The following is a 57671-nucleotide window of genomic DNA, read 5'->3' on the forward strand; positions in this document are numbered from 1 at the left end:
CAGGTCGGCGCGCGCGGCGAGGCCAATGGCCGGATCCGCCTCCAGCGCCTCGTCGATCACCTCGCGGATCAGCAGTGCCGGTGCCACGGCATTGTCGAGCTTGTTCGCCAGGTGGAAGCTGAGTGCCGATTCCAGCGTGTTGTGATTCAGGATGGTCGCGTGCAGGAAGCTCGCCAGTATCGGCTCCCGCTCCACCTGCTGGGCCACGTCGGTGCGGATCTGCTGCCAGAGCTCGTCCGCCTCGGTCTTTGTTCGAATCGCTTCCATCTGTACTGACTCCTTATCAAATTGGGAATGCCGCCAGCTCAGGAGCTTCGATCGGCCCTGGCAGCGGTGGCCATCCGGCAAAAAACCTCATCGGTAAATATTTCCCGGATGGCCACCGCCGCCAGGGCCTCGCCTCGTGCTAGCCGAAAAGTCGTATGCCCCAACATGCCGGGGCCACTTCCGCCGTTGGACTTCGCTGAGCTCAGCCCAACCTACAATACTTCTGCGATTTATACCGCTCCCAGTGTCAGCGGCGGCTCCTGCAGCGCCGACTGCTGTTCCCGCAACGCCAGTATATGCTCCGCCCAGTAGCGCGGGCTATTGAACCACGGAAAGGCCTGTGGGAAAGCCGGGTCGCGCCAGCGTCGCGCCAGCCAGGCGGCGTGGTGCATCTGGCGCAGGCAGCGCAGCGGCTCTATCAATTGCAGCTCCTGCGGGTCGAAGCTGGCGAAGGTCTCGTAGCCCTCGATCACCGCGTCCAGGTAGGCGGTCTGCTCGGCGCGGTTGCCGGAAATGAGCATCCAGATATCCTGGATCGCCGGCCCCGTCAGGCAGTCGTCCAGGTCGACGAACCAGGGGGTGTCTTCGCGCCACAGGAAATTGCCGCTGTGGCAGTCGCCGTGCAGGCGCAGCGTGTCCCAGTCGCGCTCGAACAGCGGCGCTATCTGTTCGATGATATGGCCGGTGATGGATTCGTAGGCGGCGCGGTTCTCCCGCGGCAGGAAGTCGCCGGCGAGGATGAATTCGCGGCTGTCGATGGCGAAGTGCTGCAGGGTCAGCGCCGGGCGGAACTCGAAGGGCCGTGTCCTGCCGATGGCGTGAATGCGCCCGAGCATGGTGCCCACCTGTTCCAGGTGTTCGAAGTTGTCCAGCTCCAGCTGGCGGCCGCCGCGGCGCGGGAAGAGCGCGAAGCGGAAGCCCTGCGCCTCCATCAGCGTGCGGCCGTCGAACTCAAGCGGTGCGACCACCGGGATCTCCGCCGCGGCCAGTTCCAGGCTGAAGCGGTGTTCCTCCAGTATCTGCTCGTCGCTCCAGCGCCCGGGGCGGTAGAACTTGGCGATCAGCGGCTCACCGCCCTCTATACCCACCTGGTAGACGCGGTTTTCGTAGCTGTTCAGGGGGAAGATGCGCGCATCGGAGATCAGCCCGACACTCTCGACACAGTCGATGACCACGTCCGGCGTAAGGGCTTCATAGGGGTGGTGGCTCTGGGGCATAACCTATCCCGGGCATTACATAGGGCAGCTATGCTAACGCGGCGCGGGTGCCGGGGACAAACGGAAACGGCGGTGCCCGCGGGCACCGCCGTTTCCGTTTGCCCATCCTGTGAGGAGTGGATTATTTCAGGTCGAAGCGGTCCAGGGTCATCACCTTGGTCCAGGCATCGACGAAGTCCTGTACGAACTGCTTGTCGTTGCCATTCAGGGCGTAGAACTCGGCCACGGCGCGCAGTTCGGAGTTGGAGCCGAACACCAGGTCCACTGGGGTGGCGGTCCACTTCAGCTTGCCGCTCTTGCGGTCGCGGCCTTCATAGAGACCATTCTCCTTTGATGACCTGGACCACTTGGTGGACATGTCGAGCAGGTTCACGAAGTAGTCGTTGTTCAGGGTGCCCGGCCTGTCGGTGAAGACACCGTGCCTGGAGCCGCCGTGATTGGCATCCAGGGCGCGCATGCCGCCGACCAGAACGGTCATTTCCGGAACGCTCAGGGTCAGCAGGTTGGCATTGTCGATCAGCATGTCCACCGGAGCGAGATGGGCCTCGCTGCTGTAGTAGTTGCGGAAGCCGTCCGCCTTGCGCTCCAGGAAGGCGAAGGACTGCACGTCCGTCTGCGCCTGGGTCGCGTCGTTGCGGCCGGGTTTGAAGGGCACCTCGATGTCGTAGCCCGCTTTTTCCGCGGCCTGCTCGATGGCCGCCGCACCGCCGAGCACGACCAGGTCGGCCAGGGAGACCTTCTTGTCACCGGACTTGCGGTTGAAGTCTTTCTGGATGCGCTCCAGGCGATCCAGGACTCTGTCCAGTTCCTTCGGGTCGTTCACGGCCCAGTCCTTCTGCGGCGCCAGGCGGATGCGCGCACCATTGGCGCCACCGCGCATGTCGGTGCCGCGGAAACTGGAAGCGGAGGCCCAGGCGGTTCTGACCAGTTGCGGCACCGTCAGGCCGGAGTCCAGCACCTTCGCTTTCAGCGCCGCTATGTCCCTGTCGTCGATCAGGGTGTAATCGACAGCGGGGATCGCGTCCTGCCAGATCAGGGTTTCCTCCGGCACCTCGTCACCCAGGTAGCGCGCGCGCGGGCCCAGGTCACGGTGGGTCAACTTGAACCAGGCCTTGGCAAAGGCGAGCTGGTACACCTTGGGATCTTCCACGAAGCGCTTGGCGATCTTGCGGTACTCGGGGTCGAATTTCAGCGCCAGGTCGGTGGTGAACATGATGGGCGCATGGCTCTTGCCCTTGATGTGGGCATCCGGCACGAACTTGAGCCGGTCGGCGTTCTTCGGCACCCACTGAGTGGCACCCGCCGGGCTCTTGCTCTTGACCCATTCAAACGCGAACAGGTTGGACAGGTACTGGCTGCTCCACATGGTGGGGCTGGCGGTCCAGGCGCCTTCCAGGCCGCTGGTAACCGTGTCTTCCGAGTGCCCCTTGCCGCACTTGTTCTTCCAGCCGAAACCCTGCTCTTCCAGCGCCGCGCCCGCCGGCGCCGCATCCAGGCACTCTTCCGGCTTGTGCGCACCGTGAGCCTTGCCGAAGGTGTGGCCGCCGGCAATCAGGGCCACGGTCTCCTCGTCGTTCATGGCCATGCGGCCGAACGTCTCGCGGATATCCTTGGCGGCGAGCAGCGGATCGGGGTTGCCGTTGGGGCCCTCCGGGTTGACATAGATCAGGCCCATCTGCACCGCGGCCAGCGGCTTTTCCAGTTTCCGGTCGCCCCGGTAGCGCTTGTCGGCACCCAGCCACTCGCGCTCGGAACCCCAGTAGACGACATCGGCCTCCCACTCGTCTTCGCGGCCACCGGCGTAGCCGAAGGTTTCGAAGCCCATGGATTCCAGGGCCACGTTGCCGGCCAGCACCATCAGGTCCGCCCAGGAAATCCTGTTGCCGTATTTCTGTTTCACCGGCCACAGCAGGCGGCGCGCCTTGTCCAGGCTGACGTTGTCGGGCCAGCTGTTCAGCGGCTCGAAACGCTGCTGGCCGCCGCCGGCGCCACCGCGACCGTCGTAGACCCGGTAGGTGCCGGCGCTGTGCCAGGCCATGCGGATAAAGAAGGGACCGTAGTGGCCGTAGTCCGCCGGCCACCAGTCCTGGGAGGTGGTCAGCACCTGTTCGATATCCTTCTTGACCGCATCGAGGTCGAGACTGCTGAAGGCTTCTGCGTAATCGAAACCCTCGTCCATCGGGCTGGACTTGTCGGCGTGCAGACGGAGGGGTTGGAGGTTGAGTTGCTCGGGCCACCAGTCCTGGTTGGACATGGGGGCCTCCTTGGCGTTAGCCGTGATGGCTACCGCCAGTGCCGCCGCCAGCGGGAGGGTTCTCTTAAACATTGGATTTGCGCTCCTTATTGCTTTGACTATTGCACGGCAAAAGCCTATAGGGATGCGCAATGACGGAGAAATTAGACTTAATTATCGCTCTGATAACAGCCGGCAATTCAGTTATCCTTAATCGATAGATAAAACAAATTACAGCGATAGATTTTCTACAGGCTTGTTTGCCGGCGGTTACCGCACAGTTTTCCCGGCCTCTTCCGGGGCGGCTGCGCGGCTGTCGGATTTAGACTCTACACTTGGCCCCGGACCCGAATCGAATCGACACGGAATCGCTATGCCGACAGGAAAAAACGCCACAAGATCCATTGCCGCCACCGCACTGCTCGCCGCACTGCTGGCGCTGGCCGGTTGCGACGGCAAACGGGAACGGCAACCCGCGGAAAGCGAGGTCCCCATCGGCAAACTGGAATCCAGCCTGAAAACCTTCGAGCGGCGGGCGGACGGTTGTGCCGCCGGCCAGGACTGTGCGACCGTCTCGATCAGGCGCGAGGTGTTCGAACAGAGGCCCGCGCTGAACAAAACCGTCCTGCGGCTGCTGATCCGCCAGCTGCAGGGCAACGGCGAAGACCAGACATCCGCTACCGGCCTGGAAGAGATCGCCAATCGTTTTCTCGCCGAGGCGGCACAGGTGGAGGCCGTGAGCAGCGCCCCCTGGCAGCTCAGCGGCGAGGCCAGGCGCCTGTCCCGGCGCGGCAACCTGCTCACCGTGGAGATCAACAGCTATCTCTATACCGGCGGCGCCCACGGCATGCCGAGTGTGCGCTGGCTCAACTGGGATCTGGCCACCGCCGCGAGCATCCCCCTGGGCCAGGTAATCCGGGAGGGCGAGGAGAAGTCGTTCTGGAAGGAGGCCGAGGCGGCGCACCGGCGCTGGCTGGACGAGCAGCCGGGAGCCAACCGCGAGTACCGCCAGATGTGGCCTTTCCAGCGCAGCGAGGATTTCCGTCTGACCGATGAGGGCCTGGTGTTGCTGTACGACGTCTATGTCCTGGGACCCTATGTCCTCGGCCCGGTGCAGCTGACCATACCCTGGGAGGACCTGCACGGCCTGGTGCGCGAGCAGTATCTGCCGGAACGCAATGGAAAGCAGAAATAACGGAACAGGTCAGGCGCGGGCTTTTTTCGGCATCAGGTACCAGAGAACCGCGGCGACCAGGAACAGGGCCGGCACATCGCCGAGCAGGTTGGCCCGCTCCGTCGCGTCCACCAGCGCCTGAACCAGCATGATGCCGCCGTGCACTATGCTCGACCAGACCGCGAACCAGATCAGGCTGGCATTGGCCGTGGGGTCCTTCGCCGCACGGATCAGGAAGACGCCCAGGGTCGCGTAGACGCCCGTGATCATCTGTTCGTATTCCGGCTGCCGCGGTGTCCAGCCCCATCCGGAGGGCCAGATCCACATCATCAGCGGGTAGATGGCGAAAATAAATATCAGTCCGAAAATGACCAGCGCGATTTTCAGGTATTTGAGCCGGGTTGCGTTATCCATCGGACTACTCCTCCAAGTCCCCCGGAATATGGCAGACGACTTCGATATTGTGCCCGTCCGGATCCAGAACATAGGCCGCATAGTAATCCGGATGGTACTGCTCGCGAACGCCGGGTGCGCCGTTGTCCTTGCCGCCCGCCTCCAGCGCGACCTTGTGGAATTCACGCACCGTATCCCTGTCCTCGGCGCGGAAGGCGATATGCAGGTTCGGCGCAGTGCTCTTGCCTCCCTTGATCCAGAGATCCGGCTTGTCGGCCCAGCCGAAGCCGGCCCAGTCGGCGTACTCGAGGATCAGCTTATAGCCGAGGGGGGTCAGGGCCAGGCGATAGAACTCCTTGCTGCGCTCGTAGCTGTGCACATGAACGCCAATATGATCCAGCATGGTTGCCCTCCAGAATCCCGTTATCCGCCGCCGGACACCTGTGCAGCCACAGCTGGTGGCCACCGCCCGATGGACCAGATTATTTATAGCATTGGCCGCCCCGGCTTGCGTCAAAACAGTATCACTCGTCGGGCAAAATGACCTGCCAGCGCGCCAGCTTTTGTGCAAAGTGCATGCCGGCGTGGGCGGGACTGGTCGATGGCAGCCGCAGCGTCGGAATGCTTCCCAGGATGTCCGGCAGCCTGGGCAGCACATGCATCCGATACATTTGCTCCGCCTTGGCGCCGTTGAAATAAATGCGGGTAATTTTCGGATGGGAGCTGAGAAAGGCCGCGAAGTCATTCGGCACTATTGTCGACTCGACAATGGCGGAGTCCATGCTGCCGGACCGGGTACAGCTCTTCAGCACATCCCAGAGGGCGATGCGATTTTCGGTCAGCGCGGCGCAGCGCCGTTCGTAGCCGAGCCCCGACTCCAGATCCAGTACCGCCTCGATGATCTTCCAGAAGGCGTTGCGCGGATGCGCGTAATACTGTTGTGCGCGCAGCGAGGCGATACTGGGCATGGAGCCGAGAATCAGGCGCGTCGCATCGGGGGCGGCTATCGGTGCAAAGCTGTGCACTGTGGTCATGGCAACCTGCAGCGGGCCGGGTTCATTGCGGGAATAGGCAATAGTAGAGCCCGTAACAGGCCACGCCGGCACCGAAGATAAACTGGCCGATCAGCAGTGAGCGGATCGCGAAGGTATAGCGGACAACGGTACCCTTCTGTGCGCTGTCGCGGGAGAAGATGCGACTCGATTCGGGGAGATCCCGCTCCAGCCGCTTCAACGCCGGCACCGCCAGGCTCAGCAGCTCGCGGCTGCGCGCATCCACCAGCCAGAACACTGCCGACAGTATCACGACGAAGCCGCCGAGCAGCGCCAGGCTCAGCGGGTGGAAACCCTTCTCCACCGCAGTGAAGATACCGCCCTCGGCAAACATCGACAGCACGACAAAAAAGTTGAAGCCCTTCAGTCGCTGCTCTGCGTTGAATCTGTAGTGCTCACAAAGGTACTGCTGCTCATTCAAGACAAATTTCCTTCCAATCCGCGCGTTCGAGACGATAGACAAAACAATCATCTTCGCCGAACCGGCGCCGCTCGATAAACCGGAAACCCATTCGCTCGTAGAAGCGGTGGGCGCGGACATTGCCCGCCAGCGGATCTATCAGCACCGCGGCGACTTCCGGCGGCGCGAAGCAGCGCTCCAGCGCGAGTTGCATCATCCGGGTGCCGTAGCCCTTACCCAGGTCGTCCGCTTCACCGATCCAGATATCGATAGCGCGCAGATTGTCCGGCACCCGGCCCCAGTAGTGGCTGTCCTCCAGGGCCGGATCGATAATCTGGATAAAGCCGATCGGGCGGCCGTCCAGTTCGGCGATCAGCAGTTCACGCCAGTCGGGGGAGCGCGACAGCTCTGTCTCCCAGCCCCAGTCGTCGTTCGGGTCGGCGGCGATCACATGGGGTTGCTCGTCCCAGTAACGCAGCAGTTCGAGATCGCCAATATTGGCCGGGCGAAGAATCATGATTTTCTCCCGTCAGTTACACTGCCGTACAGCCCGGACTTCCATAGTGCCGATCGTAGTAGACCAGCACTCATCGTAGACCGAGCAGTAGCATAATCTTGTATCAATTTTGCCCGACACCAGGTCACCCCAGACCACGCTAGAAAAATCCCCTTTGGGGATAAACAAATAGGTATGACTCTGGTCCGCCGAGATAACCCTCCCGCTATATACACCACCATAGGTACTTTCGTAGCTGCTCAACCCCGGATTCAAAGTCTTCAGGCGGCTTACGGATTCCCGCAGCGTTGAAACACCCTCACCCTCGAAAACAAACTCAAAATCCTTGACTATCGCCGGGCCAATACCGCGGTTTTCCAGCGCCAGTTCAAGCCCCTTGCTGTTATAACTGGTAGAGAAATTGAGATTCGGCCAGACACTGAGGCGCTGTGCCTTGCGAGCCTCGGATTGCTGTTCGCGCATAATGCGCACTTCCATGATGGACACTGTAAGTGCACAGAGACTGATCACTGTTGCCGCAACAGCCACCATCATTTCCATAGTAAACAGGTTATTTTTCTTCATCGAACACTTGTCGCCATGACATTCGGGACATTTTATTTATCATTGAGGCACCAATCGAGCGCCTCTTCTTTGAATGCATCACCGGTGGGCACGAACTGTCGCGGATCATCGAAGACGCCTATCAGGAAATGCTTCTCGCCGGCCCACTGGTCCCCCTGATAGGAAATGGACGTTCCGCAGCGCTTGCAGAAGCCGCGTCTCACACCTTTCGAGCTGCGATAGAAGGCCGCCGGCGACAGCCATTCAACCTGATCGTCATTGAATCCGACCCAGGTCGAAAAAGCCCCGCCGGTGGTACGCCGGCAACTGTCGCAATGACAGCGCCCGACGAATTTGGGCGGCCCACTGGCCTCGAAGCGGGTGGCGCCGCAGTGGCACCCGCCCTGGTACATTGCATCTACCATCTGCTTCTCCCTCTGCTACCTGCTTCCCTGCAACAGCTGATCTCCAATAGTACGGGATTTCATTCCATAAAAAAGCCGGGCTTTGCCCGGCTTGTCTTACTTCGCCAATTAGTGATTGGCCCTGTGCTCGATCAGCTCGTCCACCACCGACGGATCCGCCAGCGTCGAGGTGTCGCCGAGGCTGTCCAGCTCGTTGCAGGCGATCTTGCGCAGGATGCGGCGCATGATCTTGCCGGAGCGGGTCTTCGGCAGGCCCGGGGCCCACTGGATGATGTCGGGTTTGGCGATGGGGCCTATCTCCTTGACGCAGAGGTCGATCAGTTGCTGGCGCAATGCGTCGCTCGGCTCGTGGCCGGCCTTCAGGGTCACATAGGCGTAGATGCCCTGGCCCTTGATATCGTGCGGGTAGCCGACCACCGCGGCCTCGGCGGTGTCCTCGTGCAGCACTATCGCGCTCTCGATCTCGGCGGTGCCGAGGCGGTGGCCGGAGACGTTGAGCACGTCGTCGATGCGGCCGGTGATCCAGTAGTAGCCGTCGGCATCGCGGCGGGCTCCGTCGCCGGTGAAGTAGTAGCCGGGAAAGGTGGAGAAGTAGGTGTCGATCATGCGCTGGTGATCGCCGAAGACGCTGCGGATCATCGACGGCCAGCTGGATTTCATCACCAGCGCGCCCTCGCCTTCGCCCTCTATTTCCCTGCCCTTCTCGTCCAGCAGCGCCGGCTGCACGCCGAAGAACGGGAAGGTGGCCGAGCCGGGCTTCAGCGGCGTGGCCCCGGGCAGGGGCGTGATCAGGTGGGCGCCGGTCTCGGTCTGCCACCAGGTGTCGACGATCGGGCAACGCTCGTCGCCGACCACCTTGTAGTACCACTCCCAGGCCTCAGGATTGATCGGCTCGCCGACGGTGCCGAGCAGTTTCAGCGAGCTGCGGTCGGTCTGGGTCACGTATTCGTCGCCGGCGCCCATCAATGCGCGGATCGCCGTCGGCGCCGTGTAGAAGATATTGACCTTGTGCTTGTCAACCACCTGCCAGCAGCGGGACGCGTCCGGGTAGGTGGGCACGCCCTCGAACATCAGGCTGATGGCGCCGGCGCACAGTGGCCCGTAGACGATGTAGCTGTGGCCGGTGATCCAGCCGACATCGGCGGTGCACCAGAAGACGTCACCCTCCTTGTAGTCGAAGGCGTACTTGAAGGTCATGGTGGCCATCAGCAGGTAGCCGGCGGTGGTGTGCAGCACGCCCTTGGGTTTGCCGGTGGAGCCGGACGTATAGAGGATAAACAGCGGATCCTCGGCGCCCATCGGCTCGGGGGCGCACTCGGTTTTCATCTCGGCGACCGATTCGGCGTACCAGATGTCGCGCTTGCTGTCCCAATCGATATTGGCGCCGGTGCGCTTGACGACGATGGCGGTGTGCACGTCCGGGCAGCTGGCCAGGGCCTTGTCGACGTTCGCCTTCAGCGGGACCTTCTTGCCGCCGCGCACGCCCTCGTCGGCGGTGATCACCAGGCGGCAGTCGGAGTCGAGGATGCGGTCTTTCAGGGAATCCGGTGAGAAGCCGCCGAAAACCACCGAGTGCACCGCGCCGATGCGCGCGCAGGCGAGCATCGCGTAGGCGGCCTCGGGGATCATCGGCATATAGATGCAGACGCGGTCGCCCTTGCGCACGCCGCGGGTCTTCAGCAGGTTGGCCAGGCGGCAGACGTTTTCGTGCAGTTCGCGGTAAGTGATTTTCTCGCTCTCGGCGGGGTCGTCGCCCTCCCAGATGATCGCAGTCTGCCCGGCGCGGGCCGGCAGGTGGCGGTCGATGCAGTTGACGGTCACGTTCAGCTCGCCGTCGGCGAACCAGGCGGCGTGGCCGCGCTTCAGGTCCTGCTCGACCACCCGCGTGAAGGGCTTCTGCCACTGCAGGAAGTCCTTGGCCTGCTGGGCCCAGAAGGCATCCGGGTCCTCCACCGACTGGCGGTACATCCTCTGGTAGTCGTCCGCGCTGATATGCGCCTTGGCGGCAAAGTCTGCGGGCACGGGGCGGGTATGCACTTCTGACATCGTTTTCTCCCTTATTAGAATTATCTGGCCGATCTTCAGCCGGGCTGAGTTCGGCAATGGTCGGCCAGTTATAACATTGCCGGACAAATGATGACAACGCTGTCAAACAACGTGACTGCCAATTCTAGTTCGCATCATAGCCCGCGGACGGCCCGCTTCCACCTCCAGTCGGACTATTTGCGTGCCAATCCCCGGCGGGACTGGCACAATGGTAAATGTGATCACATTTACGGAGAACGGATATGTCGAAGAAACTGCTGCGCGTCGCCGAGGGCCGGGGCCAGGTCGAAACGGGCCCGGTGGCCTCGGAGAAGCTGCTGGCGGGCAACCCCCGGCAGATGACCGAGCACTTCTTTACCAACGCCAGGGAGAATTTCTTCTGCGGCGTCTGGTCGTCGGACGCGGGCAAATGGAAGCTCAGCTACAGCGAGGACGAGTTCTGCTACATCATCGACGGCGAGGCGGTAATCACCGACGCCGACGGCCACAGCGAGCGGGTCGCGGCCGGGGACGCCTTCTGTATTCCGGCGGGGTTTGAGGGCAGTTGGGAGACTGTCGGCAGCGTGAAGAAGTTTTACGCCATCTACGAGGAGTAATCTTTTTTGTAGGAGCGGCGGGGCGGCCATCCGCCCCCGCCGCTCCTACAGGGGAGCAAAAACAAGGAGGGCAGGATAATGAAATTCACCATTCACAAGGCAACGCCAACACAAAGTAATATCGTTGCAGACTTGGTCTTCAGGCTACTCACTGATCTGGTCGGCCACAAGCGCAATATCGATCCGGAAAAACTGGCAGACACATCGAAAACCCTGTTGTCCCGCGACGACGGATTCTATTCCTTCCTGTGTGAATATCGGGGGGAGTTTGTCGGCGCAATCACAGTATCCAGGTCCGCGGCCATTTATGCCGGTGGCTATTTTGGCGTAATAGAAGAACTGTATGTAAAACCCGAACACAGGTCCAAATCCATCGGCAAGAGACTCCTGGATCACGCCATCGAGTTTGCGAAATCCCAACACTGGCCGCGCCTGGAAGTGAGCACGCCGGAGGGGGAGAAGTGGCGGAGAACCGTTGAATTTTATAAGAGGGAGGGTTTTACGGGGAATTCGGCGGGGGAAAGATTGAAAATTGAAATTTAAAGATGCGCAGCGCAGGAGCGGCCGTTGGCCGCCCCGCCGCTCCTACAGGGTGTTCTTATCGAACCTCAGGCTTCGGCCAACTGCATCGGAATCGTATTGGTGCTGCGCTCGACACGGTTCTTCTCGTCCAGGTAGACCAGCTTCGGCTTGAAGGTGTCCGCCTCCGCTTCCGTCATCTGCGCATAGGAGGCGATGATGATGCGGTCGCCCACCTGCACCCGGCGCGCGGCGGCGCCGTTCATCGAGATGATGCCGGAACCGCGCTCGGCCAGTATCACATAGGTGTGGAAGCGCTCGCCGTTGGTCACGTTGTAGATATCGATCTTCTCGAATTCGCGCAGCCCGGCCAGCTCCACCAGATCTTCGTCTATTGCGCAGGAGCCGTCGTACCAGAGTTCGGCCTGGGTCACTGCGGCCATATGCAGCTTGCATTTCAGCATTTCGATTTGCATGTCTCCCCTCCCCTCAGAGTTCCAGGGATACGTTGTCGATCAGGCGCGCGGCGCTGGTGTAGATGGCGCCGAGGATCGTGATCTCGCTGTCGTCGTCGGCGGCCGGCTGCAGGTCCTTGCTGTTGCAGATCGAGAAGTAGTCGACGCGGAAACCGGCCTTCTCGATGCGCTTCCTGGCCTCGTCTTCCAGTGCGGCGAAATCCCGGCGGCCGCCTTCGATTTCACCTTTGGCCCAGTTCAGGGACTGGTTCAGCACTGCCACCTTGGGGCGCTCCTGCTCGGTGATGTAGCTGTTGCGGGAACTCATCGCCAGGCCATCCGCCTCGCGGTGCACCGGCGCGGCGACAATCTCCACCGGGATACACAGGTCCTCGACCATGCGGCGGATCACCGCCAGCTGCTGGAAGTCCTTGATACCGAACACCGCCTTGTCGGGCTGCACGATATTGAACAGCTTGGTCACCACCGTGGTGACCCCCTCGAAGTGGCCCGGGCGGCTGGCGCCGCACAACACGTCGGTCATCGCCGGGCAGACCACCCGGGTCTGTTCGTCCATGCCGTTGGGGTATATCTCGTTCTCGTCCGGGTGGAAGAGGAAATCGCAGTCGGCAGCGCGCAGGCGCGCCATGTCCTGCTCCAGGGTGCGCGGATACTTGTCCCAGTCCTCGTTCAGGCCGAACTGCAGCCGGTTGACGAAGATGGACACCACCACCAGGTCGCAGTGCTGCCGGGCCGTTTTGACCAGCTCGATATGGGCGTCGTGCAGATTGCCCATGGTGGGCACGAAGCCGACGGTCTTGCCGTCGCTGCGGGCCTGCGCCAGCGCCTCGCGCAGGCTGGCCACGTGGTGGAAGACTTGCATCGCGATCACTACCGCTGTGACTGAATCAGCGCGGCATCATACTCGCTGGGCGGAGGGGCGACAATAGATGGCCAGGAGAGCTAGTTGGCCCAAGTTCGGCAATAAAGTGGCCAACTGGTCGCGATCTGCCGCTAAAGGCCGGAAACCAGAATCATCGTTCGGTTTTTTCCCGGCGCTGGCGGGACCTGCCCGGGGGCGAAACCGAACGAATTAATCGCTATCGGTTCAGGAAAGATTCAGTCCCCGGCGGGCACACTGGCTCCCACAGTACGAGAAGCCGCTCTGGCGGCACTGGAGAGCCATCAGCCCTCGGGAGAGAGCCATCAGCCCCCGGGAGAGAGCCATCAGCCCCCGGGAGAGAGCCATCAGCGCTCGGGAGAATAGCCCCATGAAACAGATAGTCACTGCGATCGCCACCGCCGCCCTGCTGCTGATCGCTGCGCCGACCCTGGCCGACGACCGCCATGGCTGGCGCGGCAATCAGGAAGCCAGCGGTTCCGCACTGCGCGACGCCGTCAACAAGGAGCGTCGCAGGGCCCGCGGCGAAAGACGTGAACATGACCGCGGGCATCGGCCGCCGAAAAGGCGCGACGACAAGCACCACAAGCGCGACGATCACCGAGGGGATCACGGTAAGCACCACAAGCGCGACTGGGATCACCGCGGCGATCGCGACCGGCACCACAAGCGCGACTGGGGCCACAGGGATCGTGACTGGCACCACAAGCGCGGCTGGGACCGCGACCGCCGGGACTGGGGCCACGGCCACCGCGGAGACCGCAAATACCGCAAGCACGGTTACTCCTGGGCTCGCCACCACAAGCCGCACCGGCCCGTCTACCGCACCGGCTACCGCCACCACAGGCCCCGCTGGCGCCCGTCGCACTACCACTACGGCTATCGCTGGAGACACCTGCCGAGCAGTTTTGTGCGCATCAGCATCGGCGGCCTGGGTTTCTTCTATAGCGATGGCATCTTCTACCGCCCACACGACTATGGCTATGTGGTAGCGCCCCCGCCGATCGGCGCCGTGGTGTACAGCCTGCCCGCCAGCGCGGTGACCGTGGTCTACGGCGGCTACAACTACTACGTGGTCTATGGCACCTACTATCTGTGGGACGGCCGCGGCTACCGCGTGGTCGACAACCCCGGCATCTTTCTCTGACTCCCGTTTTACCACCCCTACTTCAGCGGCCCCCGGGCCGCTTTTTTGTGTTCCTAATTCCGCAGGCAAAAACTGAATAAAATTTCAAAAATAACAGGCGGAAAACTGGCGCCAGAAACCGAATGAAAATTTGATTTTTATCCGCTAAAAAATAGCCTTTTTCTTATCTATAGTTATTGCTTTCCGCCCCGACTGGGCCCAAGATTCGCGCCCCGCCACACACCAATCAGATAGGCGCCATGAAACAGCAACAAGTACAAGCCTGGACTTGCGAAGACTCCGCAGAACTCTATGGAATCCGCAACTGGGGCGCCGGTTATTTCGACCTGAATGAAGCCGGCGAAATCACCGTTCGCGTGGAAAATCCCGCTGGCGAGACACACAGCGTGTCGCTGATGGATATTGCCCGCGGCGCCACTGAGCGCGGCCTCGGCCTGCCGCTGCTGCTGCGGATCGAAAACCTGCTGGACGCGCAGATAGCGCGCATCAACCAGTCCTTCGCCCGCGCGATCGAGTCCTGCGGCTACGGCAATGTGTTCCGCGGCGTCTTCCCGATCAAGGTGAACCAGCAGTGCCAGGTGATCGAGGAGATCGCCAAGGCCGGGCGCCAGTTCAACCACGGTCTCGAGGCCGGCAGCAAGGCGGAGCTGATCGCGGCCCTGTCGATCCTCGACAACACCGAATCGCTGATCATCTGCAACGGCTACAAGGACGAGGAATTCATCAACCTGGGCCTGCAGGCCCAGCGCCTCGGCGTGCAGATCTTCTTCGTGGTCGAGACGCCTTCGGAGGTGGACACCATCGTCAATTGCGCGAAAAGGGAAAATGTGCGCCCCAACATCGGTGTACGGGTCAAGCTCGCCTCCAAGGTGGGCGGCTACTGGAACGCCACCAGCGGCGACCGCAGCATCTTCGGCCTCGGCAGCAACGACCTGATCGCAATGGTGGACCAGCTGCGCCACCACGACATGCTCGACTGCCTTAAGCTGCTGCACTACCACCTGGGCTCCCAGGTGCCGAACATCCGCGACATCCGCACCGGCGTGCTGGAGGCCTGCCGCTACTACGCCGACCTGGTGGAGGAAGGCGCGGCCATGGGCTACCTGGACCTGGGCGGCGGCCTGGCGGTGGACTACGACGGCTCCAAGACCAACTACACCCACTCCAAGAACTACTCCCTGGACGAGTACTGTGTGGACGTGGTCGAGGCCATCATGGGCACCCTGGACAGCGAGGGTGTCGCCCACCCGGTGATCATCACCGAGTCCGGCCGCGCCACCGTGGCCTACTCGTCGGTGCTGCTGTTCGATATCCTCGACACCACCCGCTTCGAGCCCGTCGAACTGGAGCACACGAAAATCGCCGAGGGCGACCACCAGATGCTGCTGAACCTGCAGGACGCGGTGAACAGCATCAGCGCCAGGAACCTGCAGGAGAGCTACAACGACGCCCTCTACTATCGCGACGAGGTACGCTCCCTCTACCTGCACGGCCAGGTCAGCCTGCGCGAGCGCGCCAATGCGGAAAACCTCTTCCTGCAGGGCGCGCAGAAAATCCGCGCGCTGCTGGACGAGGCGGAGGAAGTACCGGTGGACCTGCAGGCGCTGCCGGAGGTGCTGTCGGACATCTATTATGCGAATATGAGCGTCTTCCAGTCGCTGCCGGACATCTGGGCCATAGACCAGGTATTCCCGCTGGTGCCGATCCACCGGCTGGACGAGGCGCCGACCCGCTCTGCGATCATCGCCGACATCACCTGCGACTGCGACGGCAAGATAGACCGCTTTATCGGCCGCCAGGAGGAGCACAAGACGCTGCTCCTGCACCGGGTCAAGGAGAGCGAGGACTATATTCTCGGCACCTTCCTGGTGGGCGCCTACCAGGAGACCCTCGGCGACCTGCACAACCTGTTCGGCGATACCAACGTGGTCAGCGTGCGCATTCACGACGACGGTAGTTTCGATTACAGTCGCGAGATTCACGGCGACAGCATCGCCGACGTGCTGAGCTATGTGGAGTACCAGCCGCAGGAGCTGTTCGAACGCTTCCGCAAGCTGGCGGAGCGGGCGGTCAAGGATGGCAGGATCAGTGCGCAGCAGCGCAAGCAGATACTGCATACCTATACGGCGAGCATGAGCGGTTATACCTATTTCGAGAAATAAAGTTCGGGACTCGGGACTCGCAAGATTGTGCAGTAGGAGCGGCCCATGGCCGCGATCGGACTCCCGCACATCCGGATAGCCCGATCGCGGCCATGGGCGGAAGGCCGCCCCGCCGTTCCTACAAGGTGTGAATCAGCTTCGGCAAGTCCACGCCATCTAAAACAGATTCGCAAAATAAGGAGATTTTTATGGCCAATGTACTGATTATCGGCGCCGGTGGCGTCGGCCAGGTGGTTGCGCACAAGTGCGCCCAGGTCGAGGAGGTGTTCGAGAATATCACCCTCGCCAGCCGCACCAAGAGCAAGTGCGACAAAATCGCCGATATGCTGCCGCGCAAGATCGACACCGCCGAGGTGGACGCGGACAATGTGCCGGAACTGGTGAAGCTGATCGATAAGGTCAAGCCGGACATGGTGATCAACGTCGCCCTGCCCTACCAGGACCTGCACATCATGGACGCCTGCCTGGAAACCGGCGTGCACTACCTGGATACCGCCAACTACGAGCCGCCGGAAGAGGCCAAGTTCGAGTACAAGTGGCAGTGGGCCTACCAGGACAAGTTCGAGAAGGCCGGCCTGATGGCGCTGCTCGGCAGCGGCTTCGACCCGGGCGTGACCAGCGTCTTCACCGCCTACGCGAAGAAACACCACTTCGATCGCATCAAGACCCTGGACATCCTCGACTGCAACGCCGGCGACCACGGCCTGCCGTTCGCGACCAACTTCAACCCGGAAATCAATATCCGCGAGATCACCGCCAACGGCCGCTACTGGGAAAACGGCGAGTGGGTCACCACCAAGCCGATGGAGGAGAAGCGCGTATTCGACTTCCCCGCCGGTATCGGAGAGAAGGACATCTACCTGCTCTACCACGAAGAGCTGGAGTCCCTGTCCAAGCACTATCCGGAAATCGAGCGCGCGCGCTTCTGGATGACCTTCGGCGCCAGTTACCTGAAACACCTGGAGGTGCTGCAGAACGTCGGCCTGACCAGCATCGAGCCGATCGAATTCCAGGGCCAGGAAATCGTGCCCATCCAGTTCCTGAAGGCGCTGCTGCCCGACCCGGCCAGCCTGGGCCCGCTGACCAAGGGCAAGACCTGCATCGGCAACATTATTCGCGGCATCCCCAAGGAAAGGACAGGGGACGGCGATGAGAAGATCTACTACATCTACAACATCTGTGACCACCAGGAGTGCTACAAGGAAGTCAAGTCCCAGGCCATCTCCTACACCACCGGCGTGCCGGCGATGATCGGCGCCAAGATGATGCTGGAGGGCAAGTGGATGAAACCGGGCGTGTGGAATATGGAACAGCTGGATCCGGATCCGTTTATGCACGACCTGAACCAGTACGGCCTGCCGTGGCAGGAGACCTGGCTGGACAAGCCATTCCAATAAAATCCATCGACCACCTGTAGGAGCCTGCTTGCAGGCGCCTACAGCGACTACTGCGAGTTCTCCAATGGATTTGACTCCGCGAATAGACTACTTCGGCAACTTCGACCCCACCCGCGTCCCCTCCCCCTGCTTCGTCGTCGACGAGCGGGCGCTGCGCGACAACCTGGCCGTGCTGGCCGACGTGCAGCAGCGCAGCGGCGCCAAGGTGCTGGCCGCGCTGAAGGCGTTCTCGATGTGGAGCACCGGCCCCATCGTCGCCGAGTACCTGTCCGGCACCTGTGCCAGCGGCCTGTATGAGGCGAAACTCGGTTACGAGGAGTACGGCGGCAAAGATCTCGGCAAGGAGGTGCACGTATTCAGCGCCGGCTACAAGGAGGACGAACTGAAGAAAATACTGCAGTTCGCCCACCACGTGATCTTCAATTCCTTCTCCCAGTGGAAGCGCTACAAGGAGTTGTGCCTGCAGGCGCAGAAAGAGAGGCCGGAACTGCGCTTCGGCCTGCGCATCAACCCCGAGCACTCCGAGGGCCACACCGAACTCTACGACCCCTGCGCCCCCTGCTCGCGCCTGGGCATAGTGCGTTCGCTGTTCGACGGCGAGGACCTGGACGGCATCAGCGGCCTGCACTTCCACACATTGTGCGAGCAGGACTTCAAGCCGCTGGAACGCACCATCGCCGCGGTGGAGGAAAAATTCGGCCAGCTGCTGCCGCAGATGGAGTGGATCAATTTCGGCGGCGGCCACCATATCACCCGCTGCGACTACCAGGTGGACGAGCTGGTGGACGCGGTGCGCGCCTTCTCCGACAAACACCGGGTGCAGGTCTACCTGGAGCCGGGTGAGGCCATTTCGCTGTTCGCCGGCATACTGGTGGCCGAGGTGGTGGATATCGCCTGGAACGGCCGGGACCAGGCCATCCTCGACGCGTCCGCCACCTGCCATATGCCGGACGTGCTGGAGATGCCCTACCGCCCGGAAATCACCGGCGCCGCCCGCCCCGGCGAACTGCCCCACGACTACCGCCTCGGCGGCCAGAGCTGCCTGGCCGGGGACAGTATCGGCGAATACAGTTTCAGCGATCCGCTGAAAGTCGGCGACCGGCTGGTGTTCGAGGAGATGGCCTACTACACCATGGTCAAGACCAACACCTTCAACGGCATACCGCTGCCGGCGATAGCCCTGTGGAATTCCAAGACCGACGAACTGAAAATCGTCAAGGAGTTCGGCTACGAGGATTTCAAGGGCCGCCTGTCCGGGCGGGACTGGAAAATACTCGAGCGGAGTTCCGGTGACGAAAACGGCGGATGCGCGTAGGGTGCGCCGTGCGCACCATTGGCCTGAACGGTGCGCAGGGCGCACCCTACGGCACTAAATCAAAAGATTAGCTCCCTCTCCCGCTTGCGGGACAGGGGCCGGGGAGAGGGCCTGTGGGCCGCCCCGCAAACCAGGTGCAGCAAAATGCTCTCAGAAAACGACTACCCGATATTCCTCGGCTCCGAAATCGAACAGCCGAAACCGGAAGAGGCCCTCTTCCACATACTGCCCATTCCCTACGAGGAAACCGTCTCCTACGGCGGCGGCACCGGCAAGGGCCCGGCGGCGATCCTCGAGGCCTCCTGGCAGCTGGAGACCTTCGACAATTTCTCCTATCCCTGCGAGCTGGGCATCTACACCCGCAGCCCGGTGAATGTCTCCGGCACGCCGGAGCAGGTGATGGACAATATCGCCGCGGCCACCCGCGAGGTGCTGGAGCAGGGCAAGATGCCGGTGGGTATCGGCGGCGAGCACTCGGTCACCTGGGGCGTGATCAAGGGTTACCTGGACGCGGGCATCGAGGATTTCGGCGTGGTGCAGATAGACGCCCATGCGGACCTGCGCGACCGCTACGAAGGCCAGAAGCACAGCCACGCCAGCGTGATGCGCCTGGTGGTGGAGGCGGGCATACCACTGTTCCAACTGGGCATCCGCGCCTACTGCGAGGAGGAGGTGGGCGCACGGGAGAAATACGGCGTCCACTACCTGGACGCGCACCAGTTGGTGCCCACCAACGTGCAGGAATTCGAGCTGCCGGAGGACTTCCCGAAGAAGGTCTTCTTCACCCTGGATATCGACGGCATGGACCCGTCGGTCTTTCCCTCCACCGGCACCCCGGTGCCCGGCGGTCTCGGCTGGTACCAGACCCTGAACCTGTTCGAGTCGGTAGCCAGGCAGCGGGAGATCATCGGCTTCGATCTGCTGGAATTCGCCCCCATCGAGGGCTTCCACGCCTACGACTTCGCCGCCGCCCAGCTGTTGTACAAGCTGATGGGTATAGTGCAACGCACCAGAAGGGTTTAATGCTGAGGCGGCGCCCGCCGCCCCTTACACAACCCGCTCCAGCACATCGGTGGCCCTGTGGGCCGCCGATACCCCGTCGATCAGTATCACGTCGCCTTCGCTGTTGCGCGTGCGCAGCGGCAGTATCTCCTGGTAGGCCGCCGACTCGTACCAGTTCCTGGCGCTGTCCAGGTCGGGGAATTCGATAATGATCAGGTCGCCGCCCCAGTTGCCCTCCAGGGATTCAAACGGCCCGCCGTGCACCAGGAAGCGCCCGCGGTAAGGCGCCAGTGTGGCGTCGATCCTCTGCAGGTACTCGACGATGTCCTCTCCCACATTCACGTTGTGCAGATGTCCTATGGCGTAAGCGGGCATGGTGCCTCCCTGTATCAGTCTGTTGGCCGGATGAACAGGGGCAAGTTACCGGCGCTGAGCCTCCGCGTCGATTACCGCTGCGGTGAGTGCCCGCCTTTTTACGCCGGAGCGGCGGGAAATCCATTTCCAGTTGGGAAGGCAGCAGGGCTGCGGTGGCGGTGACTCAGGCGCCGCCGCTGGCGTCAGTGGCGCACCAGGTCGCCGACCGACGGGTTTTCCTTTTCCATTGGCGCAAGGTAGCGCCGCTGCCGACAGGCGTCTATCAACGCTTTTGTCCTGCATTTCACATTTCTTAACCCGCAGGCGTGGCGAAGGGGCGATTGCAGGGGTTAAAATTTAAGCTAAGTAAGTAATCGCTTCGCTGGAGAGAGCGTGAAGACGTTAAAAACGCTGATTGGCGCGGCGGCGCTGCTGGCCCTGGCGGCATTTGCCTTCAGCCCGCCCGCCGATGCCTCGCCCCGCGGCTACGAGCGCGGCGGATACGGCTATCACCGCCCGTACAAGCACTGGCACAGGCACCACCACCGCGGCCCCCGCTACTACGCCCCCGGCTATTGGGGGCCGCGCATTTCCCTCGGCTTTGTGGCGCCGATACTGCCGGCCGGCTACGTGAGCCTGGCCGTCGGCGGCAGTCCCTATTTCTACCACGGCGGCTACTTCTACCGACCGGCGCCGTCGGGCTACGTGGTGGTCTCGGCGCCGCTGGGCGCCTCGGTGGTGTCGCTGCCGGCCAGTGCGGTACAGATCCAGGTCGGCGGCGCCATCTATTACCAGTACGCCGACGCCTACTACCAGTGGCGACCGTCCAGCCGCGCCTATGTGGTGGTGCCGCCGCCGGCCGGCGCTTCGGCAGCCGGCGCCCCCCCGGCCCCGGCAACTCCCGCTGCGCCTCCGGTCCCGGGCGCCGCAACCTACGGCTATGCGCCGGGCCAGGTGGTGGAGGAACTGCCCACCGGCTATACGGCCGAGGTGATCAACGGCGTGCAGTATTACCGCTACGGCAGTGACTACTTTATGCCGACCCGGCGGGACGGGCGCGAGGTCTATGTGGTGGTGCGGATCTAGATCCCAAGGCTGATCGCGGCCAACGGCCGCCCCGGCCGCTCCATGTATTCACGGCGCCTTCGGCCCTACAGGGGCAATATCTCCCGTAGGAGCGGCCGTTGGCCGCGATCGGGTTATCGGCCCTCTACGGCACCAGCTTCAGCGACAGATCATCCAGGTAGGAGTCGTTGTCGGTTCCGTTATTGCGGGTGCCGCGCAGATGGAACTCCACGGTGCGGGTACCCACCGGTACATCCACAATACTGCTCCTCAGTGTATAGCTGGTGGTGGCGCTGGAAACGGGAGCGGAGCTTCCCAGGCTCTGGCCGCCGGCGTCGACAAACACCAGGAATATCTCCGGCACGTCGCTGCCGTTCCAGTTGCGCATATAGCCTGCATATTCGGCGCTCAGGCCGCTGTCGATGGCGGCGGCGTAGGCGCTCACATCCACCGTCTGCACCGCCTCCGCCACGGCGGCCTCGTTGCACAGGGCGCCGACGGCAAAGTAGCGGCTGCCGCTGTGGGGCGCCACGCCGTTGCACTCGCCGCTGGTCAGGCTCTCCAAGTAACCGGACAGCGGCTGCCAGTGATCCGTGCCCTGCTCGGCACCCGGGTTGACCAGCAGATTGTCACTGGGGATCTGCGGTTCCTGGTTGCCGTCATTCGGCAGCACGAGTGACAGATGGATGTCGTCGAGATAGGAGTCGTTGTCGGTGCCGTTGTTGCGCGTGCCCTCGATCCACACATCCAGGGTATAGGTGGTCGCGGGCACAGCGATACTGCCCGACACCCGGGTCCAGCTGGTGGTGGCGGAGCTGATCACGTTGCTGCTGCCGATCACATTCCCCTGCTGGTCGAGGAACTCCAGATACAGCTCCGGCACATCGCTGCCGCTCCAGTTGCGCATATAGGCGGCGAAGTTGGCGCTCACAGTGCCGCCGGCGATGGCGTCGCGGTAACCGGCCAGGTCGATGCGCTGGCGCGCGCGGGCCAGGGCCGACTCACTACACAGGCCGCCGATGGCGAAGTAGCGGCTGCCGCTGTTGGGGCTGGCGCCATTGCACTCGCCCTGGATCAGGGACTCCAGCACACCCTCCTCCACCGTCCAGCCGCCGGTACCGTCCTCGGCGCCGGGATTGACGACCAGGTTGCCGGTCTCCATCAGGTCCGGCGTGGTGAAGCTCAGCTCCTGGGACCAGTCCGACCATTCCCAGTGCTCGTCGCGGTAGCGCACGCGCCAGAAGTAAGTGGTGTTGCCGGCCAGGCCGCCGACGGAGTAGCGGGTGATATCCACTCCGTCCTGGATATTCATCTCGTACCAGATGTTCTCGCTGCGGGTCCTGTTGCCCCAGGCGTCGACGACCGGATCGCTGTAGTCGCCGGCAACGGTCGTCACCTGCCAGTGGCTGGCCAGGTGGCTGTCGCCGTCGGCATCGCCGAAGGGGCCCGCCTGCAGCTCGGCATTGATATCGGCGATCTGGCCGCCGGGGGCCTGGGCCACCGGCGCATTCGGTGGAGTATTGGCGCCGCCGATCACGAAATCGTCGCGGGAGCTGGCGTCGCTGTAGCCGTAGTAATCCCGATCGTCGCCGCCGGTGCGCCGCCGTACATGCACCGCCGGCGCGCCCTGGGCGCTGAAGGTCAGCGCCGAGTAGCCGTACTCGTCGTAGCTCTTCTGGAACTCGTCGTAATCGCGCTGGGCGTACTCACCCCAGAAGTCGATATCGCCGGCGCTGGTGGCGGCGTTCAGCCACAGGTGCTTGACGTCGCGGGACTGGCCGCGGGAATAGGCGTGGGTGTGGCCGAACAGGTGGCCGCTGATGGTGCCGGTCTGCGCGGAGAAGTCCTCCAGCTTCTGCACGAAATCACAGGTGACCGGGTTCTCGCCGGGCAGCCACAGCTCCGACTTGCACGGGTGGTGCAGCTGGAAAAACACATAGTCGATGCCGCCGTCCTGGGCAGTATCATCGAGCAGGCCGTCGAGCCAGCTCTCCTGGGCGCTGTGCATGGTCGCGCCGAGGCTGGTGTTGGAGTTGAGGCCGATCAGGCGCAGGTTGGCGTAGTCAAGGTAGTACCACTGCTCCGGGTAACCGACGGTGCCGTTTTGCGGCAGTTTGAAATACTTCAGGTAGTTGCTGATGTCGTAGTCGTGGTTGCCGATCGACGGGATCAACGGCACATAGGGGCTGATGCCCCTGACCATGGCGAAGAACTCGTTGCGCCACTGGCTGACGACTCCGCCGCTGGTTACCAGGTCGCCGGGAATCACAATGCCGGCAATATCCCCGGGGCAGCTGTTCACATCGCCGCCGCACTCCACACCGATCAGGCCATTTTGCACGATATCCTGAAAGCGCTCCGGCCAGTCGCCCTGGGTGTCGCTCAGCACGATAAATTTGAAATCCCCCACTGCATCGCCATCGGCGGGCCAGGTGCGGAAGCGATAGACGGGCGTATCGCCGTTTTCGGAGCGCACGAAATATTCGTAGTTGCTGCTCGAAGCCAGGCCGTCGATCTGCGCCTGGAAAATGGTGCTGCTGCCGTCGACAGTGCCGGCGGGCAGCTGCTGGAAATTGCCCTGTCCCAGCGGGCGGTAGTGCACACTGAAACTGTTGTCATTGGACTCGAACATCACCGTCATGCTGTCGGCGGACGGCGACTGCAGGTAGGGCTCCACCAGGAAACTCGGGCTGGCGGACGCCAGCGGGGAACAGAGGGATGCAGCAAACAACAGTGGCGACAGCAAACAGGATCTTTTTGTTTTCGGTTTCATCGGCACATCCCCATATTTGGTCTAGACCAGTTTGAAGGAGACCCAGAGAGTAGAGAGGTTCCGTGAACTTTATATTTAGGCTGCGCTAATTCATTTTTAACTGTGCAACCAGCTTGCCGATCTGTGACCCAGTTTTGGTTGGTGTCGGCTATTTCTACGCAGCTAGGCCGTGAAAACGAGCAAACTGCCGCAAGGCCCGGTTGAAGCTCGCCAGCAGAGCCGAACCGGGCTTTTTGTTCCAGTGCAGCGATTCGATGCGCATCATATCCGCCTCCCGGTCCGCCTTCAGGTCCACCACACCGGCAAAGCCGTCACCGTAGAGAATCGGCAGGCAGAAATAGCCATAGCGGCGCTTGTGCGCGGGCAGGTAGCACTCCAGCTGGTAGTCGAAATCGAACAGTCGCTTCAGGCGCTTGCGCTGCAGCACCAGCGGGTCGAAGGGGGACAGCAGGCGCACCCTGCGCGGCGCTCTGGCCGGACTGACCTGTTCGTCCTCGACCAGCAACAGTTCCCTCCCTCGCGGCAGGAGTTCGCCGCTCTTCAGCATCGATTCCACCGCCTTCTCGATCAGCGGCCTGTCGTGCTTGCGCAGGTAGGCTATCTCCTCCGGGCGCCCGATGCCCTGGCAGCGCAGGAAGCTGCGCACCAGGTGACAGCCGTATTCCAGGTCGCTGGCGGTGCCCGTGTGGATACGGGGCGGCAGCAGCCGCTCCGGCAGGTCGAAGACTTTCTGGAAGCCGTCGCGGTGGCTGACCATCAGTTCGCCCTCGTGGAACAGCTGTTCCAGGGCCTTCTTCTCGTCGGACCACTCCCACCAGCCGCCCTTGGCCTTGACGAAATCGCTGGCCTTGAGGGGCCCCTCGGCGCGCACCCGGTCCAGCACATGGCGGCAGAGTCTGGCGTTCTTCTCGAACCAGTGGCTCTGGCCCTCGCGGATGCGGTTCATGCGCACGCGGGCGAAGCGGTAGTGCTCCATCGGCAGGTAGGCCGCGGCGTGGGACCAGTACTCGAAAATCTCGCGGCGCTGCTCCGCCTGCTCCAGCTGCTTTTCGCGGTAGCGCGGCAGACGGTTGTAGAGCTGGTGGTGATGGGCACGGGTAATTCGCTGGATGGCGTCCAGCTGCAGCGCGCCCAGGTGGCGGATCAGGGAAGGCAGGTCATGGGGCCAGGGGCTGTGTATATGCTGGCGCTCGATAACCAGTGCGCGGATTTCTTTATCGGAAAGCAAAGCAGTCGCCCCTACGGGCCCAGATTGGAGAAATTAATCACTCGGGCCATCCATGGCCCTCGCCCTTCGGGCAGCCTTCGGCTGTACTAAATGGCTGTCCTGCCATTTAGTCGCCCTGGTAGTACTCCGGCGCCAGGTTGTCGAAGCGGGTGTACTTGCCGACGAAGGCCGCGCGGCAGGTGCCAATCTCACCGTTGCGCTGCTTGCCGATAATCAGTTCGGCCATGCCCTTGTCCGGGCTGTCCTCGTTGTAGTACTCGTCGCGGTAGATAAACAGGATCACGTCGGCGTCCTGCTCGATGGCGCCGGATTCCCGCAGGTCCGAGTTCATCGGTCGCTTGTTGGGGCGCTGTTCCACGCCGCGGTTCAGCTGCGACAGGGCGATCACCGGGCAGTTGTATTCTTTTGCCAGTCCTTTCAGCGAGCGGGAGATCTCGGAGATCTCCTGGGTGCGACCCTCGGTGCTGCCGGCCACCTGCATCAGCTGCAGGTAGTCCAGCATGATCATGGCCGGCATGCTCCTGGCCTCCGCCTCCTCGCGGGTCAGCTTGGGGTTCTCTCGCATCAGTTTGTTGGTGTGATCGCGCACGGTACGCTTGACCCTGGCCCGCACCTCGCTGGGGGAGAGCGCCGGGGTGTCGTCGATATACAGCGCCCTGCCCTTCATCTTCTGTACCGCGCTGGACAGCTTGGGCCAGTCCTCCTCCTGCAGCTTTCCATTCCTGATGCGGCCCTGGTCGATGCGGCCGATGGAGGACAGCATCCGCATCACCAGGCTGTCGGAGGGCATCTCCATACTGAAGATCAGGGTGGGCTTCTCCTGGCTCAGCATGGCGGCCTCGATGAAGTTCAGCGCCAGCGCCGTCTTGCCCATGGATGGGCGCGCGGCGAGGATGATCAGTTCGCCCGGCTGCCAGCCGGAGGTGCGCTGGTCCAGCTCGGTAAGGCCGGTGCTGAGGCCAGTAATGTCCCCTTCCTGCTTGAACAGCTCGTCGATGCGTTCGACGGTCTGCTTCAGCAGGGCGTCGACGCCGACGAAGCCGCCCTCCTTGGCGCGCCCCTCGGCGATCTCCGCCACGCGGCGCTCGGCCATCTGCAGCAGGTCGGCGGAGGCCAGGCCGCCGGGGTTGAAACTGGTGCGGCTGATCTCGCCGGCGGCAGCGATCAGCTGACGCAGCATGGAGCGCTCGCGCACTATCTTGGCGTAGGCGACGATATTGGCCGCGGAGGGGGTGTTCTCGGCCAGTTCGGCCAGGTAGGCGGGGCCGCCCACTTCCGCCAGCAGGTCGCGGCTGGCGAGGGCCTCCGCCAGGGTGACGATATCCAGCGGCTGCTCGCCGTCGGTCAGCTGGCGCATCACCGTGAAGATCACCCGGTGGCGGGCGACGAAGAAGTCCGCCTCGCCCAGCTGTTCGGCGACACTGTCGATGCGGCCCGGATCCAGCATCAGGCCGCCCAGCACCGACTGCTCCGCCTCCACCGAGTGCGGCAGTGGCGAGGTCTCTTCGGTGGACACTTCTTCTTCCGGGACGGCGTATTCGTCGATCATAGATATCTATTGGGCAGAAACAAATCGGGCGCTGAATCCGACAGAGGATCCAGCGCCCGATTGTAGCGCGACTTGGCATCTGCGTGGATATCCATGCAGGGCCAGTGGCATGCTCAGCAGGGCGAACACGAGATTCGCCCTTACGGAATGAACGCTACGCGTTTATTCCGCCTCGATCACTACCTTGACGGTGGCGATCACGTCGGAGTGCAGCTGTACGTCGACTTCGTACTCGCCCACTTCGCGCAGTGCGCCCTTCGGCAGCTTCACTTCGGCCTTGGCCACTTCGACGCCGGCGGCGGTGATCGCTTCGGCGATGTCGCGGGTACCGATGGAGCCGAACAGCTTGCCCTCGTCACCGGCATTGGCGGCGATGGTCACAGACAGGTCGGCCAGCTTGGCGGCGCGGCCTTCGGCCTCGCTCACCTTGGCAGCTGCGGCGGCTTCCAGTTCGGCGCGCTTGGCTTCGAACTCGGCGATGTTGGCTTCGGTAGCCGGAATCGCCTTACCGGTGGGCAGCAGGAAGTTGCGGCCAAAACCGGCTTTGACTTCAACGCGGTCGCCCACGTTGCCCAGTTTGCCTACTTTGTCGAGCAGAATAACTTCCATCTCGGTTTCCTCAATTTCGGTTGTGCGGGTCGCGTCTATTTATTTCCGGAGCGCCCGCGAATATCTATCCAGCTATCTATCAGTGCCAGGCCGCACAGGAAGCCGGCCAGCGGCAGCGCCGCGATCACCAGCATCACATACAGCGCCACCAGCGGTCCGCGCCCCCATCCCTTGCTGGCTACCAGCCAGTGGATCAGGGCTATGCCGGCGACCACCAGCGGGAAGGCGACCACCGCGCCCCAGAACACATAGTCCTGGGTTAGCAGGCTGTACACCCACACCAGCATGCCGACCGCCGCCAGCGGCAGCGGCATGCGCAGCTGGTGAAACTCCTGGCGGAGACCGCCGGGGTTGTACAGCAGCGCCTGCCAGTAGCGCCCCAGCACCAGGGCCAGGGTCGCGGTGATGGCGGATATCCAGCTCAGGTATCCGGTGGCGAGGGCCTCGCTGCCGAATATCTGCTGCAGCTGTTCCGCCTGGTCGCCGCCGGATTCCTCCGCCGCCTGCAGCAGGCTCTGCAACAGGCCACCGCTGAAATGGGCGGTGAGCAGTATGCCCGCCGCGGCCACCGCGGTCAGCGCCACCAGGGCGGCGCCCCAGGAGCGGCTGCTGCGCAGTACCAGCGCGCCGCAGAAGACCGCGGCGAAGTGACTGGCGGCGAGGCCGGTCATCAGCGGCGACATATAGCCGCCCATACCCGCGGCGATCACCGGCAGCAGCGCCCAGGCCAGGACCATCAGGCCATCGCTGCTGCCGCGACGCAGGCTCACCAGGGCCAGCGCCGCCGGGCTGATCAGCGGTATGCCCACCATGGTGATGAGCACCGCCCGCACGCGCCCGCGCATAATGAATTCGGCCAGGGCGCGCACGTCTAGATAGCTTCTCTTGTTAAACGTCTAAGCTCGAAAGCTTAGGCCTCGTGGCTGTCCGTGTACGGCAGCAGGGCCAGGTAGCGGGCGCGCTTGACCGCAGTGGCCAGCTGGCGCTGATACTTGGCTTTGGTACCGGTGATACGGCTCGGAACAATCTTGCCGGTTTCGGAGATGTAGGCCTTCAGGGTATCGAGATCCTTGTAGTCGATACGCTTTACGCCTTCAGCGGTGAAACGGCAGAACTTGCGACGACGGAAAAAACGTGCCATCTGATAATCCCCTTACTCTTCGTCTTCGGCGGTATCGGAAGTGTCTTCTTCCGCTTCGTCGGAGGAAGACCTGTCTTCCTGCTCAGCGCGCTCGCGGCGCTCGGAGCGCTCTGCGCGGGCGGCCTTGCGCTCGCGGCTCTCTTTTTCCGCCTTCATGATCGGGCTTTCTTCGGTGATGGCCTCGTCTTCGCGCATCACCATGTTGCGCAGCACGGCGTCGTTGTAGCGGAAGTTGGTGGTCAGCTCTTCCAGAGCCTCTTCCGTGCACTCGACGTTCATCAGGATGTAGTGGGCTTTGTGGATCTTGTTGATCGGGTAAGCCAGGCGGCGACGGCCCCAGTCTTCCAGGCGGTGAACCTGGCCACCGCTCTCTTTGATGGTAGAGGTGTAACGCTCCACCATGCCGGGCACCTGCTCGCTCTGATCCGGGTGGACCAGGAATACAATTTCGTAATGACGCATTTTCGCTCCTTACGGGTTAAACAGCCTCCCGGGCAATCCGGTGAGGCAAGGAGTACAACGGGCCCGTATCGGGCCCATTGCGGGCGGCGTATTCTAGGCACTTGGCCTCTTGGTTGCAAGTTGATCAATGCCCAGGACGGGCGAGGACTGGCCGGGGAGCGGTTGCCGCGGCGGCGCGGCAACCGCTCCCCCAAGGGCTTAGAAAGTGTACCGGACGCCGAGGCTGGCTTCGGTCTTGTCGTGGGTATAGAGATCGAAGTTCTCTTCATTGTCGGTGAAGGAGACCTTGCCGGCCAGTTGCAGCCGCGGCGACAGGTAGAACTGCGACTTCAGCCAGGAACTGACCCTGTCTGCCTCCCGGACCTCCTCCTTCAGGACACCGTCGCTGTCCGTCAGGCTGTTGACGCCGTCGTACTCACTGGCCCGGTACTCCACGCCGGCGGACAGCTCCCAGTTGTCCAGGAGCGGCCATTCCAGCTCCAGGGCGGTGCTGTGGCGGGTCGGTGAGTAGCTGTAGAAGGCGCCGTTGTCGCTCTCCAGATCGGCCCGATCATTCACATCCAGCCGGTAGAGCGCATTCACGGTAACCTGGCCCAGAGGTCGCTTGAGTTTTGCCTCAAATCGGTGGCGCCAGCCGTCCAGGTGGGAATAGTCGCTGCCGCCGCTGTAGTGGCCGGGCAGATAGGCGAGGCTGAGGCGGGTACCGGAAAACGTCTGCTGCACGCGGCCGATCAGCCGGGTCGAGCGGGTGAGCTGCTCGCCGTCGAGGAATGTGGAGTCCGCGGCGGCGCCCAGCTCCACCTGCCAGCCGTTCCACGTCAGGTCGCGGGACAGGCCGAGGCTATAGCTGCTGACATCCAGGGCGCTGTACTCCGAGTAGCCGCGGTTGTAGGCAGACCCCTGCAGTCTCCAGCCGTCGGCGGCGGTTCCCGCCAGGCGGTACTGGCCCCAGGCAAACAGCTCCGAGTAGTTGTCCTCGGCAAGAGTGGAATCCGCCACCAACTCGTCCTGCAGGGCGAAGACATTGTCGTCGTAGCCTGCGCTCACACTGGCGATCGCCAGCCACTGTCTGGCGGGGGCGGCGGCGCGCGGTGCGGCAGGCGCCAGGGCGGCCAGGCGCCTGCCGGAGAGGGATCGCAGCTTCGCCGAATCGGCCTGTGCCTGCACCTCGGTGTAATGGCGGATTGCGCCGGACCTGTCCCCCCGCTTTTCCGCAACCAGCCCCAACTGGAAGCGCGCCAGGTCCCGCCACTCGGGATCGTCCAGCAGCTGCCGGAACGCGTTGCCGGCCTCTCGGTAATTGCCCAGTTTGAAGTGGGTGACGCCGATATTGTAAGTCAGCTTCGAACTGCTGCTTCCCTTCTGCTGCTCCCACTCAAACAGCGCCAGGGCACTCTGGTATTCCCCGCGCTTGAACGCCGCAGTGCCCTGGGCGTAATAATCCTGCGCCTGCGCGAACAGGGAGGCGCTCGCCAGTCCCACCAGGGAAGCCGCCTTCATTGCTTTTATCCACATTGTGATTTATCCGTCATTATTGAAAATGCAAAAAACGGCCGGGCATTGCTGCCCGACCTTCAGCGCGTCGCAATAGTGTTGATACCGAACTCAGGTTCCGGGGGTGTCCGGAATATTGTCGGTGGCATCGTCGATCACTGTATCCAGGTCGATCGGCAGCTGGTCTTTCACATCATCGGGGATATTGTCCAGCACATCCTCGGGAATATTCTCCGTCGCGCCGCCGGACAGGGCATTTTTCAGCGCTTCCTCCGCGGCCTCATTGGCGTTCTTCGCGGCCTCCTGGGCGGCTTCCTGGGCATTTTTCACAGCTTCCTTGGCCTGGTCCGCCGCCTGGGCCGCCACGCCTTCGGCCATGGCCTCCATCTCTTCAGCTTCCTCGAGTTCCTCTTCGACCTCCTCCTCGCCGCGCTGGCGCGCCGCGTTGGCGGTGGCCAGGCCAAAGGCTGCGGCCTCTTTCGCCACGTCGCTGGCCTCTTCCGGCAGCTCGATCACGCTGATCACGTCCTCCACATCGCCGTCGGCTTCCACCACAGTCACTGTCACATCCAGGTCGTCACCGCTCTCGTCATCGGCAATAGCCGGCACAGCGATCTGCGCAGAGACAAACAGCGCCAGGACCATTGATTTCTTGAGTATGTCCATTTTTATTGAGCCTCACTTTTCTACTTAGGGGAAAGGTTTTCAAATCATTGTTGTCGAATCGGACGGGGCCGCATCGGCGGGCGCAACCTGAACCGGCACCCTGAATTCCCTGTGCGCGCCGCCGTGCTCTATGCGGATCAGTACTTCCGCCGTCTCCGCCGATTCCCGCAGGCGCACCGGCAGGGTGAGCCGGTTGGAGCCGGCATTCAGGTCCGCCTGCCACTGCAGTTCGCGGGTATCGCCGTAACCCTCGAGCATCAGATTGGACGGTAGCGACACCCGGATGGTGGCGCCCCGCAGGGTGCGGGGCGTATCCAGGGATACACTGACCGGCAGCGCAGCCACGGCCTGGGGTGCGACGGGCAGCGGCTGCTGCCAGCGGGGCAGTGACACCAGCACCGCCAGCAGCAGGCTGGCGGCAGTCGCCAGCTGCCAACCGCGCACGCGGGAGCGGGATTCCTCCCGCCGCTCCGGCAGCGCCGCGGCCAGCACCCGCTGTTCAAACCCTTCGGACGGTTCCGGTGCCGGCATGGTGCGCAACAGGCGCACCACCCTGAGCTCCTCGGCGTGATCGCGACAGCCGTCGCACTGGCGGAGATGCATTAACAGCGCGCTGCTGTTCTGCTCGCGCATCAACTCCAGTTCCCGCCTTGCCTGATTACATTCCATACTCGCCTCCTCGACACCGCTTAACACGCATGACAGCTGTCAATGGTTCCCGGCTGCAGCGCCGCTTTCAGTTTTTTTCGCGCTCGGTGCAGACGGGATTTCACCGTGCCCACATTGATTTCCAGAATTTCCGCCACTTCCAGTGCCGTGTGCCCTTCCACATCGTGCAGTAGCACCACATCGCGCCAACCCTCATCCAGGTCTCCCAGCGCCCGGTTCAGCGCCCGCTGCAACTCCAGCTGCTGGTAGCGATCGCGCTCGTCGACCAGGCGCTCCTGGAAAAAGGCCTCGTCACTGCTCCAGGGCAGGCCCTCCTCCACCGGCGAGCTGGCGCGGCGGCGGTAGAGATCCACATAGCGGCGATAGAGCACCTTCACCAGCCAGGGGCCCGGCTTGTCCACCGCCGCCAGCTCCTCGAGGCGGGGGAACAGGTGGGTCAACACGTCCTGCACCAGGTCCTCGGCCTCCGCCCGGTTCTGCGTCCAGCGGTAGGCCATGCGGTACATCAGCCGGAGATGCGGGCGCACCAGGGCGGTAAAGCGGTCCTCCGGCGCTCTGCGGCCGCGGAAAAACTGCGTCAAACTCACCCCATTACTCCTTTGCCGATCCCAATCGACTCATTAACACGCAGCAGCGCCCGAAAAGGTTCCCGCGAAAACAGAAAAAATAGAAACAAACCACCGGCTTAGAAAATAGTTACACGAACGCACGGCTCAAAAGGTTCCCGGCGCAAAATTATTCCAATATGCAGATTTAAATAGCATTTAATTTCCGAGAAACCCCGCAATAACCTCATTGTAATTGCAGAAACCCTTCGCTAGCTTCACTCGGCGGGCATTTGGCAAACGCCGGCGCCGCTACGGCACCGGCTGAATTCTGTCCCGCCCGACAAGAAGTTGTGCGCGGGTATCTGTTGTGCCCGGTAGGCGCAGTTCTGTGCTTTTGCGTCGAAGTATCACCTGGTCCTGCGGTCGGATATCCGATCCATATGGGGGCTCACCCCAAATCCAATAATAATTCGTAAGGTAATCTTTGACATGAAACAAAAACTATTAGCCGCGGCCATTGCCGTTTCGGCGAGCGCAATGGCTCACGCCGACAAACCCAGCTTCACTGCGGAATCCTCTGTCGTCGACGTGCACAACCGCTGCATCGTCCGCTTCCACGACAGCTTCTCCGGTGCGGATGCGGCGGGTATCGCCAAGCGCCTGGTCGCCCAGGCCCGTTCCGCCGGCCACGCCAATGCCGCGGCACAGTATGTGTACCGCAACACCATCAAGGGGGCCACCCTCAACCTGTCCTGCGCCGCGGCCAGCGCCGTATTCGGCGGTGACTCGGCGATCATGCGCATGACACCCGACAGCATCGTCAGCATCAGTGCGCGGCCGGGTTCCGGCGACGTCTCCACCGCCGGCCAGGTTACCCCCTGGGGCATCAGCCGCGTCGGCGGACCGGTGGACGGCAGCGGCCGCGACGCCTGGATCATCGACACCGGTATCGACCTGGACCACGCCGACCTGAACGTGGACGGCAGCCGCGGCTTCACCGCCTTCACCCGCGGCCCCAGCGCCGGCAAGGTCGATGACGATCACGGTCACGGCACCCATGTGGCCGGCACCGTCGGCGCGCTCGACAACGGCATCGACGTGGTCGGCGTGGCCGCCAATGCCACCGTGATTCCGGTGAAGGTACTGGACAGGCGCGGCTCCGGCACCACCTCCGGTGTCATCGCCGGGGTCGACTATGTGGGCGCCAACGCCGCGCCCGGTGACTGCGCCAATATGAGCCTCGGCGGCGGCGTCAGCCAGGACCTGGATGACGCGGTGGTGGCAGCCTCGGAGAACTCCGGCGCCTTCTTCGTGCTGGCCGCCGGCAATGACGGCGACGATGCCAACAACCACTCGCCGGCCCGCGCCAACGGTACCTATGTGCGCACCATCTCCGCCCACGACAGCAGTGACACCCTCGCCTCCTGGTCCAACTGGGGCAATCCCCCGGTCGACTATGCGGCCCCCGGCGTCAGCATCCTATCCACGGCAATGGGCGGCGGCACCGTCACCTATTCAGGCACGTCCATGGCATCGCCCCACGCCTGCGCGGTGATGATGATGAGCAACGGCAATCCGAATACCGACGGCACCGTGAACGGTGACCCGGACGGCAATCCGGATCCGATCATTCATATGTAACCCTGTGGTATTTCTTTGTTGCTAGGTGCTTCAATGCGTTTGGCCGGGTCCTGTACCCGGCCTTTTTTTATTTGCGATGGGAGCATGGATGCACTGCTACCGCCCCCCCGAGAGTACCGTCTCTGCACTCATCTGGCCCGGTGCTTCCACGAGGCGCCGGCGGGATTTTTCCTGACGCCATGTCCAACGAACAGGGTTCTTGCGCAATAAAGCAGCCACAGAAACCGCATTACTGGTCATTATCACCACCAATAGTGAAAAATCGGGGATGGTAATTGCCCCGGCGACTGGCTAGCTTTGATCCCGGGCCCACCAGTGTGCAGTCGCCGCGCTCTGCGGCCGGGTGTGGGCCCCGATGTTGAGATGTGCTCAGGTGTCTGTGTTGCCACGGAGGGCGCAGTCTTGTGCATTCGCGTCGAAGTACCGCCTGGCTCAGTGGTCGGACAACCGTTCCACCCGGGGGAAACCCCGCCCATTCGATAATAATTTACAAGGTGACTTTGACATGAGGAAATCACTGATAGCAGCGGCAGTCGCCGTCGCCGCAAGCTCAGCAGTTCAGGCCGAACAACCCACCTTTGGTAGCAGTCCGGCGGTTGCCGATGTGCACAACCGCTGCATAGTGCGCTTTCACGATACTTTTTCCGGCGCGGAAGCCGCGGGCATTGCCGGGCGCCTCGTGGCCCAGGCCAGGGCCGCCGGCCACAGCCGGGCGGCGGCGGACTTTGTCTATCGCAACACCATCAAGGGCGCTGCGATCAATCTTCCCTGTGCCGCAGCCAGCGCAGTTTTCGGCGGAGACTCCTCCATCATGCGCATGACGCCCGACAGCATTGTCAGCATCAGCGCCCCGCCCACCTGCCCGGGCAACAGCTGCGGCGGTGACGGCGGCGGCTCCGAGGCCGAGGTCACCCCCTGGGGTATCGCGCGCGTGGGCGGCCCGGTGGACGGCAGCGGCCGCGATGCCTGGATCATCGATACCGGCATCGACCTGGATCACGCAGACCTGAACGTGGACGGCAGCCGCGGCTTCAGCGCCTTCAGCTCCGGCCCCAACGCCGGGGTCGATGACGGCCACGGCCACGGCACCCATGTGGCGGGTACCGTGGGCGCCATCGACAACGACATCGACGTGGTCGGCGTGGCCGCCAATGCCACGGTGATTCCGGTCAAGGTCCTCGACAAGCGCGGCTCCGGTACCACTTCCGGCGTCATCGCCGGGGTCGACTACGTGGGTGCCAACGCCTCCCCCGGTGACTGCGCCAACATGAGCCTCGGCGGCGGCGTCAGCCAGGACCTGGACGACGCGGTGGTGGCAGCCTCGGAGAACTCCGGCGCCTTCTTCGTGCTGGCCGCCGGCAACGACGGCGATGATGCCAACAACCACTCTCCGGCCCGCGCCAACGGTACCTATGTACGCACCATCTCCGCCCACGACAGCAGTGATACCCTCGCCTCCTGGTCCAACTGGGGCAATCCCCCGGTCGACTACGCAGCCCCCGGCGTCAGTATTCTGTCCACCAAGATGGGCGGCGGCACCACCACTTACTCCGGCACCTCAATGGCATCTCCCCACGCCTGTGCGGTGATGATGATGAGCAACGGCAATCCGAAAACCGACGGCACCGTGAGTGGTGACCCGGACGGCGATCCGGATCTGATCATTCACATGTAAGTGATACCGGCCGGCAGTTTGCACGCGATTACAATAACCAGAAGCTGCCGGATTGTTTATCTGTAGACGAGCCGGGCCTGTGCCCGGCCTTTTTATTCGTTACTTTTTTTGGGGGGGGAATATGGATTCACTGGTCCTGCTGTTCGAGAAGGCCGTATCTGCAGAAGTCTGCGACCACCTGATCCGGCGCTTCCGCGAGGCGCCGGAGAAGCAGCCGGGCAGGACCGGCTCCGGCGTGGACCCGACAAAGAAAAACAGCTCCGACCTGTTTATCTCCGGACTGGATTCCTGGCGGGAGGAGTGCACCACCATCGACAACACTGTCCTGCGCGGCCTGATGGAATACTGCCGCCGCTATCCGCATCTGCTGACCGGCGCCCTGTCCCCGACCATTTTCGACCAGGCGAGCAACCGGATGCGCAATCTCGCCGCCGGGGATATCGGCAATCTCGACGAGCGGCAGCTGCAGATGCTGGTGTCCGGCATCTTCCGCCTGGACAATATCAACTTCCAGCACTACGAGAAGGCCAAGGGCGGCTACTACCACTGGCACTCCGAGCACTTCCCCCACCCCAGCGATCCCGGGCAGAAATCCCTGCACCGGGTGCTCCTGTGGATGCTGTACCTGAACGATGTGGACGAAGGCGGCGAGACGGAGTTTCTCTACCAGGGCGCCAGGATCAAGCCGAAAAAAGGCAGCCTGATCCTGGCCCCCTGCGGCTTCACCCACACCCACCGCGGCAATGTGCCGCTGTCTGACGACAAATACATTCTGACCTCCTGGGTTCTGTACCGCCCGGCGGCAGAACTCTACGGAACGGCACCGGCAGAGCCCACGGCGGAGACAGGCTGAAAAACTGCGGGCCGCGCTGTGGACTGAGCCGCTCGCTCGTACAAGTGGTCAGAAGATGTAGCTGATCCCCAGGCTGGCCTCCGTCTTGTCGTAGGTGTAGACATCCCGGTTTTCCTCGTTGTCGATGACAACGAGTTTTCCATCCAGGCTGAACCGCGGCGTAATCTTGAACTTCATCGCCAGCCAGGTTTTGACCCGGTCGGATTCCCGCCGATAGCTCAGCACAGTCCCGTCGCTCTCGGCAACCCGGTTGGTGCCGTCGTAGGTGCTGCGCCGGAACTCCACCCCGGTGGACAGATTCCAGTTTGCTGACAGGGCCCAGTCCAGCGCGCCGCCTATCGCGTGGCGCAGCGGGGAGTAGCTGTAGTAGTCCACCTCGTCCCTTTCCAGGTCGGCGCGGTCGTTGGCATCGTAGCGGTAGTAGACCTTGGCCTCGAACGCAAACAGCGGGCGCTGCCACCTGGCCTCGAAACGCTGCCGCCAGCCGTCCAGGTAGGCGTACTCCTCTCCGCCAAGGTAGTAACTGGGTATATAGGACAGGGTGACACTGGCCTCGCCGAAATCCCGCCTGGCCTTGCCGACGAACTGGGCCTGTCTGGACACCTGCTCGCCGCCCAGGTAGACGACTTCCCCGGCCACGCCGATCTCGGTATGCCAGCCCAGCCACTGGCGATCGCGGGAGAGGGCCAGGCTCGCACTGCTCAGGTCGAGGCTGTCGAGCTCACTGTAGCGCCGGCCAAAACCGTAACCGTGGATGCGCCAGCCGTCCGCAGCCGTGCCGCCCAGCTGGTACTGGCTCCAGGCAAACAGCTCGGTGAAGTTGTCCTCCCCCAGGGAGGAATCCGCCAGCAGCTCGTTTTGCAGGGCATAGGCGTTGTCGTCGCGGCCGGCAGACAGGCTGGCGGTGCCCATCCAGCGTCTGGCGGCAGGGCCCCTGTTCGCCATGGCGAGGGCATTCAGCCGGCTGGCCGCCAGGCTGCGGAGCTTTTGCGAGCCGGCCGTCTCGTTGACACGCCGGTAGTGTTTTGCCGCAATAATAGTCTTGTCGCGCCGCTCGGCGGTGAGCGCGAGATTGTAGCGGGCCAGATCGCCCCACTCCGGGTCGTTCAGCAGCCGCTGGAAATAGGCGCCGGCCTCGCGGTAGCGCCCCCTCTTTATCAGGGTCACGCCGATGTTGTACTTGAGTTTTGCGCTGTCGTTGCCCGCTCTTTCCTCCGCCTCGAACAGCTTCAGCGCCCGGCGGTAATCGCCGTCCTTGAATGCATCGATCCCCTCGGCCAACCGGTCCTGGGCCAGCAGCCCCGAGGGAGCGGCAGCAATCGCACTCGCGAGTGCAATCCCGATTACCTTGTTCCGCACCTCATTTACCTCTGTATATCCCTATATCCGAATAATAACGAGGCCGGGGATCCTCCCCGGCCTCCGCATGGGCCGCCGATTGTCAGCTCTCCGGATCCTGCGGCAGGTTGTTCCGGGCATCGTCGAACAGCGTATCGAGATCCACCGGCAGCTGGCTCCTGACGTCGTCGGGCAGGTTTTCCAGGATGTCCCGCATCATCTGTTCGATCAGCCCTTCGACATCGGCGCCGGCCAGCGCATTTTTTACCGCCTCCTCGACGGCCTCACGGGTCGCCTCGGCGGCGCGCAGGGCCTCCTCGTTCGCCGCATCCGCCGACAGTGACGCGTTGGCCATCAGCTCCTGGCTGCGGGTCATGGCCTCCCGCACCATCGCCTCGGCCTCCTCTTCGCTTTTGATATCGCCGTTGCGCGCCGCGTTGACCACTGCCTTTACCGCCTCCATGGTCTCTTCGGCGATTTCGCGCGCTTCCGGCGGCAGCTCGAGGTTGTTGAGGACGTCATCGACGTTCTCGCTCTCATCCACCACGGTCAGCGTGACATCCAGGTCGCTCGGGCTCTCCGTCTCCTGGGACAGGGCCGGCACCGCGGGCTGCGCGCCGACCAGGATTCCCATTAGCAGCAGTTTCTTCCTCCACATCTTCCTTTACCTCTATGGACAGACTGAAATCGTGACCGAATCGCAGTCGCGGACTCGATCGCCGGAGCCTCGGAAGCCATAGGTACCGGCCCATCCGGCCTCCTCGTCTCGCTACCAGTTAACACGTCCGGAGTGCATGGATGGTTCCCCGCGAGAAATCCATTTCCGGTTTTTGGCGCGCTATATGGCCGAAGGAGAACTTGAAAATTATTTTTCCGAAACGGGAATTGTGATACGAGGATTTTTAACTGTCCGCACTCCTACCACAATAAATTTCTGCAAACAAAAATCTAGCAGCGTAGAAAGCGGACCAGAGACAAAGGGCACTTTGCAGAGAAATTACTGCGACCTGATTTTTGCAACACCGCTGGACGACACAACGGGCCTGTAAACGGGTTATCCGTCCGGTGTTTTTTCGCTTCGGAGGGGGAATTGCCGGACCACGCAGTGGCCCGACAGGAAGGGGAAAGGGAACTCAACTGGTGCGCTGGCGCACTGCTTCAAAGAGACAGACGCCGGTGGCCACGGAGACGTTCAGGCTGCTGACTTCCCCCGCCATCGGAATCTTGATCAGGTGATCGCAGTTTTCCCGGGTCAGGCGGCGCAGGCCGGAGCCCTCGGCGCCCATCACCAGCGCCAGCGGGCCGGTGAGCCGGCTCTGGTAGATGTCCTGCTCCGCCTCGCCGGCGGCGCCGAATATCCACACGCCCGCCTGCTGCAGCATTTGCAAGGTGCGCGCCAGGTTGGTGACGGTGACAAACGGCAGCACCTCTGCCGCACCGCAGGCGACTTTCCTCGCCGTGGGCGTCAGGCCGGCGGACTTGTCCTTGGGGGCTATGACCGCGTGTACGCCGGCGGCCTCGGCGGAACGCAGGCAGGCGCCGAGGTTGTGGGGGTCGGTGACACCGTCGAGCACCAGCAGGAAGGGCGCCCCGCCTTTTTCCTCCAGTTGCTGCAGCAGCTCCTGCAGGAAGCGCTCGTCGTGGACTCTGGTCTGGGCGGCGCAGACGGCGACCACCCCTTGGTGGTTGCCGTCGTCGCCGACCTTCCCGTCCAGGGCGCGGCGGTCGACGAAGCGCAGGGCGATATTATTCTTTTCCGCCTGGCTGATGATTTTCTGCAGGCGCTGGTCTTTGCGGCCGCGCAGGAGCAGCAGCTCCTGTACCTGTTGGGGGGCGCTTTTCAGCAGGGCCTGGACGGCGTGGAGGCCGTATACCAGTTGTTGACTCAATTTATTCCTCGATTTTCTATGTAGGAGCGGCGGATGCGGAGCTGGAGCCTTCAGCGTCCAAGGCAAGTAGCTCTGCGGTCCTGGAATCCTACTTCTTCTTTTTGCGCTTGGCGGAGGGTCTCTTCTTCCCCTTGCCGTTTTTTGCGTCGGCCTGGGCGCCCTTCTGCGCCGCCTTGCGCGCGGCTACCGCCGGGCGCTTGCCGCCCTTGCGGGTTGGGGTGCGCTTGGGGCCGCGGCGTTTCTTCGGCGTCTCTTCATCCGCCGCGGGCGCTTCACCGGCCGCGGGCGCCTCCTCCTCGGCGGCCGGCTTTTCCGGTCCGGCTTCTACCGGCACCGCCTCGGTGGAACCCACCTTGCGCTTGCGGAAAGGCGTTTTACCCGCGGGGGGTTCGGTGTGTTTTGCCCAGGGGCTGGCGCTGCGCTTTTCGCCCTCGCCTTTTTTGCCAGCCGGGGACTTGCCGCGGCGCTCCTCTTCCCGCTGGTGCTCCACCGCCATTTCCATGGCCCGCGCGCTGACTTTTACCTGCTCCCGCGGCACCAGTTCCTCGAGAATGAAGTCCACCTTGCGCTCGTCCAGGTCCACCCGCGCCACCTGCACCCGCACGGAATCGCCCAGGTGGTAGCGCACACCGCTGCGCTCGCCGATCAGTCGCTGGTGGGCCTGTTCGAAGCGGTAGTAGTCCTTGGGCAGGGCGGTCACGTGCACCAGGCCCTCCACATAGAAGTCGGCCAGCTCGACGAAGAGGCCGAAGCCGGTGACCGCGCTGATCACGCCGGGGTAGACCTCGCCGACATGGTCCTGCAGGTACTCGCACTTGAGCCAGCTGACGACATCGCGGGTGGCGTCGTCGGCGCGACGCTCGGTCATGGAGCAGTGTTCGCCCAGCTGCACCATCGCCGGCATGTCGTAGGGCAGTATCCGCTCCCGCTCTATGGCCTCGGCGCCGGGCACCGGGTGCACCTTCTTCGCCACGGCTTTTTCGTTGGCGCTGCCGTTGCGGATCAGCCAGCGCAGGGCCCGGTGCAGCAGCAGGTCCGGGTAGCGGCGGATGGGCGAGGTGAAATGCGCGTAGGCGCGGTAGTCGAGGCCGAAGTGGCCGCGGTTCTCCGGTTGGTAGACCGCCTGGTTCATGGAGCGCAGCAGCATCATCTGGATGATGTGCGCGTCGGGGCGACCCTCCACCTGCTCCAGCAGCAGCTGGAAGTCCATCGGCTGCGGCTCGGCGCCGCCGGGCAGGCGCAGGCCCAGTTCGCCCAGGTATTCGCGCAGGTTGCTGAGCTTCTCCTCCTTGGGGGCGTCGTGCACCCGGAAGAGGGCCGGCACCTGCGCCAGTTCCATCAGCTGCGCCGCGCAGACGTTGGCGGCAAGCATGCATTCCTCGATCAGCTTGTGGGCGTCGTTGCGCACCACCGGCACTATGCGCTCTATCTTGCGCTTGGCGTCGAAGATGATGCGCGTCTCGGTGGTCTCGAAGTCGATGGCGCCGCGGCGGTCGCGGGCGGCGCGCAGGGCCTTGTAGAGGTCGTGCAGGTTGTCCAGGTGCGGGACCAGGGCGGCAAACTGCTTGCGCAGGCCGCTGCCGCGGCTGTCGCGCTCCTCGATCACCTGGCCGACCTGGGTGTAGGTGAGGCGCGCGTGGCTACGCATCACCCCCTCGAAGAAGCGGTAGTCGCGGATCTGGCCGTCGCGGTCTATGCGCATCTCGCACACCATGCACAGGCGGTCCACTTCCGGATTGAGTGAGCAGAGGCCGTTGGACAGCTTCTCCGGCAGCATCGGCACGACGAAATCCGGGAAGTAGACGGAGTTGCCGCGGCCGAGGGCCTCCTCATCCAGGGCCGTGCCCGGGCGCACATAGTGGGACACGTCGGCAATGGCCACCAGCAGCTTCCAGCTGTCGTCCGGCAACACTTCGCAGAAGACGGCATCGTCGAAGTCGCGCGCGTCCTCGCCGTCGATGGTGACCAGCGGCAGCTGGCGCAGGTCCACCCGCGCCTTCTTGTGCGCCTCTTCCACCTCGTCGGGGATGGCGTCCATCTCTGCCTGCAGTGCCGCCGGCCAAGTGTGGGGAATGCCGTAGTTGCGTATCGCGACATCTATCTCCATGCCCGGCGCCAGGTGGTCGCCGAGCACCTCGATCACCTCGCCTTGGGGCAGGGTGTCGCGGCTTGGCTGGGTGACGATCCTCACCACCACATACTGGCCGTGGCCGGCGTCGGCGGCCTGGTCCGCCGCCACCATGATGTCCAGGTTGATGCGCGGGTTGTCCGGACGCACGAAGCAGATGCCGTTCTCGCGGTAGAAGCGCCCGGCCAGCTGCTCGGTGTTGTGCTTGATGACCCGCACCACCGCGCCCTCGCGCTTGCCGCGGAAGCCGCCGGGGGTCTCGCGCACCAGTACCTCGTCGCCGTCGAACACCTTCTTCATCTGGCGGTGGGACAGGAAGAGGTCGTCGCCGCCGTCCCGCGGGGTGACGAAGCCGAAGCCGTCGCGGTGGCCGATCACGCGGCCGCGCACCAGGCTCATCTTGTCCAGCACGCCGAAGTCGCCGGCGCGGTTGCTGGCGATCTGGCCGTCGCGGGACATGGCGATCAGGCGCCGGCGCACCCCCTCGCGGCGGTCCTCGTCGTCGATTTCCAGGGCGTCCGCCACCGTCTCCCAGGCCACCGGGCCCGGCTGCTGCTCCAGGAACTGCAGCAGGAATTCGCGGCTGGGAACGGGTTTCTCGTATTTTTCCGCCTCGCGCTCGGCGTAGGGATCGACAGGGGAGCCGGCGAGGTCGTGAACTGAAGTCTTCTTTTGAGTCAAAACAGCATCCGTTGTTTGAAGTGGCCGCACCTTCCGGTGCAGCTTCCGGAGGGACCTCCGGCGATTGGACTGGCAACTGGCACCGGTGACTACCGGTCCGGGAAAAGTCGCTACTGCAGGCAGTATAAGCGATTTCGCGGCGTTTCCCGACCACCGCGCAAAAAGTTGAAAAAAGCGCAGGCCGGCCGTTGACACCCCCGGGGCAAATCTCTATAGTGCGCGTCCTCAACGGCATACACCGTTGAATTGCCCAGGTGGCGGAATTGGTAGACGCGCTAGCTTCAGGTGCTAGTGGCCTTACGGTCGTGGAAGTTCAAGTCTTCTCCTGGGCACCATATTCAGAGGGCCGACTCGCGAGAGTCGGCCCTTTTTTATTGCGCCGCGAAAGCCCCCACCGGTCACGGACGGGAATTGACACACTCCGGAAAATGGCTATAGTGCGCCTCCTCAGCGGCGCACGCCGTTGATTTGCCCAGGTGGCGGAATTGGTAGACGCGCTAGCTTCAGGTGCTAGTGGCCTTACGGTCGTGGAAGTTCAAGTCTTCTCCTGGGCACCATTTCGCAAAAGGCCGACTCGGAAGAGTCGGCCTTTTTATTTGCCCTCGCAACGGGACGAACGGGACGGCAGTCTCAGCTCGCACCGCCCCGCAGAGGGTCTTCCGCCGAAAATGCCACGCCGATCACGCTGCAGCGCTGTACGAGTAGATGCCCCACCGGGAATCCGTTAGGATTTCCGCCGTCAAGGATTTGACATGAAATTGCTCACAGGAGGTGACACCTATGTTTTCCAATGCCCCGGTAAAGCGGGAACTGCGCATCGCCGGCCAGAATTCCGGCAAGCCCGTCACCATCACCCCAGGCGGAACCCGTCTACCACGAGCTGGTCAAGCTCGCCCGCCGCGGCAACTACTGGGCCCAACTGACCGTCAACGGCATCAACCAACTGGCCGCCGGCCGCCTGCACCAGAACAATATCTTTATCAAGCCCGGGGCCGTGCATCGGGGCGGCAATGAAGAGTTTGTGGTGATATTGCCGGGATGCCGGGTCACGGCGGAGAAGCTAGCCAGCGATGGTTACAAGATCCTGCACTTCGAGGCGGCCCTCAACTATTCGGAGCTGATAGAGAACCAGCAGAGGCCAGCGCTGTATGAAGCCTACCGATCAAGGCAGGAATGGAGCACCAGCAGAAGCAAGAAAGGAACCATCAAGAACGAAAAGAACCGCCTGGTGGCCATCTGCGATAGCGGCTACGGCAGGCCTGACGAGGCCGCCAACAGCTCCGCATCGAGAGTCGCTGAGGCCCCCTTCTCCGGCGGCGGCTTCCGGGTCAATAGCGACGGCTTCGACCTGCACTATACGCCGGGGGAGAAGCGGATCGGCGGCCTGAAGAATTATAGGAACGCCATCCGCCCGCTGCAGAACCAGGATCTGCACGAGTCGGCGCTGCTGCTGGCCAGAAGCATGTACCGGGCCAAAGATATCGATGGCGTCGGCTGGGTATCCGAGTTTGGCGGCTCCGCGGTGCTGACCCAGGCATTGCGGATTCTTGCGGACCAGGGCGTAAAGCTGAAAAATCACACCGCCTTTCTCGTGCGCCCCACCAGTTCCCCCAACGAAGCCATCAAGGCCGCCCATGCGGTTGGATTGAAACTGGACCGCAAGCTCACCAAGACAGACAAACTGGACCTCGGCAACCGGGATCAGCTGGAACTTATCTACAACCGCCTCAATCACGAAGGGGGCAAGCGCGGAGGCTACAGCCTTGCCAAAGCAACGGCGGATGCGATAGAGCATGGCAAGAGCCTGCAGGGCGGCGGCGCCTTTGTCGGCACACTGGCCGCAGCGGCGGGCCTGGCGATCAGTGCACCGGCGCCCGCCGCGGCCTTTCTGACCGCCCTGGGCAAGGCCGCCGCCATTGCCGGCTCCGCCATCGGAATAGGCAAGATCGGCAATTCGATGGTCAGAGCCTGGCTGCCGAACCACCACGACAAACTCAAGAGCAAGTTCTGATGCGCAACTTTATCAAATACTCACCGCTAAAGTTCCGCAAACACGAGGGACTGTGTATACCGCGTGGCCCCTCCTTCGCAAGCGCCAAAACCGTCAAGGCCAACCTGCTCGGCAATATTCTGCAGTTTCGCGCCCCCAGACATGCACCGGTATCGACAGAAAGTATCGAGGAACAAAAGATTATTTCGTCAATCTACGCGCTAGATGGACGCAATCACAGCGACCGCGAGATGCCGAGCCAAAGCTGGATGTCCGCCGATATATTTGGACGCAAATGGGCCTTCTACGGCCCCTGGTTTACCGGCCTAAAGGGCACGCTGTCCTGCCATATAAGCGGCATATATACCTCCATACCTAACAAGCAGGTCAACTTCCTGAACCCCCGGGCATTTGAAACCGCGGTGCTGGGCTATACAACCGCCCTCTGGGGACACAATCTTTACGACAGAGGAGTATGCTACTTCCAGGCCCCTACAGACTGGCAACCGCTTGGCCGACTACCAGTACCGGCGGTGAGTTTCGGCGTGGAGCCCACAAGAATTCCGACCTATATAAATAAGCACGTCTTCTTCCCGATCTCCCGCGACAAGATAATCTGTTTTACCTTCTCCTACCTTCAGCACTGCTCCGGCTCACAGGCAGAGATAGACAAAAAGATCAGCCCTGAGCCCATGCGGGAACTGATGCACGACATCATCAACAGCATCCAGCTCACCCTGTCACCGGAAACCCAGGAGGCTGTCGATGAAGTCAAGAAGACCTGCCCTGACCTATCTGTCTGTCCCAGCTGCACGCCGCTGAAATGGCCCGCCCATGTCGACAAAGACGGTATAACCATCATCGACTACGACGAGCGCCTCTACGCCGAGGCTTAGCGGCGAGGCCGCCCCCTCCCTGCGCGCTTACAGCTCGAATCACCGGGATATCAGCCGGTATTGCGCATTCCAGCGGCGATACCGGCGATGGTGACCATCAGCGCGCTCTCCAGCAGCGGGTCTGAGTCCCGCTCGCGCAGGCGGGCCATCAGTTCCGCCTGCAGCAGGTGCAGCGGGTCCGTGTAGGGGTCGCGCACGCGGATGGACCAGCGCATCACCGGGTTGTTGTCGAGCAGGCTCTCCCGGCCGGTCAGGCGCTGCAGCGCCTCCACGGTGCGGGCCAGCTGTTCGCGCAACATGGCGCCGAGGCGGAGCAGTTCCGCATCGTCGGTCAGCCGCTCCTCGTACCAGGAGGCGACGCGGGTGTCGGTCTTGGCGAGCACCATTTCCAGCATATCCACCACACCCTGGAAGAAGGGCCACTGTTCGTTCATCGCCCGCAGCGTTTCGGTTTCCTCGCGGCTCTGCAGCGCGCTTTCCAGTGCGGCGCCGGTACCCAGCCAGGCCGGCAGCATCAGGCGGATCTGGGTCCAGGCGAATACCCAGGGAATGGCGCGCAGGGTTTCCACGCCGCCGCCGGGCTTGCGCCGCGCCGGGCGGCTGCCCAGGGCCAGGCGGCTGAGTTCGGTTTCCGGGGTCACGGTGCGCAGGTAGGCCACCAGCGCCGGGTCGTCGCGCACCACCTGGCGGTAACCGTCCACGGAGACCTCGGTGAGCCGGTCCATCTCCTCGCGCCACGACCGGCGCGGCTCCGCCGGCGGCATCAGGGTCGCCTCCAGGGTCGCGGCCACATACTGCTCCAGGTTATAGGCCGCCACCGAGGGGCGGCCGTACTTGAAGCGGATCATCTCCCCCTGTTCGGTGACGCGGATGCGCCCGGCCACAGAACCCGGCGGCTGCGACAGCAGCGCCATGCGGGTGGGCGAGCCGCCGCGGGAGATGGAACCGCCGCGGCCGTGGAACAGCGTCAGCGGCACCCGGTGCTCGCGGAAGATCGCGGTCAGGCTTTCCTGGGCGCGGAACTGGGCCCAGGCGGCGCCGAGGAAGCCGGCGTCCTTGGCGGAATCGGAGTAGCCGATCATCACCTCCTGGCCCGCGCGCACCCGCTGCCGGTACAGCGGAATATCCAGCAACGCGCCCATGATATCGGCGGCGTTGTTCAGGTCGTCGAGGGTTTCGAACAGCGGCACCACGCGCATCGGCTCGCGCACGCCGGCGATCTTCTGCAACAGCATCACCGCCAGCACATCGGAGGAGGCTTTCGCCATGGAAATCACATAGGCACCGAGCCCCTCCGGGCCCTGCTCGGCGATCACCCGGCAGGTGTCCAGCACCTCACGCACTTCGTCGCTGCACAGGTCGCTGCGGTAGAAGGTCTCGTCCACCAGTGGGCGGCGGCTCTCCAGTTCGGTGAGCAGGAAACGCTGCTTCCGGTCCTCGTCCCACTCCGCGTAGCTGCCCAGTTCCAGGTAGCGGGTGATCGCATCCAGCGCGTCGCTGTGGCGGGTGGATTCCTGGCGAATGTCCAGGCGCAGCAGGGTGATGCCGAAGCAGTTGAGGCGCCGCAAGGTGTCCTTGAGCTGACCGTCGGCAATGGCCGCGAGGCCCACGGCGCGCAGGGAACGGTCGATCAGGCTCAACTCGTCGAACAGCTGCCCGCCGCTGCTGTAGCCCTCCCCCTCCGGCTCCGGGCGCCCGGCCACCCGCGCCTCCATCTGCGCGCGGGTATTGCGCAGCCGGTCGCGCACCCGGCGCAGCACCAGCCGGTAGGGCTCGTGGCTGGGGCCCGTGTGCTCGAGCAGCTCGTCGCTGGCCCGGTGCATGGACAGGTCCGCGAGGAGATTTTCCACATCGCGCAGATAGAGGTCTGCAGCCATCCAGCGGGCCAGCTGCAGTACCTCGCGAGTGACCGCCGCGGTGACATTGGGATTCCCGTCGCGGTCGCCGCCCATCCAGGAGGCGAAGCGGATAGGCACCCAGTCCGCCGGCAGCGGGTCCAGGCCGGCCCGGGCCAGTTCCGCCTCTATCTCGCGCATACCCCGCGGCACCGCCTGCCACAGGGACTGCTCTATGGTAGCGAAGCCCCACTTGGCCTCGTCCACCGGGGTGGGCCGCTCGCGGCGGATCTCGTCGGTGCTCCAGGCGGAGAGGATCTGTTCGCGCAGGTGGCGGCGCAACGTCTCCTGTTCCTCTTCGGTGAGGTCGGGCCTGTCCAGGTCGGTGAGCAGGTCGGCGGTGCGGTCGTACTTGCGGATCAGGGTGCGGCGGGTCACCTCGGTGGGGTGGGCGGTGAGCACAAGCTCAACGGACAGCGCTTCCAGTACCGAGCGGATTTTTTCAGGGCCGGCACCGGATTTCTTCAGCTCCGCCAGCACCTGGCGCAGACCGCGGTCGGTGTCCGGATCGCCGGGGTAGCGCTGGTGCTGCCGGCGCAGCCGCTCGCGGTGGCGCTGCTCGGCGATATTGGCCAGGTTCAGGAACTGGCTGAACGCCCGCGCCACTTCCAGCAGCGTCTCGTCGTCCAGCGGGTCCAGCAGCTGGCGCAGGCGCCCCACCGGCATCTCGCCCTGGCCGCGACTCTCCACTGCCACCTGGCGAATGGTTTCAACGGTATCGAATAACTGCTCGCCGGCCTGCTGCCGCAGTACCGCGCCGAGTTCCTCGCCGAGCAGGCGGACGTCTTCTCTCAGGGGGGCGTTTTGGTCCTGGTTCACGATGTTTTTCTCCCTGGTGGAACGATTTGGCACATCTTCGCATATTTCCTCGGGGAGAGGACGCCCCATCCCTCGCGACAGGCTGGGCCCGGACCTTGTGATCACAACTGTAATCGTGTCGAGCCAAGCGAGAAATGCATTCGGCCAAGTTCATTCGCTTTTCACTGACAGTGCAGCATTACACCCGATTACAGTCCTAACTGCTCGCGGACCGCTATATAAACGCCCACACAAAACGCCGGAGTAATCGGCTAATAATTTTTCTCAACTCAAAGTGCGATTCAGATCACTCATTAGATCCACCCAAGTAGATATGTCGTTTTCCATTTAGTTAAAATCAGTCTTTAAATAGTTACAGATGTGACAGGGAAACTGCCAGGGAACTCAGGTATGCCTATCAGTACCGAGGCCAAGCGAAGAGATAATTGCATCTTATTCAGATACGGCCGATTCGACTCATTTGACTGCAATCGTAGTTCCGATAGCAGGCCTCATCGCCACCCCCTGCAACCTCGCAAAACACACCGATTAACAAATAAAAATCGAATAACTCCATCAAATTAAGAAACAAATACCGAGCCATCATAAGACACCGGTACAGCAACACTATCGAACGGACCCTACACAGCTAGTTAAAAAGGAATAGCAATGATCACTACCAGTAAAAGTATCAGCCAGGGGCTTGCGAGTCTTACCGGCAAATTACCGATACTTCTTCTGACCGCCATGTTGGCCGCCTGCGGCGGTGGGGGGGGGGCGGAAATGACAATGGAAGTAGCAGCTCCAGCAGTAGCTCCGGTGGCAGCAGTTCGAACGGCAGTTCCAGCAGCTCAAGCGGCAGCAGTTCGAGCAGTAGCAGTTCCGGAGGCAGCAGTTCCAGCAGTGGTGGCAATCCACCTCCTCCCGCCGTCGCAGTCGTTCTCCAGGCCAAAGCCGACTCCGGTGCGGTCACGCTTACCTGGGAAGAGACCGGGGCGCAAAGTTATGACCTCTTTTATTCCACGGCACCCGGTTGCGATATCGAGAACTACGCAAGCTGCCCAGGCGGAAGCATGGTGGCGGGAGTGGAATCACCGTACACCGTCACAGAGCTTAGCAATGGTCAGAACTACTGGTTCCATGTGGAGTCGATCGCTGAAAGCAGTCGAGCCCTCTCCAACGAGGCCGGAGCAAGGCCGGATCGACTGGTGCCCAATGGGGCTGTCCACGCCATTGCCCACGACGCCAGCGGCACCGCCTACCTGGGTGGAGATTTTACCCGTTTCGGTGTGCGCAGCGGCCACGGCGTGCGCTTCAGTGCAACAAGCGGTCATGCCAGGGCCTTTCCGCTCGTCAATGGCACCATCTATGACATCGTTGACGACGGCGACGGCGGCTTCTATATCGGTGGGAATTTCACCTCTGTGGGCGGCGCCCCTCGCAATCGTCTAGCGCATATCCGCGCCGACGGTACTCTGGGTGAGTGGAGCCCCAGCGTCGACCTATCAGTTCATGCTCTCGCCTTGGTGGACGACACCTTGTATGTGGGGGGGACCTTTACCAGCGTCAATGGGCAATCACGCAATCACCTGGCTGCCATTGGCACTGACGGCAGTCTGCACAGTTCTACACCCAATGTCGACGGTCACGTCTACGCACTTATGGCTGAGGGTGACACCCTGTACTTGGGTGGACGCTTTACCAGCATCAACGGACAAACGCGCAATCGCTTGGCCGCTATCGGCACCGATGGCAGCCTGCACAAGTGGACACCAAACGCCAACAGTGACGTCTATGCACTCGTGGCGGAGGGTGGCACCCTTTACGTGGGGGGGAGCTTCACCAATGTCGGTGGGCAGTCGCGCAACCATCTGGCAGCCATCGGTGCCGATGGTAGCCTGCTCGACTGGAATCCAGATGCGGACCGGAATGTCAACACCCTCGCGGTAGCAGACGATATCGTGTACGCAGGCGGAAGCTTTCACAGTGTTGGAGGACAGGAGCGTTATTTCCTGGCCGCCATCGGTACCGACGGCAGCCTGCGCGATTGGATTCTCGGTACGAACAGTGAAGTCAGAACTCTCGCAGCAGTAGGAGACACCATATACGTGGGTGGAACATTCGGTACCGTATACACGTACGACAGTTTCGGCACAGTTAGCGGACAACCCCGTCGTCACTTGGCCGCAATAGACAGCGATGGCAGGCTGCTCGATTGGTATCCGAGAGTCAACGACGATGTCATCGCCCTCGCGGTGAGCGGCGACACAGTGTACGTGGGCGGAAGCTTCACTAGTATTAAGGGACAATCGCGTAATCACTTGGCAGCAATAAGCAATGACGGCCGCCTGCTCGACTGGAACCCGGATGCAAACTTCGCCGTCAATGCCCTCGTTGTAGACGGCGATACCGTATATGCAGGCGGGGCATTCTCCTCTGTTAGTGAGCAGAAGCGCTACCGATTGGCCGCCATAGACACCAGCGGCGCTCTTCTCGACTGGGCCCCCAACGCAAACGGCTCCGTTTACGCTCTCGCAATGGCCGGCGATACCTTGTATGTGGGCGGTGATTTCACCAGCGTGGATGGACAGGCGCGCAATCATCTGGCCGCCGTAGGGACCGATGACAGCCTGCGCGACTGGAGCCCAGATGTAGACAAAGCTGTCCAGGCCCTCGCAGTTAACGGCGATGTCGTCTATTCAGCAGGTAGCTTCACCAGCATCAATGGACAGACGCACAAAAACTTGGCCGCCATAGGCACCGATGGCACCCTGCACGACTGGAATCTGGATACTGATTTATCTGTTTTCGCCCTCGCGTCGGCCGGCGATGCCGTATACGTAGGAGGCGCTTTCCAGAGTATCGGCGGGCTACCCCGCAGTCGCCTGGCCGCCATCGGCGCCGACGGCAGCCTGCGCGACTGGAATCCGAGCGCCAGTGGTACCGTCTACAGTCTCGCGCCGGCCGGCAACACCCTCTATGCGGGAGGAACTTTCAGCGCTATCGGCACGCAGCAGCGAAAAAGGCTGGCCGCCATAGGCGTCGACGGCACCGTACAAGACTGGACTCAGGGTACAGATAAGTCCGTCAACGCCTTGGCAGTGTTTGGTGACACCGTCTTTATAGGCGGGCATTTCACAGGTGTCGCCGGCGAATTTCTGCCCCATTTTGCAACCCTACCGTCGGCTCCGACAGGAGACTAACCAAAGCCCCAGCCCCGGCACGCCGCCGGGGCACTGAGCTCGCCCGCTTTAACGAATACCAGTGCCTAGCTCTATCTAAGCCCCTCGTCTTTCTTTCGTTTGAGCACCGCGATGTATCGTATCGCTTTGAGCAGAATCCCCAGGAAATGCACAGATCATGAGCCATGGAACTATCGGGCGATGACAAAGGTAATCGCTCACCGGTGCAGGCCTGTCCGGAACTGTACAATTACTATCAGCAGGTGCGGGAGGGGAACGACAGACAGGTCTAGATCAATTCAGACACAGGGGTACAAAAATCCGGTTCCTCCGAGGTCGGCCCTTTTAATTTTCTAGAGCGGTTGTAAAATTTCCCGCTTACAGCCCCATTTTTCTCAACGGATACCATCCGAATACACTGGGGTGAATAGGTGGTACATTTCTTAGCTCAAAGTGCGGATCAGATCACTTAATGGTCCACCCCGGTAGATATCGCATCTTCCATTTAGTTAAAATCTGTAGCGAACTGTCACAAGCGTGACAGGGAAACTGCCAGGCAACCCCAGTTTGCCCAGCATTTCAGCCAAGCGAAAGGTTGATTACATCTTCTCCAGATACAGCCGACTCGATTCTTTTGACAACAAGCGGCCCTCTGACAGCAGAGTTTATCGCCTTCCGCCTGCAGACACTGCAGTTTCGCCAAGCACACCGATTAACAAATAATAATCGAATAATTACCTTAAATTAAAAACAAGTACCGAGCCATCATAAGACACCGGTACGGCAACACTGTCGAATGCACCCTACACAGCCAGTTGAAAAGGAATAGCGCGATGACAACCAGCAAAAGTATCAACCAGGGTCTTGCGGGCCTTACCGGCAAACTGCCGATACTACTTCTGACCGCCATGCTGGCCGCCTGCGGCGGGGGCGGTGGTGGAAATGACGGTGGAGGTGGTAGCAGTTCCAGCAGTAGCTCTGGCGGCGGCAGCTCCAGCAGTAGCAGCTCCGGCGGCGACGTCGATACACAGCCCCAGGCAGTCGACGATACCGTCACCGGTGACGAAGACACCGATATTGTTATTGATGTGCTGCAAAACGACGATTCTGGTGAAGATGGAATCAGCACAGTGGCTGTGAAGACGGCGCCCCAATACGGCCAAGCGACGGTCAACGACGCCGGCACACCCGGCGACGCGACTGATGACACTATCACTTATGTTCCCAGTGTAGATTTCAATGGCAAAGACAGCTTTACCTATGAAATCTCCGACACAGATGGAGACGTTTCCGAAGCGACGGTAACGGTCACGGTGACACCCACCGCCGAGCTATCTGCGAGCGCAGCGGCAGGCGGTGACGGCACCAATCCGAAGATGCTGAAGATAAGCTGGACTATCGATGTGCCCGTCGACCACTATCGGGTCGAAGTCAACTCGGATGGAAGCTCCGGTTTCACCGACTCAGGATTTGAAGACATAGCAGGCGATCAGACTGAGGTGGAATTCGAGGTACCCCTGCATCTAACGCTCTGGGAAAAAGCTCGCCTGCAACTGATTGCATTAGATAAGGACGAGCGTATTATTGAGCGTTCGAATGAAGTCGCCTTGGATAACGTGGATACTAGGTCCATGATCGGTTATTTCAAAGAAGCCAGGCTTGACGCAAGTGAAGTAGAAGCTGGGAGATGGATCGAATTTGGAGCGAGCGTTTCTGTATCAGCAGATGGCAGCGTGATAGCTGTCGGCGCCCCATTTTATGATCCTCCTGATTTACCGGTACAAATGCGACTTGGCGGGGTTTTTGTATTTCATAAAGGCTCATCAGGGTGGACACCATACCTCAAAGATGAAGAGCCTCTAATGAGCGACCTTTCCGTTAGTGATGAGCAATTTGGTCGCGTTATCTCCCTAAGCTCCGATGGAAAACTAATGGCGATAGGACTACCGACTTCCTCTCGCTCTGAGACAGGTTCAGACGGGAAGAACCGCGGTGCCGTGCAGCTTTTCTATTTTGATGAGAGCAGCGAAGAAGGTGAGTGGAAATTTCTATGGGGAAAACATAACCCAATAAATAACGGAAGTTTATATGGGGATTCTATTTCACTATCAGGAGACGGTCATACACTTGTTGTAGCTGGAGGTGTTGGAGATCTTGACGATCCCGCTATAGTCGAAATTCTGAGCCTTAATGATGCCGGAGATATAGTCGACAGCAGGACACTTATTTCTGATGATAGTGGCTCATCGTTTTTCGTTTCTGTTTCAAATAGTGGAGATACTATAGCAACTGCCTCTAGTCACGGCGTCTATATTTATAGCGCGGAGGATGACTACAGCAGTCCTGAAAGTGTGTCTTCACCCCAGGTGGAAGACGGGGACTACTTTGGATATGGGGTAAGCCTTTCCGGGGATGGCCTATCAGTCGCTGTTGGAGCCCCTGGAGATGACACCTCTATTCCAGGAGTTGATTCTGCCCACGACAACCTTCTGGAGAATTCAGGCGCTGTATATGTGTTTGAAAAAACTGGGACTGGATGGGAACAGTCGGCCTACATCAAAACATCACACCCTGAAGAAAACATCTACTTTGGTGACGTTTTGGCATTTTCGGCAGATGGAAAATATTTGTCCATAGGGTCCAGTGAAGGGGGCGACAGTACCGCTGGCACCGGTATAAATCCGCCTCATGAAGGAACTGCCGAGAATTCCGGCGCTGTATATACCTTTTACAAAGATGGTAACACCTGGTATCAAGCAAATTTCGTTAAAGCACCAAATACCGGGGCTTACGATGGCTTCGGAGCTTCTGTCGCACTTTCCGCAGACGGGAGTACAATGGCAGTTGGTGCCCCTTGGGAAGCGAGCAATACCACCGGTATCGGCGGCGATCAAGAAGATAACAGCAACCCAAGTAGCGGCGCGGTATATATTTACTAAGCGATCGAATCTGCTTGTGATGCTTAGCTAACCTGGCAAAGCCGTTAAAGAAAGGGTCGGCTCTCACGAGTCGGCCCTTTTATTTTCTATGAACTGGACCAAATCGGAAAGATGTCCAGATCATGACACTGTAAGTCTATAGCGATCAGCCTCCCACTTCCGCGGGCGCCAGCGCTGCGCGCTTGCGCTCTTCCTCAGTGGAATCTTCACTCTCTTCCAGCTCAGCGGATCTGCCTGGAAGCCTTTCCTCATCGTCAGGCGCCGTAGAGTTGGCCATAGGAACCAGCTCCTCGCCCGCCAGGCGCATCTCCGGCGTATTGACCGCGTCCACACCGGTACTGTAAGGGTTGACCGCACTGAAGATACCCGGATCCACCTGCGCAAAATCCTCCACCGCATTCTGCACAGCCGACTTGAGGCCTTGGGCAGCCTGAGCCCCGGCAACGGACTGCAGCTCGTCACCAGTGGCGGTAAAGGCGGGAATCTGACCGATAAAATCCGGCTCAAAGTAGCTGATGGATACGATATCCACCGACTGGGAGGCATCCATGCGCAGCGGGTTGATCGCGCTGCCGATTACGGTCCACTGCTGCAATTCGGAGCCCAGCCGCACGGTGCCCGCCGTCAGGTGGGTATCACCGTAAGTCTCGGCGGTAAGGCTGCCGAAGCCCGCGCTGTCGATGGTTATATTGCCACGGCCGGCATTGATTTCGTCGATTACCAGATCCTTTTCGGCCAGGACTGAAATATCAATATCGTCACCGGAGGTGTGGATATCGAGCGTATTCACATCGGTCACAATATCTACGTTGCCGGCAACGACCAGCTCTGCGCGATCCGCCTGCAATTCCCCACCAATGGTTCCAGTGCCCGTACTGTTGATGGTGATATCACCACTGCCGTCGTACCCCAGACGCACACCGCTGTCGGCAAACAGGATACCGGCGCCGTTGCGATTGAAGGTGGCAGAGCTATTGCCACCATTTACGAAAGTAAAGTTCTGGTCAGTTTCCAGGGACAGGCTGCCGGTATTGTTGTCCAGCCACTCGAAGCCGGAGAACTTGAAGTTGCCCACCTGGCTGCTGTTGCCTGTAATCTGCCATGTTTTGTCGGCCACATTGAACTGGAATTCGTCATCACCACCGCCGCCACTGAGCAGTAGGCTTTGGCTGCTGTCAGCATCGACCTGCAGCAGGTCATTGCCCTCGCCCAAGGACAGGGTTTCCAGGCCGGTTCCGGCCAGCAGGACCCTGTCGTTGCCGGCACCGGTATCGATTGCCGTCAATTCACCGCCGGAGAGGGCGAACTGGTCTGCGCCACTGCCGGCCACAATCGACTCCACGCCGTTGAATACCAGCGACTGGCCGCCGCTGCTGACGGTTCCCTGCGCGGCACTCAAGGTCCACTGCGCGTCTATATTGGCACCGCGCAACACGTCGAAACCGCTGCCGCCGGCGAAGCTGTCCAGGCCGGCAAAGGTAACTCCAGCCACAGCCAGGGTATCCAGGTTGCTAAAGGCATATTCGGTGTCGATGTCCTGGCCCGCGTAGGAACCGGCGTTGCTCACCAACTCCAGATCCTGGAACAGCACCGTCATGCTGTTGACCGCGGCCCGGGCACTGCCGTCGACCAGCGCATCGCCGCTGCGCACCGAGGTCCAGCTGGCACCGCTGGAGTTGACGGTATCGGCGCCCTCGCCCGCAGCCACGGTTTCGATACCACTGAAGCTGATAGCGGCGACGCTGATGTCGCCACTATCGGCGAGCTCGAACTGGTCCGCGGCCGCGGTGCCCTGCAATAGGTCGCTGCCGCCGCCGGCCGCCACCCGGGCAATGCCCTCGAACGCCATACCGGCCACACCTAGCGCACCCTCGCCCGCCAGGGCAAAGGTCTCGCCGTTGGCGGTGCCGCGCAGGAGTGCATTGGCGGTGATAACCCGGTCGATACCCGACAGCTCGACGCCGTTGACCGACAGTTCGCCATCGGTGCCGGTCAACTGCCAGTCGCTGGCGTTGCTGGTTACGGAATCTCCGATATCGGCACCGGCTGAGACCCGGCCGACTGAGGAGAAGTCGATACCGCGGACACTGAGCGCCTGTCCGGCATCGCTCAGCACGAAACTGTCGCTGGCGTTATTGGTGGCCGCATCGACCAGCACATCGTTCCCACCGACGGTTTCGATATTCGAGAAGTCGATACCCGCCGCCGCGGCGCTGCCGTTTTCGACTCCCAGTACCCAGGTCTCCCCATCGGCGGAGTTAACCAGGTCCGCGCCCGTACCGGCATCCACCTGGGTAATGGCGGTGAAAGTAATACTGTTTGCGGTCACCTGGTTGTTGGCGGTAATCGTAAATTGATCGGCGGAGGAGGAACCGGTCAATACGCCATTGCCACCGCTGGTGGTCTCCAGGCTGGTGAAGTCGATACCGGCGTGGTTCAGTGCATTGTTACTTCCGCTCAGCTGCCAGGATTCGGTATCCAGGCCGACCAGATTGTCGCTGCCACCCGCGGCGGCCACAGAGTTAACGTCCTCAAAGCGTATGCCGTAGCTGTCCAGCTGGTTACTCGCAACCACGGAGAACTGGTCGGCGCCGTCGGTGCCGGTGAGGGCGCCGGTACCGGTCACCCTATCGATATTGGTAAAGGCAATCGAGCCGGCGGTCACCGTCTGGGTGCCGTTCAGGACGGCGGAACCGGGGGCGGCGAGCACGTCGGCTCCGCCTCCGGCATCCACGGCAACGAGACCACTGAAGCTGAGATTCGTGGAGTCGATACCCAGCGCGTCCGCGGCCGTCATGGTGAAGCCCTCGGCGCCACTGGTTGCCACCAGGGTCGCATTCTGGCCGACGAAGTCTTCCAGGCCGGTAAAGACGATACCGTCGTGGGTGACGGAGGCACCACTATTCAACTGGTAGCCCAGGCCACTGCGCCCCAAGACGCTGTCGTTGCCACCCCCCGCATCCAGGGAATCGGCCCCGGAAATTGTCAGGCCATAAATGCCCAGGGTGCTGTCGGCGAGCATCTGGAAGCTGTCGTCGCCGCCGGTAGCGACCAGATCCGCGGCGGTGAGGAGGTCGAAACCGCTGAAGCTCATACCGCTGGTCGAGAAGGCGCCGTCGGCGCCACTCAGGGTTGCGGCGGCGATCGCCTGCAACGAGTCGTTACCGGTTCCGCCGCTGATATCGGTCAGATCACTGAATGTCATGTTGTCGACGGATACTGTGCCGACCGCAGCGACTGTGTAATTGTCGCCACTGGCGTGCCCGGACAGGACACCGCTGCCGCCGCTAAAGGATTCCACGGCGTTGAAGGTGATCCCCGCGTGCTCGGTCTCGTCACTGTTTGCGGTCAGGGCCCAGGCCTCGGCAACAGAGCTGCTGACAATGTCACTGCCAGCACCGGCGGCAATATTGGTAACGCCGCTGAAGTCCATTCCCGCGGCGCTCA

Annotated in this window: 48 protein-coding genes and 2 tRNA genes (2 of these 50 cut by a window edge); 18 read left to right on the forward strand and 32 right to left on the reverse strand. The window is 62.1% G+C overall.

The features are described from left to right. The 3 genes from cysE to katG form a co-directional block, all read right to left on the reverse strand. Nucleotides 1–267 carry the beginning of a serine O-acetyltransferase gene (cysE, locus tag AC6R19_RS03315; RefSeq protein WP_500578089.1) on the reverse strand. It extends 555 nt beyond the left edge of the window, so 267 of the gene's 822 nt are visible here — the first part of the coding sequence; the start codon lies at nucleotides 265–267; its stop codon lies off the left edge, out of view. A 230-nt stretch (nucleotides 268–497) separates the two neighbouring features. Continuing rightward, on the reverse strand, nucleotides 498–1484 hold the full coding sequence (locus AC6R19_RS03320) for a serine/threonine protein kinase (RefSeq protein WP_500578090.1): 987 nt from the start codon (nucleotides 1482–1484) through the stop codon (nucleotides 498–500). Nucleotides 1485–1605: 121 nt separating this feature from the next. Next, nucleotides 1606–3810 (reverse strand): catalase/peroxidase HPI, encoded by a 2205-nt coding sequence (katG, locus tag AC6R19_RS03325; RefSeq protein WP_500578091.1) that lies wholly within the window; start codon nucleotides 3808–3810, stop codon nucleotides 1606–1608. A 280-nt stretch (nucleotides 3811–4090) separates the two neighbouring features. Here katG and AC6R19_RS03330 point away from each other — a divergent pair, with 280 nt between their 5' ends. After that, complete coding sequence (locus tag AC6R19_RS03330) at nucleotides 4091–4912, forward strand: DUF3298 and DUF4163 domain-containing protein (RefSeq protein ID WP_500578093.1); 822 nt, start codon at nucleotides 4091–4093, stop codon at nucleotides 4910–4912. 9 nt (nucleotides 4913–4921) lie between these two features. Here the strand turns inward: AC6R19_RS03330 and AC6R19_RS03335 are convergent, their stop codons facing one another. From AC6R19_RS03335 to acs, 8 genes are all read right to left on the reverse strand, one after another. Continuing rightward, nucleotides 4922–5305 (reverse strand): DUF6632 domain-containing protein, encoded by a 384-nt coding sequence (locus tag AC6R19_RS03335; protein ID WP_500578094.1) that lies wholly within the window; start codon nucleotides 5303–5305, stop codon nucleotides 4922–4924. A gap of 4 nt (nucleotides 5306–5309) precedes the next feature. Then, nucleotides 5310–5687: a VOC family protein gene (locus AC6R19_RS03340; protein WP_500578095.1), complete on the reverse strand. Its 378-nt coding sequence runs from the start codon at nucleotides 5685–5687 to the stop codon at nucleotides 5310–5312. A 121-nt stretch (nucleotides 5688–5808) separates the two neighbouring features. Further along, entirely contained in the window at nucleotides 5809–6318 is a 510-nt protein-coding gene (locus tag AC6R19_RS03345) for a DNA-deoxyinosine glycosylase (protein ID WP_500578096.1), read from the reverse strand. A gap of 22 nt (nucleotides 6319–6340) precedes the next feature. Next, nucleotides 6341–6757, reverse strand: a complete 417-nt coding sequence (locus AC6R19_RS03350) for a hypothetical protein (RefSeq protein ID WP_500578097.1) — start codon at nucleotides 6755–6757, stop codon at nucleotides 6341–6343. Continuing rightward, the gene (locus tag AC6R19_RS03355; protein WP_500578099.1) at nucleotides 6750–7253 is read right to left on the reverse strand and encodes a GNAT family N-acetyltransferase; all 504 of its coding nucleotides are present in this window, start codon (nucleotides 7251–7253) and stop codon (nucleotides 6750–6752) included. The genes AC6R19_RS03350 and AC6R19_RS03355 overlap by 8 nt, the downstream gene beginning before the upstream one ends. A gap of 12 nt (nucleotides 7254–7265) precedes the next feature. Continuing rightward, complete coding sequence (locus AC6R19_RS03360; protein WP_500578100.1) at nucleotides 7266–7817, reverse strand: hypothetical protein; 552 nt, start codon at nucleotides 7815–7817, stop codon at nucleotides 7266–7268. A 32-nt stretch (nucleotides 7818–7849) separates the two neighbouring features. Continuing rightward, nucleotides 7850–8221 carry a GFA family protein gene (locus AC6R19_RS03365; protein WP_500578102.1) on the reverse strand — a complete coding sequence of 124 codons (372 nt, stop codon included), beginning with the start codon at nucleotides 8219–8221 and terminating at the stop codon, nucleotides 7850–7852. A 108-nt stretch (nucleotides 8222–8329) separates the two neighbouring features. Then, a complete protein-coding gene (gene acs / locus AC6R19_RS03370) occupies nucleotides 8330–10267 on the reverse strand; it encodes an acetate--CoA ligase (RefSeq protein WP_500578104.1) in 1938 nt (645 codons plus the stop codon). A gap of 242 nt (nucleotides 10268–10509) precedes the next feature. Between acs and AC6R19_RS03375 the strand changes: the two genes are divergently transcribed. After that, nucleotides 10510–10863, forward strand: a complete 354-nt coding sequence (locus tag AC6R19_RS03375) for a cupin domain-containing protein (protein WP_500578106.1) — start codon at nucleotides 10510–10512, stop codon at nucleotides 10861–10863. Between the two features lie 78 nt (nucleotides 10864–10941). After that, the gene (locus tag AC6R19_RS03380; RefSeq protein ID WP_500578108.1) at nucleotides 10942–11406 is read left to right on the forward strand and encodes a GNAT family N-acetyltransferase; all 465 of its coding nucleotides are present in this window, start codon (nucleotides 10942–10944) and stop codon (nucleotides 11404–11406) included. Nucleotides 11407–11471: 65 nt separating this feature from the next. Here AC6R19_RS03380 and panD read toward each other — a convergent pair whose 3' ends face one another. Next, nucleotides 11472–11858 (reverse strand): aspartate 1-decarboxylase, encoded by a 387-nt coding sequence (panD, locus tag AC6R19_RS03385; protein WP_500578110.1) that lies wholly within the window; start codon nucleotides 11856–11858, stop codon nucleotides 11472–11474. 13 nt (nucleotides 11859–11871) lie between these two features. Then, nucleotides 11872–12720: a pantoate--beta-alanine ligase gene (gene panC / locus AC6R19_RS03390; RefSeq protein WP_500578112.1), complete on the reverse strand. Its 849-nt coding sequence runs from the start codon at nucleotides 12718–12720 to the stop codon at nucleotides 11872–11874. 388 nt (nucleotides 12721–13108) lie between these two features. On the opposite strand from panC, the gene AC6R19_RS03395 reads away from it, so the two are divergent. The 5 genes from AC6R19_RS03395 to speB all read left to right on the forward strand — a co-directional run bounded on the left by AC6R19_RS03395 (nucleotide 13109) and on the right by speB (nucleotide 19782). After that, on the forward strand, nucleotides 13109–13885 hold the full coding sequence (locus tag AC6R19_RS03395) for a DUF6515 family protein (RefSeq protein ID WP_500578114.1): 777 nt from the start codon (nucleotides 13109–13111) through the stop codon (nucleotides 13883–13885). A 239-nt stretch (nucleotides 13886–14124) separates the two neighbouring features. Then, nucleotides 14125–16047 (forward strand): biosynthetic arginine decarboxylase, encoded by a 1923-nt coding sequence (speA, locus tag AC6R19_RS03400; RefSeq protein WP_500578116.1) that lies wholly within the window; start codon nucleotides 14125–14127, stop codon nucleotides 16045–16047. Between the two features lie 188 nt (nucleotides 16048–16235). Further along, nucleotides 16236–17444 carry a saccharopine dehydrogenase family protein gene (locus AC6R19_RS03405; RefSeq protein ID WP_500578118.1) on the forward strand — a complete coding sequence of 403 codons (1209 nt, stop codon included), beginning with the start codon at nucleotides 16236–16238 and terminating at the stop codon, nucleotides 17442–17444. A 64-nt stretch (nucleotides 17445–17508) separates the two neighbouring features. Further along, entirely contained in the window at nucleotides 17509–18759 is a 1251-nt protein-coding gene (nspC, locus tag AC6R19_RS03410; RefSeq protein ID WP_500578119.1) for a carboxynorspermidine decarboxylase, read from the forward strand. Between the two features lie 144 nt (nucleotides 18760–18903). After that, a complete protein-coding gene (gene speB, locus AC6R19_RS03415; RefSeq protein ID WP_500578121.1) occupies nucleotides 18904–19782 on the forward strand; it encodes an agmatinase in 879 nt (292 codons plus the stop codon). Nucleotides 19783–19806: 24 nt separating this feature from the next. On the opposite strand, the gene AC6R19_RS03420 is transcribed toward speB, so the two are convergent. Next, nucleotides 19807–20136 (reverse strand): DUF1330 domain-containing protein, encoded by a 330-nt coding sequence (locus tag AC6R19_RS03420; RefSeq protein ID WP_500578122.1) that lies wholly within the window; start codon nucleotides 20134–20136, stop codon nucleotides 19807–19809. Nucleotides 20137–20508: 372 nt separating this feature from the next. On the opposite strand from AC6R19_RS03420, the gene AC6R19_RS03425 reads away from it, so the two are divergent. Continuing rightward, complete coding sequence (locus tag AC6R19_RS03425; RefSeq protein ID WP_500578123.1) at nucleotides 20509–21201, forward strand: DUF6515 family protein; 693 nt, start codon at nucleotides 20509–20511, stop codon at nucleotides 21199–21201. Nucleotides 21202–21325: 124 nt separating this feature from the next. Here the strand turns inward: AC6R19_RS03425 and AC6R19_RS03430 are convergent, their stop codons facing one another. From AC6R19_RS03430 to AC6R19_RS03480, 11 genes are all read right to left on the reverse strand, one after another. Next, nucleotides 21326–23953, reverse strand: coding sequence for a purple acid phosphatase family protein (locus AC6R19_RS03430; protein ID WP_500578125.1), 2628 nt, complete (start codon nucleotides 23951–23953; stop codon nucleotides 21326–21328). Between the two features lie 154 nt (nucleotides 23954–24107). Next, nucleotides 24108–25181 carry a winged helix-turn-helix domain-containing protein gene (locus tag AC6R19_RS03435; protein WP_500578127.1) on the reverse strand — a complete coding sequence of 358 codons (1074 nt, stop codon included), beginning with the start codon at nucleotides 25179–25181 and terminating at the stop codon, nucleotides 24108–24110. Nucleotides 25182–25287: 106 nt separating this feature from the next. Then, nucleotides 25288–26730, reverse strand: a complete 1443-nt coding sequence (dnaB, locus tag AC6R19_RS03440) for a replicative DNA helicase (RefSeq protein ID WP_500578129.1) — start codon at nucleotides 26728–26730, stop codon at nucleotides 25288–25290. 162 nt (nucleotides 26731–26892) lie between these two features. Then, complete coding sequence (gene rplI, locus AC6R19_RS03445; protein ID WP_500578131.1) at nucleotides 26893–27339, reverse strand: 50S ribosomal protein L9; 447 nt, start codon at nucleotides 27337–27339, stop codon at nucleotides 26893–26895. A 35-nt stretch (nucleotides 27340–27374) separates the two neighbouring features. Continuing rightward, a complete protein-coding gene (locus AC6R19_RS03450) occupies nucleotides 27375–28208 on the reverse strand; it encodes a hypothetical protein (RefSeq protein WP_500578133.1) in 834 nt (277 codons plus the stop codon). Nucleotides 28209–28249: 41 nt separating this feature from the next. Continuing rightward, nucleotides 28250–28480, reverse strand: coding sequence for a 30S ribosomal protein S18 (gene rpsR, locus AC6R19_RS03455; protein ID WP_020411626.1), 231 nt, complete (start codon nucleotides 28478–28480; stop codon nucleotides 28250–28252). A gap of 12 nt (nucleotides 28481–28492) precedes the next feature. Beyond that, complete coding sequence (gene rpsF / locus AC6R19_RS03460; protein ID WP_500578135.1) at nucleotides 28493–28942, reverse strand: 30S ribosomal protein S6; 450 nt, start codon at nucleotides 28940–28942, stop codon at nucleotides 28493–28495. Nucleotides 28943–29140: 198 nt separating this feature from the next. Then, a complete protein-coding gene (locus tag AC6R19_RS03465; protein ID WP_500578137.1) occupies nucleotides 29141–30442 on the reverse strand; it encodes a tetratricopeptide repeat protein in 1302 nt (433 codons plus the stop codon). 105 nt (nucleotides 30443–30547) lie between these two features. Next, nucleotides 30548–31102: a hypothetical protein gene (locus AC6R19_RS03470; RefSeq protein ID WP_500578138.1), complete on the reverse strand. Its 555-nt coding sequence runs from the start codon at nucleotides 31100–31102 to the stop codon at nucleotides 30548–30550. A 39-nt stretch (nucleotides 31103–31141) separates the two neighbouring features. Continuing rightward, nucleotides 31142–31771, reverse strand: a complete 630-nt coding sequence (locus tag AC6R19_RS03475; RefSeq protein ID WP_500578140.1) for a hypothetical protein — start codon at nucleotides 31769–31771, stop codon at nucleotides 31142–31144. 20 nt (nucleotides 31772–31791) lie between these two features. Next, complete coding sequence (locus AC6R19_RS03480; protein ID WP_500578141.1) at nucleotides 31792–32358, reverse strand: RNA polymerase sigma factor; 567 nt, start codon at nucleotides 32356–32358, stop codon at nucleotides 31792–31794. Nucleotides 32359–32808: 450 nt separating this feature from the next. On the opposite strand from AC6R19_RS03480, the gene AC6R19_RS03485 reads away from it, so the two are divergent. The 3 genes from AC6R19_RS03485 (at nucleotide 32809) to AC6R19_RS03495 (ending at nucleotide 36488) form a co-directional block, all read left to right on the forward strand. Then, nucleotides 32809–33960 (forward strand): S8 family serine peptidase, encoded by a 1152-nt coding sequence (locus AC6R19_RS03485; RefSeq protein WP_500578142.1) that lies wholly within the window; start codon nucleotides 32809–32811, stop codon nucleotides 33958–33960. 505 nt (nucleotides 33961–34465) lie between these two features. Next, the gene (locus AC6R19_RS03490) at nucleotides 34466–35635 is read left to right on the forward strand and encodes a S8 family serine peptidase (RefSeq protein ID WP_500578144.1); all 1170 of its coding nucleotides are present in this window, start codon (nucleotides 34466–34468) and stop codon (nucleotides 35633–35635) included. Between the two features lie 121 nt (nucleotides 35636–35756). Next, the gene (locus AC6R19_RS03495) at nucleotides 35757–36488 is read left to right on the forward strand and encodes a 2OG-Fe(II) oxygenase (RefSeq protein ID WP_500578145.1); all 732 of its coding nucleotides are present in this window, start codon (nucleotides 35757–35759) and stop codon (nucleotides 36486–36488) included. 48 nt (nucleotides 36489–36536) lie between these two features. Here AC6R19_RS03495 and AC6R19_RS03500 read toward each other — a convergent pair whose 3' ends face one another. The 4 genes from AC6R19_RS03500 to rnr form a co-directional block, all read right to left on the reverse strand. Further along, complete coding sequence (locus AC6R19_RS03500) at nucleotides 36537–37847, reverse strand: hypothetical protein (RefSeq protein WP_500578147.1); 1311 nt, start codon at nucleotides 37845–37847, stop codon at nucleotides 36537–36539. Nucleotides 37848–37929: 82 nt separating this feature from the next. Further along, nucleotides 37930–38484 carry a hypothetical protein gene (locus AC6R19_RS03505; protein WP_500578148.1) on the reverse strand — a complete coding sequence of 185 codons (555 nt, stop codon included), beginning with the start codon at nucleotides 38482–38484 and terminating at the stop codon, nucleotides 37930–37932. Between the two features lie 475 nt (nucleotides 38485–38959). Beyond that, nucleotides 38960–39715 carry a 23S rRNA (guanosine(2251)-2'-O)-methyltransferase RlmB gene (rlmB, locus tag AC6R19_RS03510; protein WP_500578149.1) on the reverse strand — a complete coding sequence of 252 codons (756 nt, stop codon included), beginning with the start codon at nucleotides 39713–39715 and terminating at the stop codon, nucleotides 38960–38962. Nucleotides 39716–39803: 88 nt separating this feature from the next. Then, nucleotides 39804–42524, reverse strand: a complete 2721-nt coding sequence (gene rnr, locus AC6R19_RS03515; protein ID WP_500578151.1) for a ribonuclease R — start codon at nucleotides 42522–42524, stop codon at nucleotides 39804–39806. 248 nt (nucleotides 42525–42772) lie between these two features. Between rnr and AC6R19_RS03520 the strand changes: the two genes are divergently transcribed. The 4 genes from AC6R19_RS03520 (at nucleotide 42773) to AC6R19_RS03535 (ending at nucleotide 45410) form a co-directional block, all read left to right on the forward strand. Beyond that, nucleotides 42773–42859: transfer RNA gene (locus AC6R19_RS03520), tRNA-Leu, on the forward strand. A gap of 135 nt (nucleotides 42860–42994) precedes the next feature. Beyond that, nucleotides 42995–43081, forward strand: a tRNA-Leu gene (locus AC6R19_RS03525). Between the two features lie 467 nt (nucleotides 43082–43548). Then, nucleotides 43549–44535, forward strand: coding sequence for a hypothetical protein (locus AC6R19_RS03530; RefSeq protein ID WP_500578153.1), 987 nt, complete (start codon nucleotides 43549–43551; stop codon nucleotides 44533–44535). Further along, entirely contained in the window at nucleotides 44535–45410 is an 876-nt protein-coding gene (locus AC6R19_RS03535; RefSeq protein WP_500578155.1) for a hypothetical protein, read from the forward strand. The genes AC6R19_RS03530 and AC6R19_RS03535 overlap by 1 nt, the downstream gene beginning before the upstream one ends. A gap of 50 nt (nucleotides 45411–45460) precedes the next feature. Here the strand turns inward: AC6R19_RS03535 and ppc are convergent, their stop codons facing one another. Continuing rightward, nucleotides 45461–48124, reverse strand: a complete 2664-nt coding sequence (gene ppc, locus AC6R19_RS03540; protein ID WP_500578157.1) for a phosphoenolpyruvate carboxylase — start codon at nucleotides 48122–48124, stop codon at nucleotides 45461–45463. 691 nt (nucleotides 48125–48815) lie between these two features. Next, entirely contained in the window at nucleotides 48816–49016 is a 201-nt protein-coding gene (locus AC6R19_RS03545) for a hypothetical protein (RefSeq protein WP_500578159.1), read from the reverse strand. A gap of 172 nt (nucleotides 49017–49188) precedes the next feature. On the opposite strand from AC6R19_RS03545, the gene AC6R19_RS03550 reads away from it, so the two are divergent. Further along, nucleotides 49189–51306: a WD40 repeat domain-containing protein gene (locus tag AC6R19_RS03550; protein WP_500578161.1), complete on the forward strand. Its 2118-nt coding sequence runs from the start codon at nucleotides 49189–49191 to the stop codon at nucleotides 51304–51306. 812 nt (nucleotides 51307–52118) lie between these two features. Further along, nucleotides 52119–54224 carry an Ig-like domain-containing protein gene (locus AC6R19_RS03555; RefSeq protein WP_500578162.1) on the forward strand — a complete coding sequence of 702 codons (2106 nt, stop codon included), beginning with the start codon at nucleotides 52119–52121 and terminating at the stop codon, nucleotides 54222–54224. A 145-nt stretch (nucleotides 54225–54369) separates the two neighbouring features. Here AC6R19_RS03555 and AC6R19_RS03560 read toward each other — a convergent pair whose 3' ends face one another. Next, a protein-coding gene (locus tag AC6R19_RS03560) for a filamentous hemagglutinin N-terminal domain-containing protein (RefSeq protein WP_500578164.1) crosses the window boundary here: on the reverse strand, nucleotides 54370–57671 show its 3' portion. The gene runs 10378 nt beyond the window's last position; only the last 3302 of its 13680 coding nucleotides appear in the window; the start codon falls outside the window, past its right edge; its stop codon occupies nucleotides 54370–54372.

Source organism: Microbulbifer sp. SE14 (assembly GCF_059834885.1).

Coding starts and splice junctions, on each gene's coding strand:
- AC6R19_RS03320 (WP_500578090.1), bottom strand. CDS start 1,484: ATGCCCCAGAGCCACCACCCCTATGAAGCCCTTACGCCGGACGTGGTC.
- katG (WP_500578091.1), bottom strand. CDS start 3,810: ATGTTTAAGAGAACCCTCCCGCTGGCGGCGGCACTGGCGGTAGCCATC.
- AC6R19_RS03330 (WP_500578093.1), top strand. CDS start 4,091: ATGCCGACAGGAAAAAACGCCACAAGATCCATTGCCGCCACCGCACTG.
- AC6R19_RS03335 (WP_500578094.1), bottom strand. CDS start 5,305: ATGGATAACGCAACCCGGCTCAAATACCTGAAAATCGCGCTGGTCATT.
- AC6R19_RS03340 (WP_500578095.1), bottom strand. CDS start 5,687: ATGCTGGATCATATTGGCGTTCATGTGCACAGCTACGAGCGCAGCAAG.
- AC6R19_RS03345 (WP_500578096.1), bottom strand. CDS start 6,318: ATGACCACAGTGCACAGCTTTGCACCGATAGCCGCCCCCGATGCGACG.
- AC6R19_RS03355 (WP_500578099.1), bottom strand. CDS start 7,253: ATGATTCTTCGCCCGGCCAATATTGGCGATCTCGAACTGCTGCGTTAC.
- AC6R19_RS03360 (WP_500578100.1), bottom strand. CDS start 7,817: ATGAAGAAAAATAACCTGTTTACTATGGAAATGATGGTGGCTGTTGCG.
- AC6R19_RS03365 (WP_500578102.1), bottom strand. CDS start 8,221: ATGGTAGATGCAATGTACCAGGGCGGGTGCCACTGCGGCGCCACCCGC.
- acs (WP_500578104.1), bottom strand. CDS start 10,267: ATGTCAGAAGTGCATACCCGCCCCGTGCCCGCAGACTTTGCCGCCAAG.
- AC6R19_RS03375 (WP_500578106.1), top strand. CDS start 10,510: ATGTCGAAGAAACTGCTGCGCGTCGCCGAGGGCCGGGGCCAGGTCGAA.
- AC6R19_RS03380 (WP_500578108.1), top strand. CDS start 10,942: ATGAAATTCACCATTCACAAGGCAACGCCAACACAAAGTAATATCGTT.
- panD (WP_500578110.1), bottom strand. CDS start 11,858: ATGCAAATCGAAATGCTGAAATGCAAGCTGCATATGGCCGCAGTGACC.
- panC (WP_500578112.1), bottom strand. CDS start 12,720: ATGCAAGTCTTCCACCACGTGGCCAGCCTGCGCGAGGCGCTGGCGCAG.
- AC6R19_RS03395 (WP_500578114.1), top strand. CDS start 13,109: ATGAAACAGATAGTCACTGCGATCGCCACCGCCGCCCTGCTGCTGATC.
- speA (WP_500578116.1), top strand. CDS start 14,125: ATGAAACAGCAACAAGTACAAGCCTGGACTTGCGAAGACTCCGCAGAA.
- AC6R19_RS03405 (WP_500578118.1), top strand. CDS start 16,236: ATGGCCAATGTACTGATTATCGGCGCCGGTGGCGTCGGCCAGGTGGTT.
- nspC (WP_500578119.1), top strand. CDS start 17,509: ATGGATTTGACTCCGCGAATAGACTACTTCGGCAACTTCGACCCCACC.
- speB (WP_500578121.1), top strand. CDS start 18,904: ATGCTCTCAGAAAACGACTACCCGATATTCCTCGGCTCCGAAATCGAA.
- AC6R19_RS03420 (WP_500578122.1), bottom strand. CDS start 20,136: ATGCCCGCTTACGCCATAGGACATCTGCACAACGTGAATGTGGGAGAG.
- AC6R19_RS03430 (WP_500578125.1), bottom strand. CDS start 23,953: ATGAAACCGAAAACAAAAAGATCCTGTTTGCTGTCGCCACTGTTGTTT.
- dnaB (WP_500578129.1), bottom strand. CDS start 26,730: ATGATCGACGAATACGCCGTCCCGGAAGAAGAAGTGTCCACCGAAGAG.
- rplI (WP_500578131.1), bottom strand. CDS start 27,339: ATGGAAGTTATTCTGCTCGACAAAGTAGGCAAACTGGGCAACGTGGGC.
- rpsR (WP_020411626.1), bottom strand. CDS start 28,480: ATGGCACGTTTTTTCCGTCGTCGCAAGTTCTGCCGTTTCACCGCTGAA.
- rpsF (WP_500578135.1), bottom strand. CDS start 28,942: ATGCGTCATTACGAAATTGTATTCCTGGTCCACCCGGATCAGAGCGAG.
- AC6R19_RS03465 (WP_500578137.1), bottom strand. CDS start 30,442: ATGAAGGCGGCTTCCCTGGTGGGACTGGCGAGCGCCTCCCTGTTCGCG.
- AC6R19_RS03470 (WP_500578138.1), bottom strand. CDS start 31,102: ATGGACATACTCAAGAAATCAATGGTCCTGGCGCTGTTTGTCTCTGCG.
- AC6R19_RS03475 (WP_500578140.1), bottom strand. CDS start 31,771: ATGGAATGTAATCAGGCAAGGCGGGAACTGGAGTTGATGCGCGAGCAG.
- AC6R19_RS03485 (WP_500578142.1), top strand. CDS start 32,809: ATGAAACAAAAACTATTAGCCGCGGCCATTGCCGTTTCGGCGAGCGCA.
- AC6R19_RS03490 (WP_500578144.1), top strand. CDS start 34,466: ATGAGGAAATCACTGATAGCAGCGGCAGTCGCCGTCGCCGCAAGCTCA.
- AC6R19_RS03495 (WP_500578145.1), top strand. CDS start 35,757: ATGGATTCACTGGTCCTGCTGTTCGAGAAGGCCGTATCTGCAGAAGTC.
- AC6R19_RS03505 (WP_500578148.1), bottom strand. CDS start 38,484: ATGTGGAGGAAGAAACTGCTGCTAATGGGAATCCTGGTCGGCGCGCAG.
- AC6R19_RS03535 (WP_500578155.1), top strand. CDS start 44,535: ATGCGCAACTTTATCAAATACTCACCGCTAAAGTTCCGCAAACACGAG.
- AC6R19_RS03555 (WP_500578162.1), top strand. CDS start 52,119: ATGACAACCAGCAAAAGTATCAACCAGGGTCTTGCGGGCCTTACCGGC.